43 protein-coding genes and 1 pseudogene are annotated in these 51652 nt (G+C 75.3%); 23 read left to right on the top strand and 21 right to left on the bottom strand.

All coding sequences use genetic code 11. The annotated features are described in order from the left end of the window. Positions 1-113: pseudogene (locus tag VGI02_RS03740) on the bottom strand (alanine dehydrogenase); the annotation flags it as partial. 362 nt (positions 114-475) lie between these two features. Between VGI02_RS03740 and VGI02_RS03735 the strand changes: the two are divergent. The 5 genes from VGI02_RS03735 to VGI02_RS03715 are packed head-to-tail and all read left to right on the top strand — an operon-like array spanning position 476 to position 6717. Continuing rightward, positions 476-2644 (top strand): molybdopterin oxidoreductase family protein, encoded by a 2169-nt coding sequence (locus tag VGI02_RS03735; protein WP_331625915.1) that lies wholly within the window; start codon positions 476-478, stop codon positions 2642-2644. Then, the gene (locus VGI02_RS03730; RefSeq protein WP_331625913.1) at positions 2641-2988 is read left to right on the top strand and encodes a molybdopterin oxidoreductase; all 348 of its coding nucleotides are present in this window, start codon (positions 2641-2643) and stop codon (positions 2986-2988) included. Before VGI02_RS03735 ends, VGI02_RS03730 begins: the two co-directional genes overlap by 4 nt. Further along, positions 2988-5564 (top strand): nitrite reductase large subunit NirB, encoded by a 2577-nt coding sequence (nirB, locus tag VGI02_RS03725; RefSeq protein ID WP_331625912.1) that lies wholly within the window; start codon positions 2988-2990, stop codon positions 5562-5564. The genes VGI02_RS03730 and nirB overlap by 1 nt, the downstream gene beginning before the upstream one ends. Continuing rightward, positions 5561-5902, top strand: a complete 342-nt coding sequence (locus tag VGI02_RS03720) for a Rieske (2Fe-2S) protein (RefSeq protein WP_331625911.1) — start codon at positions 5561-5563, stop codon at positions 5900-5902. The genes nirB and VGI02_RS03720 overlap by 4 nt, the downstream gene beginning before the upstream one ends. A 20-nt stretch (positions 5903-5922) precedes the next feature. Then, the gene (locus VGI02_RS03715) at positions 5923-6717 is read left to right on the top strand and encodes a maleylpyruvate isomerase family mycothiol-dependent enzyme (protein ID WP_331625910.1); all 795 of its coding nucleotides are present in this window, start codon (positions 5923-5925) and stop codon (positions 6715-6717) included. Between the two features lie 128 nt (positions 6718-6845). Here VGI02_RS03715 and VGI02_RS03710 read toward each other — a convergent pair whose 3' ends face one another. Then, positions 6846-7751: a hypothetical protein gene (locus VGI02_RS03710; RefSeq protein ID WP_331625909.1), complete on the bottom strand. Its 906-nt coding sequence runs from the start codon at positions 7749-7751 to the stop codon at positions 6846-6848. Between the two features lie 170 nt (positions 7752-7921). Here VGI02_RS03710 and valS point away from each other — a divergent pair, with 170 nt between their 5' ends. After that, positions 7922-10642: a valine--tRNA ligase gene (gene valS / locus VGI02_RS03705; RefSeq protein WP_331625908.1), complete on the top strand. Its 2721-nt coding sequence runs from the start codon at positions 7922-7924 to the stop codon at positions 10640-10642. Between the two features lie 76 nt (positions 10643-10718). Here valS and VGI02_RS03700 read toward each other — a convergent pair whose 3' ends face one another. Next, positions 10719-11039, bottom strand: coding sequence for an adhesin (locus tag VGI02_RS03700; protein WP_331625907.1), 321 nt, complete (start codon positions 11037-11039; stop codon positions 10719-10721). Between the two features lie 104 nt (positions 11040-11143). On the opposite strand from VGI02_RS03700, the gene VGI02_RS03695 reads away from it, so the two are divergent. Beyond that, complete coding sequence (locus tag VGI02_RS03695; protein WP_331625906.1) at positions 11144-12568, top strand: hypothetical protein; 1425 nt, start codon at positions 11144-11146, stop codon at positions 12566-12568. 79 nt (positions 12569-12647) lie between these two features. Continuing rightward, positions 12648-13166 (top strand): hemerythrin domain-containing protein, encoded by a 519-nt coding sequence (locus VGI02_RS03690; RefSeq protein WP_331625905.1) that lies wholly within the window; start codon positions 12648-12650, stop codon positions 13164-13166. Here VGI02_RS03690 and VGI02_RS03685 read toward each other — a convergent pair. Continuing rightward, positions 13156-14955, bottom strand: a complete 1800-nt coding sequence (locus tag VGI02_RS03685) for a hypothetical protein (protein ID WP_331625904.1) — start codon at positions 14953-14955, stop codon at positions 13156-13158. The genes VGI02_RS03690 and VGI02_RS03685 overlap by 11 nt on opposite strands. Before the next feature lie 266 nt (positions 14956-15221). Between VGI02_RS03685 and macS the strand changes: the two genes are divergently transcribed. Further along, a complete protein-coding gene (macS, locus tag VGI02_RS03680) occupies positions 15222-16409 on the top strand; it encodes a MacS family sensor histidine kinase (protein ID WP_331625903.1) in 1188 nt (395 codons plus the stop codon). Then, positions 16406-17059: a response regulator gene (locus VGI02_RS03675; protein WP_331625902.1), complete on the top strand. Its 654-nt coding sequence runs from the start codon at positions 16406-16408 to the stop codon at positions 17057-17059. The genes macS and VGI02_RS03675 overlap by 4 nt, the downstream gene beginning before the upstream one ends. Positions 17060-17136: 77 nt before the next feature. Here the strand turns inward: VGI02_RS03675 and VGI02_RS03670 are convergent, their stop codons facing one another. From VGI02_RS03670 to VGI02_RS03655, 4 genes are all read right to left on the bottom strand, one after another. Continuing rightward, positions 17137-17961, bottom strand: a complete 825-nt coding sequence (locus VGI02_RS03670; protein WP_331625901.1) for a transglutaminase family protein — start codon at positions 17959-17961, stop codon at positions 17137-17139. A 40-nt stretch (positions 17962-18001) separates the two neighbouring features. Then, on the bottom strand, positions 18002-19453 hold the full coding sequence (locus VGI02_RS03665; RefSeq protein ID WP_331625900.1) for an N-acetylmuramoyl-L-alanine amidase: 1452 nt from the start codon (positions 19451-19453) through the stop codon (positions 18002-18004). A 200-nt stretch (positions 19454-19653) separates the two neighbouring features. Next, entirely contained in the window at positions 19654-20313 is a 660-nt protein-coding gene (locus tag VGI02_RS03660) for a hypothetical protein (RefSeq protein WP_331625899.1), read from the bottom strand. 67 nt (positions 20314-20380) lie between these two features. Beyond that, positions 20381-21037 carry a hypothetical protein gene (locus tag VGI02_RS03655; protein ID WP_331625898.1) on the bottom strand — a complete coding sequence of 219 codons (657 nt, stop codon included), beginning with the start codon at positions 21035-21037 and terminating at the stop codon, positions 20381-20383. Positions 21038-21231: 194 nt separating this feature from the next. On the opposite strand from VGI02_RS03655, the gene VGI02_RS03650 reads away from it, so the two are divergent. Then, entirely contained in the window at positions 21232-22797 is a 1566-nt protein-coding gene (locus tag VGI02_RS03650) for a carboxylesterase/lipase family protein (protein ID WP_331625897.1), read from the top strand. Positions 22798-22833: 36 nt separating this feature from the next. Then, positions 22834-23571 (top strand): pentapeptide repeat-containing protein, encoded by a 738-nt coding sequence (locus VGI02_RS03645; protein ID WP_331625896.1) that lies wholly within the window; start codon positions 22834-22836, stop codon positions 23569-23571. 13 nt (positions 23572-23584) lie between these two features. Here the strand turns inward: VGI02_RS03645 and VGI02_RS03640 are convergent, their stop codons facing one another. Genes VGI02_RS03640 through VGI02_RS03625 form a run of 4 tightly spaced genes read right to left on the bottom strand, consistent with a single transcriptional unit; the run spans position 23585 to position 32552 of the window. Continuing rightward, on the bottom strand, positions 23585-23839 hold the full coding sequence (locus VGI02_RS03640) for a hypothetical protein (protein WP_331625895.1): 255 nt from the start codon (positions 23837-23839) through the stop codon (positions 23585-23587). Between the two features lie 54 nt (positions 23840-23893). Further along, complete coding sequence (gene recD, locus VGI02_RS03635; RefSeq protein WP_331625894.1) at positions 23894-25759, bottom strand: exodeoxyribonuclease V subunit alpha; 1866 nt, start codon at positions 25757-25759, stop codon at positions 23894-23896. Continuing rightward, a complete protein-coding gene (locus tag VGI02_RS03630; protein WP_331625893.1) occupies positions 25756-29133 on the bottom strand; it encodes a UvrD-helicase domain-containing protein in 3378 nt (1125 codons plus the stop codon). The genes recD and VGI02_RS03630 overlap by 4 nt, the downstream gene beginning before the upstream one ends. Continuing rightward, on the bottom strand, positions 29130-32552 hold the full coding sequence (locus VGI02_RS03625; RefSeq protein WP_331625892.1) for an exodeoxyribonuclease V subunit gamma: 3423 nt from the start codon (positions 32550-32552) through the stop codon (positions 29130-29132). The genes VGI02_RS03630 and VGI02_RS03625 overlap by 4 nt, the downstream gene beginning before the upstream one ends. Before the next feature lie 113 nt (positions 32553-32665). On the opposite strand from VGI02_RS03625, the gene VGI02_RS03620 reads away from it, so the two are divergent. The 3 genes from VGI02_RS03620 (at position 32666) to VGI02_RS03610 (ending at position 34576) form a co-directional block, all read left to right on the top strand. Next, a complete protein-coding gene (locus VGI02_RS03620) occupies positions 32666-33103 on the top strand; it encodes a DUF3293 domain-containing protein (protein ID WP_331625891.1) in 438 nt (145 codons plus the stop codon). Between the two features lie 105 nt (positions 33104-33208). After that, entirely contained in the window at positions 33209-33631 is a 423-nt protein-coding gene (locus VGI02_RS03615; protein WP_331625890.1) for a nitroreductase family deazaflavin-dependent oxidoreductase, read from the top strand. 399 nt (positions 33632-34030) lie between these two features. Next, positions 34031-34576 carry a L,D-transpeptidase gene (locus VGI02_RS03610; RefSeq protein ID WP_331625889.1) on the top strand — a complete coding sequence of 182 codons (546 nt, stop codon included), beginning with the start codon at positions 34031-34033 and terminating at the stop codon, positions 34574-34576. Positions 34577-34598: 22 nt separating this feature from the next. Here the strand turns inward: VGI02_RS03610 and VGI02_RS03605 are convergent, their stop codons facing one another. The 5 genes from VGI02_RS03605 to VGI02_RS03585 form a co-directional block, all read right to left on the bottom strand. Next, positions 34599-37148, bottom strand: coding sequence for an HAD-IC family P-type ATPase (locus tag VGI02_RS03605; RefSeq protein ID WP_331625888.1), 2550 nt, complete (start codon positions 37146-37148; stop codon positions 34599-34601). 96 nt (positions 37149-37244) lie between these two features. Continuing rightward, positions 37245-38027: an FAD:protein FMN transferase gene (locus tag VGI02_RS03600; protein ID WP_331625887.1), complete on the bottom strand. Its 783-nt coding sequence runs from the start codon at positions 38025-38027 to the stop codon at positions 37245-37247. Beyond that, positions 38024-38530 (bottom strand): FMN-binding protein, encoded by a 507-nt coding sequence (locus VGI02_RS03595; RefSeq protein WP_331625886.1) that lies wholly within the window; start codon positions 38528-38530, stop codon positions 38024-38026. Before VGI02_RS03595 ends, VGI02_RS03600 begins: the two co-directional genes overlap by 4 nt. A gap of 8 nt (positions 38531-38538) precedes the next feature. Continuing rightward, positions 38539-39957 carry a ferredoxin reductase family protein gene (locus VGI02_RS03590; protein WP_331625884.1) on the bottom strand — a complete coding sequence of 473 codons (1419 nt, stop codon included), beginning with the start codon at positions 39955-39957 and terminating at the stop codon, positions 38539-38541. A gap of 123 nt (positions 39958-40080) precedes the next feature. Beyond that, the gene (locus tag VGI02_RS03585) at positions 40081-40587 is read right to left on the bottom strand and encodes a MarR family winged helix-turn-helix transcriptional regulator (protein WP_331625883.1); all 507 of its coding nucleotides are present in this window, start codon (positions 40585-40587) and stop codon (positions 40081-40083) included. Positions 40588-40728: 141 nt separating this feature from the next. Between VGI02_RS03585 and VGI02_RS03580 the strand changes: the two genes are divergently transcribed. Then, positions 40729-41361, top strand: a complete 633-nt coding sequence (locus VGI02_RS03580; RefSeq protein ID WP_331625882.1) for an FMN-dependent NADH-azoreductase — start codon at positions 40729-40731, stop codon at positions 41359-41361. A gap of 46 nt (positions 41362-41407) precedes the next feature. On the opposite strand, the gene VGI02_RS03575 is transcribed toward VGI02_RS03580, so the two are convergent. After that, positions 41408-42085 (bottom strand): DUF427 domain-containing protein, encoded by a 678-nt coding sequence (locus VGI02_RS03575; RefSeq protein WP_331625881.1) that lies wholly within the window; start codon positions 42083-42085, stop codon positions 41408-41410. A gap of 68 nt (positions 42086-42153) precedes the next feature. Continuing rightward, positions 42154-43452, bottom strand: coding sequence for a cytochrome P450 (locus tag VGI02_RS03570; protein ID WP_331625880.1), 1299 nt, complete (start codon positions 43450-43452; stop codon positions 42154-42156). Between the two features lie 109 nt (positions 43453-43561). Here VGI02_RS03570 and VGI02_RS03565 point away from each other — a divergent pair, with 109 nt between their 5' ends. The 4 genes from VGI02_RS03565 to VGI02_RS03550 all read left to right on the top strand — a co-directional run bounded on the left by VGI02_RS03565 (position 43562) and on the right by VGI02_RS03550 (position 46719). Then, positions 43562-44215, top strand: a complete 654-nt coding sequence (locus VGI02_RS03565) for a uridine kinase family protein (protein ID WP_331625879.1) — start codon at positions 43562-43564, stop codon at positions 44213-44215. Further along, complete coding sequence (locus tag VGI02_RS03560) at positions 44212-45201, top strand: EcsC family protein (protein ID WP_331625878.1); 990 nt, start codon at positions 44212-44214, stop codon at positions 45199-45201. The genes VGI02_RS03565 and VGI02_RS03560 overlap by 4 nt, the downstream gene beginning before the upstream one ends. Before the next feature lie 100 nt (positions 45202-45301). Continuing rightward, complete coding sequence (locus tag VGI02_RS03555; protein ID WP_331625877.1) at positions 45302-46165, top strand: EcsC family protein; 864 nt, start codon at positions 45302-45304, stop codon at positions 46163-46165. A 17-nt stretch (positions 46166-46182) separates the two neighbouring features. Continuing rightward, positions 46183-46719, top strand: a complete 537-nt coding sequence (locus VGI02_RS03550; protein ID WP_331625876.1) for a cupin domain-containing protein — start codon at positions 46183-46185, stop codon at positions 46717-46719. 43 nt (positions 46720-46762) lie between these two features. Here VGI02_RS03550 and VGI02_RS03545 read toward each other — a convergent pair whose 3' ends face one another. After that, entirely contained in the window at positions 46763-48697 is a 1935-nt protein-coding gene (locus VGI02_RS03545) for a hypothetical protein (RefSeq protein WP_331625875.1), read from the bottom strand. Positions 48698-48836: 139 nt separating this feature from the next. On the opposite strand from VGI02_RS03545, the gene VGI02_RS03540 reads away from it, so the two are divergent. The 3 genes from VGI02_RS03540 to soxR all read left to right on the top strand — a co-directional run bounded on the left by VGI02_RS03540 (position 48837) and on the right by soxR (position 51297). Further along, positions 48837-50069 (top strand): DUF2786 domain-containing protein, encoded by a 1233-nt coding sequence (locus tag VGI02_RS03540; protein ID WP_331625874.1) that lies wholly within the window; start codon positions 48837-48839, stop codon positions 50067-50069. Positions 50070-50117: 48 nt separating this feature from the next. Beyond that, positions 50118-50543: a hypothetical protein gene (locus VGI02_RS03535; RefSeq protein WP_331625873.1), complete on the top strand. Its 426-nt coding sequence runs from the start codon at positions 50118-50120 to the stop codon at positions 50541-50543. Between the two features lie 313 nt (positions 50544-50856). Continuing rightward, on the top strand, positions 50857-51297 hold the full coding sequence (gene soxR, locus VGI02_RS03530) for a redox-sensitive transcriptional activator SoxR (protein ID WP_331625872.1): 441 nt from the start codon (positions 50857-50859) through the stop codon (positions 51295-51297). 10 nt (positions 51298-51307) lie between these two features. Here soxR and VGI02_RS03525 read toward each other — a convergent pair. Beyond that, positions 51308-51652 (bottom strand): ABC transporter substrate-binding protein (locus VGI02_RS03525; protein ID WP_414638187.1); only part of this gene is annotated, 345 nt, incomplete at its 5' end.

Raw genomic sequence — 51652 nt, 5'->3', positions numbered from 1 at the left:
CCGGTCTCGACGGTCACCGACCAGCCGAGCTTCGTCAACGCCGACACCGAGGTCGGCGTGGCCGCCACCCGCGTCTCACGTTCCCGGGTCTCCCGGGGGACACCGATGCGCACCGTCGCGCCCACCTCTCGTCAGGCCGTGCCGCTCCCCCGGGCGCTGGACACTCACGTCCGGCCGGAGCGGAAGGTCTCCTACTGCTGCTGGATCCCACCGCAGCCGTCCGGCGGAGGTTAGACCCCGCTCGACGCCCGGGATGTGATCCACGCCTCGCCCGATCAGGCTGAACGATCGAGGTGACGCGCGCCGCACGATCTCGGCGGCGACCAGCGGAACGAGACCTACATCACTCCCGGTGCGGCGCCGGGCGAGCCAGAGGTCCGCCGCCGGGGTCCCGGCACGTGCTGCTCACGGTGCCTCGTCCAGCTGTAGCGCCCGTGTCACCTCCCGGAAACAGGTCCCACGGAGCGTGGGCGCCGTGTCCCTTCCCCTCGTCAGCGCGCCGACCGGCCCGGTCGCCACGCACTGCCCGTACTGCTCCCTGCAGTGCGGCATGACGGTGACCCCGCGCGCCGAGACCGAGGGCGGCGGCTTCGCGGTGGAGGGCGCGAACTTCCCGACCAACCGCGGCGGGCTCTGCGAGAAGGGCCTCAGCGCGGCGGAGCTGCTCGCGCACCCCGACCGCCTCACGTCGCCCCTGGTGCGCGACGCGCGGAACGAACCGTTCCGCGAGGCGACCTGGGACGAGGCCCTCGACCGCGTCGTCGCCGGCTTCACGGTCGCCCAGGAGCGGTTCGGACGCGACGCCGCGGGACTGTTCGGCGGCGGGGGCCTGACCAACGAGAAGGCCTACCAGGCCGGGAAGTTCGTCCGGGTCGCGCTGCGCAGCGCGTCGGTCGACTACAACGGGCGCTTCTGCATGTCGAGCGCCGCCGCGGCGGCGAACAAGGCGTTCGGGATCGACCGCGGGATGCCGTTCCCGCTCGCCGACATCGCCCGCGCCGACACCGTGATGCTCGTCGGCTCCAATCCCGCCGACACCATGCCGCCCGCGATGCGCTGGTTCACCGCCGGACGCGAGCGCGGCGCGCGGCACCTCGTCGTCGACCCCCGCTACACGGCGACCGCCGCCGCGTCCGACGTGCACCTGCAGCCGGTGCCCGGGACCGACCTCGCCCTGGCGAACGGGCTCCTGCACCTGGCGATCAAGCACCGGCTGGTCGACACCGCCTACGTCGCGGACCGGACCACCGGGTGGGACCCCGTGCGCCGGGCGGCCCGGCAGTACTGGCCCGACCGCGTGGAGCGGATCACCGGGGTGCCGGTGCGCGTCATGGAGCGGGCGGTGCGGATGCTCGCCGAGTCCCGCGCCACGATGATCCTCTCGGCGCGCGGCGCCGAGCAGCACGCGAAGGGCTCGGACACCGCGCTGGCCTGGATCAACCTCGCGCTCGCGCTCGGGCTGCCGGGCAGGCCGTACTCGGGCTGGGCGACGGTCACCGGGCAGGGCAACGGACAGGGCGGGCGCGAGCACGGCCAGAAGGCCGACCAGCTGCCCGGCTACCGGATGCTCGCCGACCCGGCCGCGCGCGCCCACGTCGCGGGGGTCTGGGGCGTCGACCCCGACGAGCTCCCGCAGCCCGGGGCGTCCGCCTACGAGATGCTCGACCGGCTCGGGACCGACGGCGGGGTGCGGGCGCTGCTGGTGATGGCCTCCAACATCGCGGTCAGCGCGCCGCGGGCCGACCACGTGCGGGAGCGGCTCGCGGAGACCGACTTCCTCGCCGTCTCCGATCTCTTCCTCTCCGAGACCGCCGAGCTCGCCGACGTCGTCCTGCCCTGCGCCCAGTGGGCCGAGGAGGAGGGGACGATGACCAACCTCGAGGGCCGGGTGCTGCGCAGGAGGAAGGCCGCACAGGCACCCGACGGCGTCCGCTCCGACCTGGCGGTGCTCGCGGACCTGGCGGGACGTCTGGGGCGCGGGGAGTTCTTCTCCGACGACCCCGAGACCGTCTTCGACGAGCTGCGCCGGGCCTCGTCGGGCGGCAAGGCGGACTACGCGGGCATCTCCTACGCGCGGATCGAGGCCGAGCGCGGGGTGTTCTGGCCCTGCCCGGCCACCCCGGACGGCGAGCCCGAGCACTCGGGCACGCCCCGCCTGTTCCGCGAGCGGTTCGCCACCGTGGACGGACGCGCGCACTTCCACGTCGTGCACCACCGGGCGGCCGCCGAGGAGCCCGACGACGAGTACCCGTACCGGCTGACCACCGGCCGGTCCCGCGCGCACTACCAGTCCGGCACGCAGACCCGCCGGACGAAGGCGCTGCTCGACGCGGAGCCCGAGCCCCTCGTGGAGATCCATCCCGACCTCGCGGCGCGGCTCGGGATCGCCGACGGCGCCGACGTCGTGCTGCGCAGCCGCCGTGGGACCGCCCGGCTGCGGGCCCGGCTCGCGACCACGATCCGTCCGGACACGGTGTTCGCGCCCTTCCACTGGTCGGGCGACCAGACGGTCAACGCCCTGACCAACCCCGCGCTCGACCCGGCCTCCCGGATGCCCGAGTTCAAGATCTGCGCGGTGTCGGTGACCGCCGCGCCCGCTCCCCCGACCGACCACCACACGGCTGGAGAGGACTCCACCCCATGATGACCACGCCACGGTTCCTGCAGGGCGCGTTCGCGTTCGAGGGGCAGGGCCTGGACAAGCCGGCGCTGCTGCACCCGTCGCTGACCTACACCGTGCCCGAGGGCGTCACCGGTCAGGTGCTCTACGTCCGCGCGGGCAACTCCGCGGACGAGCTGGCCACCCTCGTGCTGGTCTTCGACGGTGCACCCGCCCGCTGGCTGCCGGTCGGCGCGAAGGCGGACATGCACGTCTCGCTGCGGGTGGTCGAGGACCTGCTGGCCGGGAGCACCGTCGAACTGCACTACTCCGCGCCCGCCGGGGCGACCGGGACACTCGTCGTCGACTGCGGCCTGGTGGAGGTCTGATGACGGCGGTCGAGACGCGGCCCGCCTCCGCCGGGAACGCCGACGACGACCGCGCACGCCTCGTCGTCGTCGGGAACGGCATGTCCGGGGCACGTGCCCTCGAGGAGATCCTCACGCGCGGCGGCGGCGAGCAGTTCGCCATCACGGTCTTCGGGGACGAGCCGTACGGCAACTACAACCGGATCCTGCTCTCCGAGGTGCTGGTCAACGCGGCCGTAGACGCAGCGGTGGCCGACGAGGAGGCCGACGACGAGCTCTTCCTCAACCCGGTGGACTGGTACGACGACAACGGCGTCACGCTGCACGCCGGCGTCCGCGTCGTGCGCATCGACCGGCACTCCAAGGTCGTCTACGGCGACGACGGCTCGGTGGCGCCGTACGACACCTTGGTCCTGGCCACCGGCAGCCGCTCGTTCTTCCCGCCCATGGACGGCATGTGGGCCAGCGACACCGAGCTCACCCCGGGCGTCTTCGGCTTCCGCAGCCTCTCCGACGCGACCGGGATGCTGCGTCACGTCAAGGGCAGGCGGACCGCCGTCGTCATCGGCGGCGGCCTGCTCGGGCTGGAAGCGGCGGCCGGGCTGCAGGCGCACGGCCTCGCGGTGCACGTCGTGCACCCCACCGAGGTGCTGATGAACCAGCAGCTCGAGGCCGAGGCGTCGAAGGTCCTGCGCGCGAAGCTCGAGCACCGGGGCATGCACATGCACCTGGGCGTGAAGACGGCGGAGATCCTCACCGAGCGGGGAACCGTGTCCGGGGTGCGGTTCACCGACGACTCGACCCTCGCGTGCGACACCGTCGTGGTCACCGCCGGCATCCGGCCCAACATCGGGCTTGCCATGGTGTCCGGGCTCGAGACGCAACGGGCCGTCGTCGTCGACGACAAGATGCGCTCGGTCGACGACGACGACATCTTCGTGGTCGGCGAGTGCGCCCAGCACCGCGGCGAGGTCTACGGGGTGGTGGGGCCGCTGTGGGAGCAGGCGGCCGTGCTCGCCGACATCGTCACCGGCGCGAACCCCGACGCCGAGTACCACGGCTCGCGGCTGGCCACGAAGCTGAAAGTGGCGGGCGTCGACGTCGCGCAGATGGGGGTGCAGACCCCGGAGCGCGACTCCGACGAGTTCGTCCGGTTCTCGGAGACCGGCCGCGGCGTCTACCAGACCGTCGTGATCCGGGAGGGGACCCTCATCGGGGCGACGCTGGTCGGCGACGTCTCCAAGGTGGCCGCGCTGACCCAGGCCTTCGACTCCCGCTCGGCGCTGCCCGAGGAGCGGGTCAAGCTGCTGTTCGACCTCGGGTCCGCCGACGACTCCTCCGCCGCGGCCGACCTGCCCGACGACACCCAGATCTGCAACTGCAACGGCGTCTCGAAGGGCGATCTCGTCGGGTGCGTCGGCGGGGGCTGCGAGTCGGTCTCCGCGGTGATGAACGCGACCCGCGCCGGCAAGGGCTGCGGCTCGTGCAAGGGCCTCGTCACGGAGATCGTCGAGGGCGCCCTGGGCGGGGCGGGCACCGCGGACCCGGCCGAGGACTACTACGTGCCGGGCATCCCGATGGACAAGCCGACGCTGATGGCGGCCATCCGGGAGCAGGAGCTGCGCAGCGTCTCGGCGGTCTTCGAGGCCCTCGCCCCGGAGGGTCGCGACCACGTCGCCTCGAAGATGGGGCTCACCGCGCTGCTGCGGATGATGTGGCCGGACGACTACGTCGACGAGCGCGACGGCCGGTTCATCAACGACCGGGTGCACGCGAACATCCAGCGCGACGGCACGTTCTCCGTGGTGCCCCGGATGTCCGGCGGGGTGACGTCGCCGGACCAGTTGCGGCGCATCGCCGACGTCGCCGAGAAGCACGAGATCCCGATGGTCAAGCTGACCGGGGGCCAGCGCATCGACCTGCTCGGCGTGCCCAAGGAGAAGCTGCAGGAGGTGTGGGCCGACCTCGACATGCCCTCGGGGTGGGCCTACGGCAAGAGCTTCCGCACCGTGAAGACGTGCGTCGGGACCGACTTCTGCCGCTTCGGGCTCGGCGACTCCACCCGGCTCGGGATCGACCTCGAGGAGCGGTACAAGGGCGTGGAGGGGCCGGCGAAGATGAAGCTGGCCGTCTCCGGGTGCCCCCGCAACTGCGCCGAGTCGATGGTCAAGGACGTCGGGCTGGTGGCCATCGAGGGCGACCAGTGGCAGATCTACGTCGGCGGGGCAGCCGGGGCGACGATCCGCAAGGGCGACGTCCTCGCCACGGTGGACTCCCACGACGAGGCCGTCCGGATCACCGGGCGCTTCCTGCAGTACTACCGGGAGAACGCCAACTGGCTCGAGCGCACCTACGACTTCGTCCCGCGCGTGGGGCTGGACCACCTCATCGCTGTGATCGTCGACGATGTCGAGGGAATCTGTGGGGATCTCGATATGCGGATGCAGGAGACGGTCGACGCCTACGTCGACCCGTGGGCGGCCGACCAGTCCGAGGCCACACCCGGCCAGTTCCACGACGCGCTCCCGCTGATCCCGCTGCCGCAGGTGCCGGTGCGGTCGTCGTCGGGCGCGGCACGGACCGGGGCCGGGGCGTGACTGCGTCCGGCGGGGCGGTGTCCGTCCGTCTCGGGCCCGTCGAGCAGATCCCGGTCGGCGAGGGGCGCGCGTTCCTCGTCGGGGACGAGCCGGTGGCGGTGTTCCGCCCGCGCTCCGGCGGGCTGTTCGCGCTGCGCGCGGTCTGCCCGCACCGCGGCGGCCCGCTGGCGGACGGGCTCGTGGACGCGGAGCTGGTCATGTGCCCGCTCCACAACCACCAGTTCCGGCTCGCCGACGGCGCCTGCACCTCGGGCGGCGACGTCGCGGACGTCGCGGCCTACACCGCGACCGACGACGACGGCGAGCTCGTCGTCGACCTGGTGGCGCCCCGGGCCTGAGACTCGGGCACGCTCAGTCGATGTCCGAGCTCCCCGTCGTGCCGCTGGGTTCCGTCGCCGACGAGCTGCTGCTGCAGGTCACCGCGTTCGCCGACGCGACGAGCGCGGGATCGGTCGACCTGGGGACGCCGGTACCGACCTGCCCGGACTGGTCGCTGCGCGATCTCGCCCGCCACCTCGGCCGGGTGCACCGCCGCGTGGCGGAGACGATCTCCCGGGGCGGGGACGAACTGGTCGCCCATCACGAGGTGGCGGACCCGGAACCGCCCGGTGCCCGCGACGAGGTCGCGACGTGGCTGCTCGCCGGCGCCGCCGAGCTGGTCTCGGCGATGACCGACGCCGGGCCGGATCGTCGGGTGGCGGGGTTCCTCGGGCCGGCGCCGGTGTCGTGGTGGGCGCGGCGGATGCTGCACGAGACGGTCGTGCACCGCTACGACGCCGAAGCCACAGCGGGCACCCGGCCGTGGGTCGGGGTGGGGCCGGAGCTGGCGGCGGACGGGATCGCGGAGTCGTTCTCGCTGCTGGAGACGTTCGGGGCGCGGCGGGCCGACCTCGCGGGGTCGGGTGAGACGATCCACGTCCACGCGACCGACGAGACCTCCTGCGAGTGGCTGGTGACCCGGGCGGCGTCCGGGGTCTCGGTCACCCACGGGCACGTGCGGGCCGACGTCGCGGTGCGGGGTCCCGCCGCGGCGCTGTTCGCGGTGCTGACCAACCGACGCGCGCCGGACGCCCCGGCCGACGACCTCGGGGCGGTCGAGGTCCTCGGGGACCCGGCCGTGCTGCGGGACTGGCTGCGGGTCTCAGGGTTGTGAGGCCGCGGGCGGTCGGCCTCGCCTTGTCGCGGCCTTCCGGGGTTCACCGGCGGCCCTGTCGTGGTGATTCCGAACGACAAGGCGGCCGTGGGAGCGCGTATGGCCGCGACAGGCGTTCACACGGCCCGTCAGCCGACGAGGCCCACGACCACGGCCGCGGCCCCCACGCAGGCACCGAGCACCCCGACGAGCAGGCCGCGTGACGTTTCCGTCGCCCGGAACATCGCGACCGCCCCGAGACCGAGTCCGGCGACCCCGAGAAGCGCACCGACGAGGTTGAACACCGGGATCGCGCCGAGCGCCGACTGCGGGAGCACGCGGGGCAGCAGCCCCGACCACGGAGCCAGCCCGACGAGCACGCCGAGCACACCGGTCACGAGCGCGACCAGGCCGAGGCGGGTCGAGGCCAGGTCGACCGGCGGCGTCGCCCACGGGAGGTCTGCCCGCCGCTCCGGGGAGGGCCGCGACGGCGCCGCGTGGCGTGGCTCCGGGCGATACGGCGAGGCCATCGCCTCGGGGCGCTGCACGGCCAGGGGTCGCAGCGAGGGCGCGCCGGCCGGGTCCTCGGTGGCCTGCCCGCCCGGACCGCACGCCGCGGCCCGGTCCAGGGCGTCGAGACGAACCGGAGCCGTCACCGCGTCCTCGTCGGGCACCGCATCCGGGCTCACGGGCGCGGGCCTGCGCCGCGGCTCGGCCGCCCGGCGCTGGGTCGGGACGGCGCCGAGGGGCACGCCGATCGAGGACGTGCCGGTCGGGGACGGTGGGAGTGGCCGGAACCCCGGCCCGGGACCGTGCGTGTGGCCCGCGCCCTCGCCGGGCCCGGCGTCCCGCGGCGCGGGGACCGCCGCGAAGCTCCCGGACGGCGGGGCCGCGTCCGGGGCGCGGTGTCGCCCACCGGCACGGCGCGGCGCGGGGAGCGGACCGGACGGGGCGGCGTCGTGGGGAGCACCGGTCGTGGCCCGGCCGACGCCGGAGCGGTGGCGCGGTTCGCGGGCGCCGGAGGATTCCGGCGCCGACGGAGACGAGACGGTCATAGCTTCCCCCGAACAGACGCACCCAGGCCGCCGTGTGCGCGGCTTCGTCCACTCTGTCCTCGAAACGGACCCCGGTGTTACGAGATCCACCCGCACGGCGCAGCAGCTCGCCCCGATCAGGTCCGTCCGCTGCGGAAAGGCATCGAGGGCCCTCGGTAAACTCTGGTGACATGACGCAGTCCCCCTCCTCCCCGGCAGCGCCGGCCCTGCCGCAGGTGCCCGAGAAGCCGACACTCGACGGCCTCGAGGAGCGCTGGGCGGCCGTATGGGAGGAGCAGGGGACCTACGCGTTCGACCGGTCGGCCGAGCGCGGCGAGGTCTTCTCCGTCGACACCCCGCCGCCGACGGTCTCCGGCTCGCTGCACGTCGGGCACGTCTTCAGCTACACGCACACCGACGTCGTCGCGCGCTTCTGGCGCATGCGGGGCAAGCAGGTCTTCTACCCGATGGGGTGGGACGACAACGGCCTGCCGACCGAGCGGCGCGTCCAGAACTTCTACGGCGTGCGCTGCGAGCCGAGCCTGCCCTACGACCCGGACTTCGCCCCGCCCGAGAAGCCCGGCAAGGCGCAGATCGCGATCTCGCGGCGCAACTTCGTCGAGCTCTGCGAGACGCTGACCGCCGAGGACGAGAAGGCCTTCGAGGCGCTCTGGCGCCGGGGCGGCCTCTCGGTCGACTGGTCGCACACGTACCAGACCATCGACGGGACGGCCCGCGCGATCAGCCAGCGCACGTTCCTGCGCAACCTGGACCGCGGCGAGGCCTACGTGTCGATGGCGCCGACGCTGTGGGACGTCACGTTCCGCACCGCGGTCGCGCAGGCCGAGCTCGAGGACCGCGAGCACAGCGGCGCCTGGCACCGGATCGCGTATCACGCGGACCCGGCCGCGGGCCCCGACGGCGCCGAGGTCTACATCGAGACCACCCGCCCGGAGCTGATCCCGGCCTGCGTCGCGCTGATCGCCCACCCCGACGACGAGCGCTACCAGCCGCACTTCGGCACCACCGTGCGCTCGCCGCTGTTCGACGTCGAGGTCCCGGTGCTCGCGCACCCGGCCGCCGAGATGGACCGCGGCGCGGGCATCGCGATGTGCTGCACCTTCGGTGACCTCACCGATGTGCAGTGGTGGCGCGAGCTGGATCTGCCCAACCGCACCGTCATCACGCGCGACGGCAGGCTGCTGCGCGAGACCCCGGAGTGGATCACCTCCGAGCCGGGTCGCGAGCGGTACGCCGAACTGGCCGGGTCGACCGTCCACACCGCGAAGGAGCGCATCGTCGCGATGCTCTCCGAGACCGGCGAGCTGGTCGGCGACGTCCGGCCGGTCACCCGCCCGGTGAAGTTCTTCGAGAAGGGCGACAAGCCGCTCGAGATCGTCTCCAGCCGCCAGTGGTACATCCGCAACGGCGGTCGGGACGCCGAGATGCGCGACGCGATGCTGCGCCGCGGCGACGAGCTGGTCTGGCACCCGGACTACATGCGCCACCGGTACGCCGACTGGGTCCGCGGACTCAACGGTGACTGGCTGGTCAGCCGACAGCGCTTCTTCGGCGTGCCGATCCCGGTCTGGTACGCGCTCGACGCCGACGGCGAGGTGCTGCCCACCGAGGTCCTCACGCCTGGGGACGAGACCCTGCCGATCGACCCGTCGACGGACGTCCCGCCGGGTTACACCGCCGACCGGCGCGACCAGCCGGGGGGCTTCACCGGTGACCCGGACGTCCTCGACACGTGGGCCACGTCGTCACTGACCCCGCAGATCGCCGGCAAGTGGTCGGTGGACGACGACCTGTTCGCCCGGGTCTTCCCGATGGACCTGCGCCCGCAGGCGCACGACATCATCCGGACCTGGCTCTTCTCCACGGTCGTGCGCAGCTCGCTCGAGTTCGGCCAGCTGCCGTGGGCGCACGCCGCGCTCTCGGGCTGGATCCTGGACCCGGACCGCAAGAAGATGTCGAAGTCCAAGGGCAACGTCGTCACCCCGATGGGGCTGCTCGAGGAGTTCGGGTCCGACGCGGTCCGCTACTGGGCCGCGAACGGGCGGCCGGGCGTCGACACCGCGTTCGACCGCGGGCAGATGAAGGTCGGCAGGCGGCTCGCGATGAAGCTGCTCAACGCCTCGAAGTTCATCCTGGGTGTGGGTGTCGCGGAGGGGGCGAGCGCAGCGACGGGGGATGGATCCGGGGCGAGCGCAGCGACGGGGGATGGCTCCGGGGCGAGCGCAGCGACGGGAGACGGATCGGTCGAGCCGGTCGTTTCCGCCATCACCGCGCCGATCGACCGGGCACTGCTCGCCCGTCTCGCGGGCGTCGTCGAGAAGGCGACGGCAGCGCTGGAGCGGTTCGACTACGCCGTCGCCCTCGAGGTGACCGAGCAGTTCTTCTGGTTCTTCTGCGACGACTACCTCGAGCTGGTCAAGTCGCGGGCCTACGGCGAGTTCGACGACGCCGGGCGCGACTCCGCCCGCGCGGCCCTGGCGGTGGCACTGCGGGTGCTGCAGCGGCTGTTCGCCCCGGTGCTGCCGTTCGTGACCGAGGAGGTCTGGTCGTGGTGGCAGGGCGGGACGGTGCACCGCGCCGCCTGGCCGACCGCGGACGAGCTCCGCGCCGGCGGGGACGACACCGCGGTCGGGGTCGACGAGGGGGTGCTCGACATCGCCTCGGAGGTGATCTCCGGAATCCGCAAGGGCAAGTCGGACCAGAAGCTCTCGATCCGCACGGAGGTCGAGACGCTCTCGGTGTTCGCCGCACCGGACCGGCTCGACGCACTACGGGTGGTGCTGGGCGACGTGCAGGCGGCCGGACGCGTACGGGACGTGGAGCTGGTGCCGTCGGAGGACGGCGAGCTGGTCACGCGGGTCGGCGGACCCGTGGAGGCCGTGCAGGCCTGACGGGAGCCACGTCAGGAAAGTCGCGTTGCGGACACTGGGCGTCCGGAACGCGACTTTCCTGACATCGGGGTCCGGCTCAGGTCTGCAGCTCCGACTGCGGCGTGATCGCGAAGCGGTACTCGTCGCCCGAGCCCTCCGCCTCGGTCTCCGGGATCTTCTCGACGTCGAGGACCTTGTCGTCGAGCGCCGAGGCCGCCATGGGCTCCAGGAAGATCACCGCGCCGCCGCCCTCGAGCACGGTGTCGTCCGCGGCGGGGTTGGGCGCGACGGAGAGCTCGAGGCCCTCTTCGGCCATGTTCGGCGTGGCGGCGATCCGCAGACCGGAGCCTTCGGGCATCTCGTTGGTCTCGAGGATGTTGGAGATCGCCTCGGCCGCCGTCTCCGTCAGTGCCAGCATGCCCCGTTACCATACGGATCACAGAAAGGTCACGCATCTCATCGCGCGCGCCGTCACACGGGCAGGTCCCCCGGTCGGACGCAGAGTCACGGAGGAGAGCGGTCATGGCGCTCCCGATCCCCGAGTCGGCCGCAGGGTCGCGGGAGGACATCATCCGGTTGCTGATGGAAACTCCGGACGGTCTTTCCGACGGGGAACTCGCCCTGGCTCTGGCCGACCGACACCCGGCCCTGAACGCCAAGGCCGCCAACCACCAGTGCCGGAAGTTGGCGGCCGCGGGGATGGTCGAGCGCGTCGGGACCCGGCCCGTCCGGACGCGACTGGTGGCCGGCGTGGCGGTCGAGCCCCCGGAGACCGACGCCGATCCGCCCCTGGAGGGACAGGCGTCGGAGGCTCAGGTCTCGGAGGGGCAGGTCTCGGAGGCTCAGGTCTCGGAGGCCCAGGCGCCGGAGGCTCACGAGGGGCACACCACGCAGCTCGATCGGTCCCCCGAGCTGTCTGACGTACCCCTCGCGGGCGGCCGGGCGTCGACCTCGGGGCTGTCCCCCGTCCAGGAGGACATCGTCCGGGCCCTCGTCACCGCACCGGAGGGCCTCACCGACAACGGTCTCGCCGCGGCCCTCGTCGACCGGTATCCCGACGTCGACCCGAAGTCGTTCAACTACCAGTGCCGCAAGCTCGCGAAGGCCGGCCTCGTCGAGCGCAGCGCCCGGTCGCGGGACGCCCCGATCCGCACCCGGCTCACGGGCCCGACGCCCGACCTCACCCCCGTCGAGGGGGACACCACGCAGGCCGAGCATCCCCCGGAGCCGCCTGACGTGCCCCTCGCGGCGGCCGCGGACACGGACGAGGCCCCACAGCCGGCACCGGCGAACGGAAACGGGAACGGGAACGGGAACGGCACTGGGGTCCGGTCCCGCCGTCCGCGTCGCCGACCGAAGGCCCCGTCCGACGACGTGGCGAGCATGCGCCGCTCCGAGCGCGACGGCGACGACCCCGACGAGCCGCTGCTGCGCTTCCTGCCCTTCGCCCCGGCAGCGAACGCGCGGACGGCGCTGCGTGAGCGGATGGCCGAGCGTGCCGCGCTGCGGCGGGTCCCGGATCCGAGCGACGAGGTCGTCGTGCCCACCCGGGACGTGCTCCAGGGCTGGTCACGGACGCAGAACGTGGCCGCGGCCGTCGCGGACTGGATCACCCGCCACGGCGGCACCATCCACGCGGCGACCGCCACGGGCCCGGCCCACGACCTCGTCGCCTCCGTCCACGGCGACGACGTGCACGTCGAGGTCACCGGCTGGCCCCCGGACGGTGCGCGCAGCCACCCGACGACGCTCGCCGGGGACTGGTTCCGCGCCGCCGCACGCGCGGCCTCGCAGCGGCGGCGGGCGCACCCGCGCGGCCGGGTGGTCATCGCCCTGCCGGACACCCGTCGCTACCGCGCGCTCGCCGACGACGACACCGAGGCGCTGCGGCGGGCACGGGCCGAGGTGTGGTTCGTCGACCCGTCCGGGGAGGTCCAGCGCTCCTGACGCGCGCGGCCGGTTGCCCGGCCACGGGGCCGGGTAGGACCGGGAGACCACCACACGCAGTGACCCCGGGAGGACCCGCATGTCCGCGGACATCACCGAGATGATCCTCGACGACCACGACTGGTTCCGCCGTCGGTTCCTTCGCCTCGCAGACCTGCGCGACGACCGGGACCAGCTCGACGAGGCCGCCGAGCTCTGGGACGAGGTCGCCCGGTACCTCGAGGTGCACGCCTCGGCCGAGGAGGAGCACTTCTACCCCTCGATGGCGCGCCGCGCGGACGACAGCGACGCGTCCGCGACCGAGGACGCGATCGGCGACCACGACGACATCCGTGCCGGCGCGCGCAAGGCGTTCGACGCCGAGGTCGGCAGCGACGCGTGGTGGCAGGCCATCGACGAGACCGACCACGCCAACAACCACCACATGTCCGAGGAGGAGAGCGACGACCTCGCGCCGTTCCGCCGCGCGACGTCGCTCGCCCTCCGCCAGGAGCTGGGCGCGAAGTTCGAGCAGTTCAAGTCCGAGCACGCGGGCGCGGCCGGGCTCGACTTCGCCGACAAGGACGCGGAGGCCTACGTGGAGGCGGTCACCGACTGAGGGTCCACAGGTCGAGCGGCAGCAGGCCCGTGCCCGCGCCGAGCCCCGCGAACGCGGTGCCGATCTGGTCCGGGCCGACGAGCAGCACGCCGACCGCGGCCAGCACGGCGAGCACCACCAGGACGGCGAGCAGCGGGACCGCTCCCCGTGGGGCCCGGCCCGCGCGCGGGTCGGCCTCGGGGACGGGCTGCGGGGCGGTGTCCGGCCCGCGCCGACCGCGCACGGCCGAGCGGGACGGTTCACCGTCCGACGGCCGCGGCGAGGCGTCCGGGTAGCTCTCGGGTCGCGCGGCCACACTCCCCGTCGCTCCGCTCGCCCCGGCCGCATTCCCCGTCGCTCCGCTCGCCCCGGCCACACTCCCCGTCGCTCCGCTCGCCCCGGCCGGGGCCCGGCCGCCGGGCGGGGTGTCGGTCGCGGGGCGGGCCTCGTGCGGCACGGCGCCAGCGAGCACCAGGTGGTCGGCGGCGCGGGGGTCGGGCGCCGCGTCGTGGTGGCCGTTCGCGGCCGCCGGGCCGGGCTCGTGGTCGTCGGGCGCCACCGGTCCCCGGCGCTGCGCCTGGACCGGGGTGGAGGGCAGCCGGGCCGCGGGAATCGCGGCGTCCGGGTGGTCCCCGGCGTGTCCCTCCAGGAGCGGGAGGCCGTCCTCGGGGGTACTGGGTCCGACGTCGGGACCGAGGCCGTCGCCGGCACCACCGGCCCCGGGCCCTCCCGGCCCGCCACCCACCCCGACGGCGGGAGCACCGACCGGCGTGGGCGGGCTGCCCACCGTACGGGCGGCCCGGATGGCCTGGGCCCCGGAGGCCGCGCGAGCGGCACGGGGGCGGGCGGGCACCAGGAGCGCGGCCAGGCCGAGCACGCCGTCGTGGGACGTGTCGGGCAGCACCAGGGCGCCCGAGGCGCGGTCCGGGCCGGCGACAAGGTCCGCGAGCCGGCGCGCCAGCGGGGTCGCGCGGTCACCGAGGACGTGCACGACCGGCTCCCGGAGCTCGTCGGGCCCGTCGGTGATCTCGCCGAGCGTCTCGCGCAGGGCGTGCTCGACGAGCTGGTCGAAGACGGCGCGCTCCAGCACGACCTCGAGGTCCTCGGCCGCCACCCGGGCCTCCTCCACCTCCCCGCTCGCGAGCTGGGTGCGGGCGCGCCGGATCTCCCGGCGCAGCCGGGCCGCCTCGCCGCGCAGGTCGCGCGCCACGCCCGGCGTCCGGGACCCGGGGCTGGGGCCGTCGCCCGCCGCGGCATCCGGGTCGAGCGAGCTCAGCTGGGCCCGGACGACGCCGAGCAGGAGCTGATCGAGGCGGGTGCCGGTCGCGACGGGGCCGCGCGACCCGATCTCGGCTCCCGACGCGGTGCGCCGCACCGGCCAGGCGGTCAGCCCGCCGTCGCGGGTGTCGAGGACGACACTCTGGCCGCCGACCTCGACCTCGGCCGAGATGCGGTCGCCGACCAGGGCGACCGGCGCGGGGAGCCAGGCGGGTGCCGGTAGCCCGACCAGCGCCGTCGCCTCCGCGATCTCCTCGAACCGGCGGCGCTCGGTGTCCGGCGGAGTGGCGATCACGAGGCGCGCGGGGCGCTCCTCGAGCGCGCCGTCACGCGACGGGCCGGGCGAGGCCTCGACGACGCGCGCGAAGGCGTCGGCCAGCACGTCGACCGGGTCCGCAGCGGCCGCCCCGTCCACCTCGATCGCCAGCGGAACGCGTCGCGCCCGCAAGGTCCCCCCGCCGGTGGCACGGTCCACGTCCACCGCAACCAGCTCCGACGGCGTCACCTCGACCGCCATCACCCAGCTGCTCACCCGGTCCTCCTCGTCGCCGTCCCGGCCAGGGTCCGCACCCGTTCACCGGACCCCACCCCGCCATCCGGGCGCGCTCTACGGTAATGGGGCCGTCACCCCATCCCGCTACCGGTGACGGCGTGTCATGGGGGCGGGGTGGTCGAATTCATGGTCGACGTCACATCCGTGGGGCATGCTGGCGCCGGCCGGATCCCGGGTGGGATCGGTCCCACCCGCATCAGGGACTCCCCGACCCCCCGATCGATGACGCGGCCTGCGGAGGTCCGATGAGCACCCCGGACCCCTCCGACGTCGCGTCTCCGGCACGCCGTGGGCGTCGGGGGGCGACGGTCGACGTGCACGCGGCCCTGCTGCCGCTGTGGCGCGGGCTCGTCGTCTTCCGGGTGGTGGCCCTCGTCTACGCCGCCGTGAACGTCGTGCGCGACGTCGGGCTCTACGCGCGGCCCGCGCTCGGGATCGCCGTCCTCGCGCTCATGGCCGTCTGGACACTGGTCACGAGCGTGGCCTACCTGCGCGGCGCGGACCGGCTCGCCCCCGTCGACCTCGGCGTGACGGTGCTCGCCACGACCAGCACCCTCCTCGTCGCCGACCCGGCCCGGATCGCCGCGGGCGGTGCGGTGATCACGACGGTGTGGTCGGCGGGGGCGGTGCTCGCGATCGCGCTGGCCTTCGGGATCCGCCCGGCGATCGGGGCCGTGGCGGTCTCGGTGGGCGCCCTGTGGGTCACCCGCCGCGCGCTCGACGCCGCGCTGCTCTCCGACGCCCAGCTCCTGCTGGTGGCCGGGGTCGCCGTCGGGTTCGCGTCGGTGGCGATGCGACGGTCCGCGCAGCGGCTGCAGGAGGCCATCGCGACCGAGGCGGCCGCGGCGGAGCGGGACCGGCTCGCGCGCGACATCCACGACGGCGTGCTGCAGATTCTCGCGCTGGTCCGCCGCCGGGGGCCGGAGCTGGGCGACCCGGAGCTCGTCGGCGCGGCCGCCGAGCAGGAGGTCTCGCTGCGTCGGCTGATCACCCGCGGCCCGATCGGGCTCGACGGCCCCGACGACGAGCCGGTCGACCTCGGCGCGGCGCTCGGCGCCGTCCTGCCCGCCCGTGCGGTGCTCGCGGTGCCGCCCGACCCGGTGTGCGTGCCGGGTGGGCTCGCGCGGTCGGTGGTCGCGGTGGTGCGCGAGGCCGCGGCGAACGCGGACGCCCACGCCGGTCCGGACGCCGGGCTGTGGGTCCTGCTCGAGGACGACCCCGACGCGGTGACGATCAGCGTGCGCGACGACGGGCCGGGCATCCCGTCCGCGCGGCTGGAGGAAGCGGTGGCCGAGGGCCACCTCGGGGTCGCCTCGTCGATCCGCGGCCGGGTGACCGAACTGGGCGGCACGGCCGAGCTGACGACGGCGCCGGGCGACGGGGTGGAGTGGGAGCTGCGGGTCCCGCGGTGCGGACGGAGGGGGACGCGGTGACGGTGCGGGTCATGGTGGTCGACGACCACCCGATGTGGCGCGAGGGCGTGGCGCGCGACCTCGGCGAGCGGGGACTCGACGTGGTGGCGACCGCCGCCGACGGGGCCGCCGCGATCCGGATCGCCCCGGCGGTCCGGCCGGACGTCGTGGTCATGGACCTGCAGATGCCGCACCTCGACGGCGCGGGCGCGACGGCGGCGATCCTCGAGGTGCTGCCGGAGACCCGGGTGTTGGTGCTCTCGGCGAGCGCCGAGCAGGGCGACGTGCTGGGCGCGGTGCGTGCCGGGGCCGCCGGGTACCTCGTCAAGTCCGCCCAGGTCTCGGAGCTCGTCGACGCGGTGGAGCGGACCGCCGCGGGCCAGGCCGTGTTCGGGCCGGAGCTCGCCGGGCTGGTGCTCGGGGAGTTCCGGCGCCGCGAGCGGGAGGGACGGACCTCGGAGTCGGGCGGGCCCGAGCTCACCGCGCGCGAGACCGAGGTGCTCCGCTACGTCGCGAAGGGCCTGACCGCGCGGCGGATCGCCGACCGGCTGGGGCTCTCCCATCGCACCGTCGAGAACCACGTCCAGAACGTGCTGCGGAAGCTGCAGCTCGCCAACCGGGTGGAGCTCACCCGGTACGCGATCGAGCGAGGCCTCGACGCAGATTCCTGATCACGGCCGGGACCCCGCCGCGCGGGGCGCCCGCGGGCTCCCACGGGTCGTGGGTGCCTGACGGCTCGTGAGCGCACCTAATTGAGGTGGGCACGCCACGCGCGGGCGTGGCGCGTCAGGCGGGCGACCTCGCGGGGGAGCCGCTCGGCCCAGCCGTCGAGCAGCCGCGCCGCGCCCAGGTAGTCCCCGCGGCGGCCCCGCGTCGCCGCCAGCTCCACGACCTCGTCGGCCGCCACGCCGGAGAGCAGCAGCCGGGCCTCGAGCACCCAGCGCAGCTCCGGGACCCGGCCCGCCGCGCGGTGGATCACCCGCAGGTTGGTGAGCATCCGCACGAGCACGGCCTGCACCGACACCGGGGAGAGCAGGGCGGGGTGGAAGGCCACCTCGCGGCCGACGCCGGTCGCGGCGCGGAAGAGCGCCTCGCACTCGTCGAGGTCGAGCAGGTCGCCGGTGAAGGGGTCGAGATACCACCCGGAGTCCCGCGGGTGGACCAGGAAATGCCCCGGCATCCCGACCGGTTCCAGCTCGAGCCCCGCCCGGCGGCCCACCTCGAGCACGACCACCGCGAGGGTGATCGGGATGCCGCGCCGGCGGGCGAGCACCTCGACCAGCGAGGAGTTCCGCGGGTCGTAGTAGTCCTCGCGGTCCCCGGCGAATCCTTCCTCGGTGTAGAGCCGCACGACGAGCTCGTCGACATCGGTGATCCCCTCCGCGAGCCGGTCGAGCTCGGCGAGCGCGGCGTCGACGTCGGCGTCCGCGTCCGGCGTCGCGAGCCGGGCGATCTGCAGTGCAGCGGCGTCCAGCGGCGGGTCGCCGGACGCGATCAGCTCCTCCAGGCGCCCGAGTGCGTCCGCCACCCCGGCCGGGCGCGTGTCGTCTCGCCCCTGGGGCTCTCCGTCCACGGGGTCATGCTCCCGCGCTTCGCGCTCGTCCGCTCGCAGGTCACCCGGAGACGGCGCCCGTGGCCCCGTCGACGCGCAGGACCCCGTGCTCGAACTCCTGCGCACGTCCGCCGTCGACGGTGCGCTCGTCCCCCGTCGGCAGCCCGAGCGACGAGCGCTCCGCGCCACGTGCCCGCCAGGTGTCGAGGACCGGCCCGGACACCTCGTGGGCGCCGGTGGCCTGCGAGTAGTAGATCGAGCCGTGGGAGAAGTCGGTGAACCGTGCGCGGCCGTCCGCGGTCGGCTGCTCGACCCGGTCGGGCTGACCGAGGTCGGGATGCTCCGCCCAGGCCGACCGGACGTCGGTGCCCGCCGCCGCGATCAGCTTGGCGGTCTCGCCGCGGATGGTGTCCATCGCGGCGTAGCCGGCGTTGCCGGGGCACTCGGTGTTGCCGACGTCGCGGTGGGCGAACAGCGCGTCGACGTTCGCGGTCTGTCCCTTGGCGAACTTCGAGGTCCCGCCGCCCGCGGAGGTCAGGGTGATCCGCTGCGCGGGGTCCCGGTACATGCCGCCGAGCTTCCAGGCCGCCAGCCGCTCCACCGAGGTCAGCTCCGCGGGGGTGGGCGGGGTGTCGGTGAGCGTGCCCAGCATCGCGATGCCGAAGGTCTCCTGGTTGAAGCCACCGGCGTGGGCCGCGACGACCGGCCGGTCCATGCCGCCCGCACGGCCCTCGAAGATCGTCCCGTACTTGTCGACCAGGGCGTTGTAACCGATGTCGCCCCAGCCGTTCTTCGTCGCGTGATAGGCGTAGATGCCCCGCACGATGGCCGCGGACTGCTCGGGCGTGTAGTCGTTCGACTCGGCGGTGTGGTGGATGGTCACCGCCCGCGTGGTCGCGGCGTACTCGGGCGGCCAGGTCATGAGCTTGGGGTCCGCGCCCCACTGCGCGCGGGTGACGTAGGCCGGGGCAGGCGGCGCGCCTGCCCGGCCGGTCGAGTCGCGCTCCCGGGCGCGGGCGCCGATCGCGGAGTCGTTCCCCGAGGTCCCGGGGTCGATGCGCTGGACGGCCAGCCCCTGGCTCACCGGTCGGCCTGCCCGCGTGGCGCGCACCTCGACCTGGGTGCGGTCGCCCACCCAGACCGGGTCGGTCCCGCCGCCCGCGGCGGCGCGGGCGGGCGTGCCGTCGCGCTCACCGGCGTTCGAGTCCAGCGGCAGCCACGTCCCCCAGCGCCCGGCGGCGTCGGTGGAGCGCAGCGCGACGGTGTCCGGCGTGGCCCCGGTCCAGGTGACCGCCACGAGCTGCAGCGGGCCCGACGAGCGCGCGACCTGGGTCCCGTCGCCGTCGCGGGCCTGCGGGGTCAGCGAGAGCGCGCTGATCGACCCACCGGACGCGTCGGCCGGGGGCAGCGTCGCGGCAGGCAGCGCGGTCACCGCGCGGGCCTGGTCCGGGGCCTCGGCGTCCTCGGGGCCCGCGAGAGCGGCCGGGGCGAGCGCCGCCGCCAGCACGAGCACGCCGAGACCGAGGAGCAGTCGCCGGCGACGGGGACGCCGCCCGCGGTCGGGTCGGCCCGGACCGCCGGGACCACCACGCCCGTCCCGCGCCGTCCCGGATGTCGACCACCGCGACCCCATCGTGTGTCCTCCGCTCACCGTCACCCGTGAGCGACGATGGCACCCACACGCGCATCATCCGCACCACGACGCACCGAGGATCACTCGAAGGGGGCAGGGGTGCGACGCGCCCAGAAGGTCACGTCCGCGTAGGTCCCGACGGACCGGGCGGCGATCCCGTCGGCGCCCGCCCCGATGGGACCGGCGACGAGCGGGATGAGCTTGGTCAGGTTCAGCACGCCCCGGCGGCCCGCCCGACTGGTGAGCCGGAATCCGATACGGCGGTCCAGCTGCTCGCGCACCTCGGTCGGGAGCCGCCGGAGGCCGGCCAGCAGGGAGACCTCCTGCAGGTCGATCCCGGTGCGCTCGGCCAGCTCGGACCCGTCCGCGCCGAGCACGCACAGCAGGACGGCGGTGCGGACCACCGGGTCGGCGGGGTCGTGCCCGCGCGCCGTCGCGATCGCGGCGGCCAGGCGCGTGCACACCAGGTAGAGGCCGGTGACGCCGGCGGGGGCGGTGACGACCATGGTCGCGGCCCCGCCAAGGCTGGTCAGCAGCCCGGAGCTCGCCGCCAGGCGCACGTGGGTCCCGATGAGGCGTCGGACCGCGGTCTCGACCTCTCCGTCCGCGTCCGCGAGGTGGTCCTCGGCCACGCGCCGCGCGGAGTGCCACGGTCCGGTGCCACCGATGCCGCGGCGCACCAGTTCGCCGACGAGGCGGTCACCGGACCAGGACGACTCCACCGCGCCACCGTCCGACACCGCTCCACCCTGTCACGCCGGCCGGCCGGGTCGCCGTCGTGCGCGCGGCCGTCGGGTGCGGCAGGAGTCAGTTCGGCGGGGCGGCGAGGAGGTCGATGGCGGCGCCGAGGTCACCGGCCCACGGCTCGGGCCGGTCGCGGGCCGCGGCGCGCTCCAGGCGGTCGCGCTGCGGCCGGGCCCGCGCCCACCCGAGGACCTCCGGGTCCACCCGGGCGCCGTAGTGGGCGTCGATGACGAGCTCGGCGAGGTGGTGGTCGGCGCTCGCGGTGTCCTTGTACTCCCAGATGCCGAGCAGGCGGCCCGCGCCGTCACCGAGGCCGGAGGCGTCGTCGAGGAACGACGCGGCGGTGGCGACGGGCAGCACGGCCACCGGGCCGGGATGGCGGTCGAGGAGGGCGACCCACAGCGTGTCGACGAAGTCCCGCACCGCGGCCCGCTCGGAGGTCGTCCACCCGTTCCAGAACGTCGCGATGCGGGAGAGCACCGAGTGCAGGTCGACGCGGTCGTCGCTGACCACCGCCCGGAGCAACCACGGGGTGAGCGCGCGGACGTCGTCGGGGGCACCGATGGTCTCGCCGAGCCCGAGGGCGAGCGCCAGCGGATCGGCCTCCGCCAGCACCACGGGTCCCTGGCGGGGCGTGAGGCTCTCCAGGACGTCGCGGGCCTGATGGGCGACGAAGGCGGCCTCGACCTGCCACAACGCCGACGCCACCTCCGCTTCCACGAGCCGATTGTCTGGGCTGACAAGGGGACACGCGCCACTGATCGGGCACTCTCTACTCGATGGTGTCACTCTTCGTGTTCTCGCGTACGGCCGAGCGGGCAACGGCGTCGCGCCCGGTCGGAGGTGCGGCTCGCGGTCGTCGAAAGCGCCACACCGGCGGGCATGCGTCCCGGGCACGGAGCACAGTGACGGGCGTGGACGGGAGCCGAACGGACGAGAGCACGGGCACGGAGATCAAGACGACGGCCGGGATCCTGCGCGGGCACGCGGGGCGCGGGGTGCACGTCTGGCGCGGGATCCGGTACGCGGCGCCGCCGGTCGGGTCCCGCCGCCTGCGGGCCCCGGAACCGCCGGAGTCCTGGGAGGGCGTGCGGGAGGCGGTGACGTTCGGGCCCGTGCCGCCCCAGGAGCGGGTCGGCGAGTTCGTCGGCGCGGGCAAGCACACCCCGATGGCCGAGGACTGCCTGACGCTGAACGTCGTCGCGCCGTCGGCGCCCGCCGAGAGCCCGCGCCCGGTGATGGTCTGGTTCTACGGCGGGGCGTTCGTCCTCGGCGCCTCGTCGGCCCCCACCTACCGGGGGCACGACCTCGCGCGCGACGGCGACGTCGTCTACGTCAGCGTCAACTACCGGCTGGGCGCGCTCGGCTACCTGGACTTCTCCTCGTTCTCCACGCCCGAGCGGTCCTTCGACACCAACCTGGGCCTGCGCGACCAGATCGCGGCGCTGCGCTGGGTGCAGGACAACATCGCGGCGTTCGGCGGAGACCCGGACAACGTCACGATCTTCGGGGAGTCCGCGGGCGCCATCTCGGTGACCACCCTCATGACGGTGCCTGCCGCGCGCGGGCTCTTCCACCGCGCGATCGCGGAGAGCTCCGCGCCCGGGCTCGCGTGGTCCGCGGAGCGTGCGGGCGGCTGGGCCCGCCAGTACGTCCGGGCGCTGGCCGACGTGAACGGCATCCCGGTGCCCGGCGTCGACCGGGAGCCGCTGCCCGCGGGCACGGCGGCGCGACTGCTCGACGCGGCGTCGACCGAGGACCTGCTCGCCGCCTCCGGCCGGATGCGCCACGCCACCGACGACACGCCGGGCGTCCTGCTCACCGCCCCGACAGTGGACGGCGACGTCCTGCCCGAGGCACCCCTCGACGCCTTCGCCGCCGGCCGCAGCCACCCGGTCCCGCTGATCATCGGCACCAACGACACCGAGGGACGGCTCTTCGAGCTCCCCGGCCTCCGGCTCGACCTGCTCGTGTCCGACGAGCGCGCCGACGCACTGTTCGCGGCGACCCAGCCCGAGGTGGGTGAGCAGGTCCTCGCGGCCTACCGCGGCACGCCGCACCGCAAGGACCTCGGCGGCGACTACATGTTCTGGTACCCGTCGGTGCAGGTCATGGAGTCGCACGCCGCGGCGGGCCATGCGGTGTACGCGTACCGCTTCGACCTCGCCCCACGACTCCTGCGACTGCTCGGGCTGCGCGCCACGCACGGCACCGAGATCTATCCGGTGTTCGGGCTCGCCGACTCCCGCGCGGGCCGGGTGCTGACGATGCTGGGCGGCCGGCGGGCGCTGCGCGCGCTCTCGGCGCGGATGCAGCGCGAGTGGACGTCGTTCGCGCACGACGGGGCTCCCGCCGGGTTCTGGCCGCGCTACACCGCCGATGCCCGCTTGACGCGGATCCTCGACACGACCGACCGGATCGAGAGCGACCCGCGGCGGGAACGCAGGCTCGCGTGGCGGGGGTTCCGCGGCTACCGGTGATCACCCGCCGTCGTCGCTGCTGCAAGGCTGGACGGCGTGGACGACGGAGCACGACGCCCGGGCGCGGACGAGGTGGCGGCCCTGCTCGCCGCGGGCGAGCCCGTCGAGGACGCCGACCTCTCCGGACTCGACCTGCGGACACCGCTCGACGGGGCCCGCGACGCGGTGCTGCGGCGCTGCTCGGCGGACGAGCCCGACCTGCACGGCATCGACCTGAGCGGCGCCACGTTCGAGGCCTGCCGCTTCCCGGGCGTGGACCTGCGGGCCGCGACGCTCGACGGGGCCCACGTGCGCGGCGGGACCTGGTCGGGCGCGGTGATCATCGACGCGGACCTCACCGATGCGGTCGTCGAGGCGGCCGACCTCTCCCGCATCCGGCTCACCGGCTCACTGCTCACCGAGACCCGCTTCACCGACTGCCGCATGATCGGGGCCGACCTCTCGGGCCTGCGCGGGCTCGCCGTCACCTACCACCTCGACGGGTCGAACCTGGGCCTGGCGAACCTGCAGGACGTCGTGTGGCGCGGGGTGACCCTGCGCGGGCTGGACCTCTCCGAGGCCGACCTGCGCGGAGCGGACCTGCGCGACGCCACGCTCGTCGACTGCACGCTGCGCGACGTCGATCTCGCCCACACCCGCCTGGCCGGCGCCGACCTGCGGGGCGCCGACCTCGGCGAGCTCACCGAGCACGCCCCCCGGACCCTGCGCGGCGCGGTCATCAGCGAGGCGCAGGCCGCCGACGTGTGCCGCGCGCTCGGGGTCGTCGTCGGGTAGGTGGCCTGCGGCCCTATGAGGCCGAGCCACCTGCGCCCCGGCGCATCCGGCCGAGCACGTAGAGCGTGATCGCCGCGGACGCGACCGTCACGACCGCGAAGACGATCCCGAGGATCACTTCGTCGATCACCAGGAAGAAGACGATCGTGACGAACAGCGACAGGACGGTACCGATGGTGCCGATCCCGACATTGAGCTTCAGCTCGCTCTGCTTCTCGGGCGTGCTGTCCGGCAGCGCCGAGGGATTGCGGGCCTGGGAGGGGTCCATGGCAGGAATAGATACCCGACCGGAGGGTCGTCAGTCACCGCCCCCCGCCGAACGTCACCGTGCGGGTGCCGCGCTCCGGCGCGCGAATCCGGACGCCCGGCTCACGGGGCGCTCGATGGCGGCGCGCACCGCCTCCGCCGACCCGACCACGCGCACCCGGGTCCGCGCCCGGGTCACCGCGGTGTAGAGCAGCTCCCGGGTCAGCAGCGGCGACTCCGGAGGGGGCAGCAGGACGCTGACCCGCGCGTACTGGCTGCCCTGGGCCCGGTGCACCGTCATCGCGTGCACGGTCTCGACCGACCCGAGCAGCGCAGGCGCCCGCTCCAGCGCCCGGCCACCCCGGCTGAACACGGCCACCAGGCGCCCGGCGCGCTCGACGGCGACCCCGGTGTCGCCGTTGTAGAGGCCCGCGTCGCGATCGTTCCGGGTGACGAGCAGCGGGCGGCCGGGCCACCATTCCGCCCCCGCCTCCAGGTCCGCATCGACCCCGCCGTCCTCGGAGAGCCACCGCTGGACCTGGCGGGCCCAGCGCGACACCCCGTAGGACCCGCGGCGGTGGGCGCACAGCAGGCGGTGCTCCTCGCCCTTCTCCAGCGCGGTCTCGGCCTCGCCCCGGCGGGCCGCCTCCGCCACCTCCCGCGTCCCGGCGACGACCTCCTCGCGCATGGCCGCCAGTCCCGCGGGATCCCGCTGCGTGAGGTCGACCGACTCGAGGAAGTCCAGCGACGAGGCCGTGCGCAGGCACTCCAGGGTGGCGTCGGCGTCGCCGGACCGGATGGCGGCGGCGAGGGCGGCGATGTCGGCGTTGTTGCGGTAGTTGCGGTCGAGGCGCACGACGCCGTTCGCGCCGGGCCGGGCCGTGCACCCGGCCGCTTCGAGGGCGGCGTCGAGGGCCTCGGTACCGACCCCGGAGCCCAGGTCCGGCGCCGACACCAGGTCGCCCAGGACGGCGCCCGCCTCCACGGAGGCGAGCTGGTCGGGGTCGCCGACGAGGACGACCCGGGCGTCGTCGCGGACCGCCTCGAGCAGCCGCGCCATGAGGGTCAGCGACACCATCGAGGTCTCGTCGACGACGACGACGTCGACGGGGAGCCGCCGGGTCCGGTCGTGGCGGAACCGCGAGGTCGAGTCGGGCCGGGAGCCGAGCAGCCGGTGGATCGTGGAGGCCTCCGGCGTCCCGACCCGCGCGCGGTCGGCGACGGGGAGCCGCTCCTCGCCGATAGCCTCCCCGAGCCGGGCCGCGGCCTTGCCGGTCGGCGCCGCGAGGGCGATCCGCAGGGTCGGGTCCTGGTCGCGCAGCACGGCGAGGAGCCGGGCGACCGTCGTCGTCTTGCCGGTACCGGGACCACCCGCGACGACGGCCGTCCACCGCAGTGTCGCGACGGCGCAGGCCAGACGCTGCCGGTCGTCGGCGCCGACGTCGCCGAACAGGCGGTCCAGCGCGGCGCCCAGGCGCTCGTGGTCCACGGCGGGTGGTGCCGCCACGGCGCGGGCGGTCAGGTCGTCGCGGACCTGGTCCTCCTGGCGGCGGTAGCGGTCCAGCCACAGCAGGCCGTCGTCGAGACGCAGCGGACCGCCCGGCTTCGTGAGCGGGCTCGCGGCCAGGGCGGCCTCCCACGCGTCCGGTTCCGGCCAGGCGAGGTCGTCGGTGGCGACGAGCGCGTCGTCCTCGCCGAGCACCCGGCGGTCGACGTCGGCGAGGTCGAGGCACACCGACCCGGCGCGCAGCGCCCGCACGGTCAGCGCCGCGGCCAGGAGCACCTGCTCGTCGGTCTCCCCGCCGAGGCGGGCGAGGCGGCGCGCCACGGCGATGTCGGCGGGCCCGAGCACACCGCGGGCACCGAACTCGGCGAGCAGCCCCGTCGCGCGGACGGCGTACCGGACGCCGTCCTCGGACGCGAGCTCGGGCAGCAGGGTCACGGGGTCCTCCCGGCGAGCAGGTCGGAGAGGGCGACGAGCAGCGCGGGCGGCGGGGACCAGCGGAACACCCCGCAGGTGGTGCCGTCGACGACCGGGGTGTCCGGGCCGCACATGCCCCGCAGGAACAGGTAGGCGACGCCACCGAGGTGGGTCCCGGGGTCGTAGCCCGGCAGCCGCCAGCGCAGGAACCGGTGCAGCGCGACCCCGTACAGCAGCGCCTGCAGCGGGTAGTGCGCGCGGATCATCGCGGTGGTCATCTGGGCCGGGCCGTAGTGGGCGCTGGTGAGCCGGTCGCCCGCCGAGTCGTCCAGCGGCATCGGCCCGAGCCAGTTCGTCTTGTGGTCGACGATCACGAACCGCCCGTCGGGGGCGCGCAGGACCGCGTCGATGCTGCCGGTGAGGTACCCGCGCAGGACCTGGCCCGAGATCGCCTCCAGCGCCTCCGGATAGCCCACCAGCGGGTCGTCGGCCGGCAGGTGCACGCGCAGCAGTGCGGCGGCGCGGCCGAGGGTGACCGTCTCCCGGGCGGGTGCCCGGTCTCCCCCCGCCAGCGGCAGCTCGAAGTCCAGCTCGGCGAGCCGGTCTCGGGGCGCGATGTCGGCGTAGGTCCACGCCGGCGCGTCGGCGGGCCGGTCGACGGGCGTGCGGACGACCGGCTCCAGGGCGACGGCGAGCTCGGTGGCGGTCACCCCGGCGAGCGGGCGGCGGACCAGCTGCTCGCCCGCGGCCTCGGCGAGGGCGGCGCCGAGGTCGCCCGCGGCGGTGTCGACGGTCTCCAGCACGGAGTGAACGAGCACCCCGAACGCCGCCCCGAACGGCAGATCGGCCATCGGTGAGGGCAGTGCCGCCGCGTCCGGGGCCGGGTCCACCTCGAGGTCGGCCTCGTCGGTGACCGTGGACTCCTCGGGCTCGGACGTGGCGGGCTCGGGCACGCCGCCGTGGGCGGCGTGAGCGTCCGCCGTCAATGAGGAGTACGACGACCGGCGCCAGGCCAGATCCAGCTCCCGGTCGAACCGGGCGACGTCGAGCCGGCCGTACCGGGCGGCCGCGGGCACGTAGTGCAGCGCCTCGCGGGCGGCGACCGGCTCCACGGCCACGTGCGGACCGGCGTACGCGGCGAGCTCGGCCCACACCGTGGTGTCGTCGGTGATGCTGACGAACGGGTCGGGTTCGAATCCCGGCGACCGGTCCCGGGTGCGCAGCACCCGGTTCAGCGCCGACGACGCGGTCTGCGACGACGGGGACCACCACGCCACCACCTGGCCCTGCGCCCGGGTGAGCGCCACGTAGAGCAGCCGCAGGTCCTCGCCGTCGTCCTCGTCGCGCTGGGCGCGGCAGTGGTCGGCCCACTCCGGATCCCCGGGCCCCCCGACCGCGCGGACCCGTCGCCCCGCCTCGTCGTGGTGGAGCACCTCGCGGGGTTCGCCGGGCACCCACCGGTCCCAGCCGAACGGCACGTACACGACCGGGAACTCCAAGCCCTTGCACTTGTGGACGGTCAGGACCTGCACGGCGTCGGTGTCGGACTCCAGCCGCCGGGTGCGTTCCGGGCGGGACTCGCCGCGCCGGTTCTCGCTCTCGACGATGCGCAGGCGCAGCCACTCGGTGAGCGCGACCGCCCCGAGGCGCTGGGCCGCCGCTTCGGCGTGCAGCACCTGCCCGACGTGGCGCACGTCGGTGAGCAGCCGCTCCCCGCCGACGGTGCCGAGCACGCGACGGACCAGGTCGTGACGCACGGACGCGACCTCGAGCATCGCGGCGACCCCGCGGTCGCGCAGCACCGCGCCCCAGCGGCGCAGGTCCTCGCCGACCTCGGCGAGCACGGCGTCGGGGTCGGCGTCGAGGTCCGCCGCCCGCCTCCCGACGAAGCAGGTCAGTGCGGCCGCCCGCACCCGGGCGCCCCGGCCGGGCTGCTCGATCGCCTCCAGCAGCGTCAGCCACTCCCGCGCGGCGTCCGTGGCGAAGACGCTCGCCGCGCCGGCGAGGACGGCGGGCACCCCGGCCCCGGCGAGCGCCTCGCGCACCAGGTCGGCCTGCGCGTTGGTGCGCACGAGCACCGCGACGTCGCCCGGACCCAGCGCCCGGCCGTCCCAGGTCGAGTCCGCGGCGAGCAGGGCGCTGACGTCGGCGGTGAGGTCCTCGGCGACCCGCGCCCGGGCCGGGCCGATCTCGGGCAGCCCGGTGCGCCAGTTCGCCCGCAGGCCCTTCCGGGGCACGACCCGCAGCCGGAACGGCGTGCCGTCGGGCGCGCCGGCCAGGCGGGGGCCCTGGTGGGCCGCGGCGACCGGGTGCACGATGATCCGCCCGTCGCCGAGCGCGGCGCCGCCGACGACGCCGTCGAGGGCGGCCAGCAGGCCCGCGTCGCTGCGGTGGTTGGTGGCGAGGGTGGCGCGGGCGCCCGCCGTCTCCGCCGCGGCGAGGTAGGAGACGACGTCCGCTCCCCGGAAGGCGTAGATCGCCTGCTTCGGGTCGCCGATCACGGTGAGCGCGCAGTGCCCGTGGAACGCGACCCGCAGGATGTCCCACTGGATCGGGTCGGTGTCCTGGAACTCGTCGACCAGCACGACCCGGTAGCGGGCCCGCAGCCGGTCGCACGCGGCGCCGCCGAGACGCGGGTCGACGAGCGCCGCGTGCGACCGGGTGAGCATGTCGTCGAAGGTGAACAGCCGTCGGGTCCGCTTGCGCCGGTCGACCTCCTCACGCACCGCCACCGCGAACCGGGACCGGGCGTCCGCCTCCCCGGTGGTGGCGCCCGCCGCGGGCGCGATGACCGCCGTGGGGTCGGCCACGGCGGCCCGCCCGAGCGCGAGCGCGGTGGCGCGGTCGAACGGCGGGGTGGGCGCCTGGTCGGGGGCGTAGGCGCGGACGTAGAAGTCGTCGACGACCTCGGTGACCACGTCGTCGATCTGCTCGACGAACCGCGCGTCGGCGTCGGTGTCCCCGGCCACCCCGAGCCCGGCGAGCATGTCCTGGCAGAACTGGTGGGTCGTGGCGATCGTGGCCTCGTCGAAGTGCGCGAGGGCGCGCGCGAGACGACCACGACGGCGGGCCCGTTCGTCGTCGTCCACCCCGACGATCGACGCGGTCACCGCGTCGGTCCCCGGGTCGCCCCCGGCGAGCGCCCGCTCGACGGCGACCAGCCGCTCGCGGACCCGTTCCCGCAGCTCCCGGGTGGCCTCGCGGCCGAACGTGACGAGCATGAGCTCCGAGAGCGGTACACCGGCCTCGGCCACGTACCGGGCCGCGAGCGCGGCGATCGTGTACGTCTTGCCGGTCCCGGCGCTGGCCTCGAGCACCGTCGTGCCGCTCGGCAGCGGCCCGAGGACGTCGAAGGGCACCGCGGTCCCGGCCGTGTCCGTCGTCGGCGCGCTCACCGGTAGTGCTCCTCGTGTCCGGACTCCGCCTCGCGCAGCGGACGCCAGAGCCGCACCGCGAGCTCCCCGAAGCGCGTCGACTCGCCGCCCGCGTCCGGACCCGGACCGGTCGGGGCGCCCGCCACGTCGTCGAGCGTGCGGTCCCGGCCCCAGATGAGCACGTGCGCGGCGTCGCGCCCGTCGCCGAAGTCGCCCGTCCAGGAGCGGCGGGCCGCGTCGAAGGACTGCCGGGTGGTCTTGCGCGGCCGGTCGGAGACGTAGCGCTCGGAGGACTTCGGGAAGAGCGGCAGCGGCTCGCGCAGCCCCTCGGCGCGCAGCGCGACGAGGTCGGCGAGCACGGCGCGGGCGTGCTCGGGGTCGATCCGTGGCACCGTCTCGGTGCGCGGGCCCTCCTGGCCCTTGCCGATGGTCGCCGAGGACCACGCCTCGTCCGGGTGCGCCACGGCCAGCGCCAGCAGCTGCACCCAGGCGGCGGCCCGGTGCTTCGCGCCGAGCCGGGAGAAGGTGACCGAGGCGAGCGTCGTCCCGCGGACGCCGGGGACCGTCCCGACCACGGTGGTGGCGTCGTCGAGGGCCGCGGAGATCGTGAGATCGCGTGCGGGCGCCGCCCACAGCGGTGTCGCCGTCCGGACGAGATCCTCGGCCTGGCGCCCGATCGAACGGACCAGCCGCAGCCCGAGGGCTCCTGGCGGGAGGGTCCCGCGGCGGCGTTCGGCCTCGATGCACGCGGTGACACCGTGCCCGGCGAGCCGGTCGGTCAGCAGCCGATCCCCGATCGCCCACTTCGCGAGGCCGTCCGGGTCGACCGGGAGGGCTTCGTCGGGCTCGTCCTCCTCGCCCCGCGGGATCAGTGACAGGCGCTGACGCAGGAACGCCTTCACCGGGTGCTCGACGAACCGCACCAGGTCGACGAGATCGACCTCCTCGGGGCCGGCCGACGCCGGGAGCGGGCCGTCGAGGAAGCGCGGGGGCGTCGCGCGGCCGGACAGCAACGCGCGGGCGCCGGCCAGCTGGGAGGCGTCGAAGCTGAACGGCCGTCCGGCGTGGGTGCTGAACTCGGCCGCGGCGAACGGCTGGAGCGGGTGGCGGTGCACGACGTGGGCGCGCGCGGGGCCGCCGTCGATCGACGCGGTCCGGTCGAGGGTGTCGAGCAGCTCCCCGATCGGGACGGCGGGCGGGCGGGGGGCGTTGGTGCGCTCGTCGGCGCCCGAGTGCACGACGACCAGCCGTTCGGTCGCGGCGAGGATCGCGTCGAGCAGCAGCTGGCGGTCCTCCGCGGCCGCGTCGCGCTCGCCCACGCAGGGATTCCGGGCGAGCACGTCGTCGCCGTCGGTGCGGGTCTCGCGGGGGAACACCTGGTCGTCGAGCCCGAGCAGGCACACCACGCGGTGGGGGACGCTGCGCATCGGCAGCAGGGTGGCGACGGTGAGCGTGCCGGTGCGGAAGTTCGCCCGGGTGGGCCGGCCCGCGAGGTGGTCGGACAGCACCGCGCGGACGTCGTGCAGCGTCAGCGCCGGGCGCTCCTCACCGGATCCGCTGCCCGATCCCCGGACCTCGGCGAGCACCGCCCGGGTCTGCGTGAGCTGCCAGACGTCGGCCTGCGGGGTCGCGGTCAGCGCGTCCACGGCGAGCGTCAGCGCGTCGAGCCACGCGCCAAGGGGCTGTTCTCCGGTGAACCCACCCCCGTCGCTGCGCTCGCCCTTGTATACGGCCCCGTCGCTGCGCTCGCCCTTGTATCCGGCCCCGTCGCTGCGCTCGCCCTTCATCCTGTCGAGCACCTCACCGACCCGGTCGACCAGCTCCGCAAGCCGCCCCACCAGGTCGGCGTCGCGGGAGTCGACCTCGTCGAGGGGCAGTGCGGTGTCGAGCCAGACCTGCTCGTCGCCGGACATCGCCACGCCGAGGAGCAGCCGGTCGAGCCCGCGCTCCCAGGTGTTGTCCGCGACCTTCCCGAGCCGGTAGGCGGCCCGGTGGGACCGGTCGAGACCCCACCGCACCCCCGCGTGGGCGACCAGCGTCCGCAGCCGCTCGAGGTCGTCGTCGTCGAACCGGAAGCGGCGGCGAACCGGCCCGGTCTCCGCGAGGTCGAGCAGCTCGCTCGCGGTCAGCCGGGCGTCGGCGAGCTCCAGCACCGTGCCGAGCACGCCGAGCAGGGGGTTGACCTGGGTGAGGGCGCGGTCGGCGAGCCGGACCTGCAGCTGGTGCCCCGGGTGCTCGCCCTCGCCCGCGCCCCCGAAGGCGGCCGTGATCAGCGGGGCGAAGGTCTCGACGTCGGGGCACATCACGACGACGTCGCGCGGCTCCAGCGTGGGGTCGTCGGCGAGCAGGCCGAGCACCGCCTCGCGCAGCACCTCCACCTGCCGGTCCGGCCCGTGGCACGAGTGCACGACGACGCTCTCGTCGCCCGGGCGCTCCGCGAGGACCGGCGCGCGGTCGTGGCGCAGGTCGTCCTGCAGCCGCTCCAGCAGCGTCGAGGGCGGGCACGCCGGCGCCGGGTGGTGCACGTCGACGACGGCACAGCCGCCGCGCCCGGGGACGGGCAGGCGCAGCTGCAGCTCGCGGGCGTCGCGCGCGAGCGAGCGCAGCAGCGGGTGGGCGGCGGTGTCGGCCGTCGGGTCGTCCCGGCGGCGGCGCGCTCCGGCGCCTCCCGCGTCGCTCACCGCGTCCCACAGCGCCGGCGACGGGTGCGGCAGCCACAGGTGCACCTCGCGGGTGCTGGCGAGGGCCTCGAGGACCTCCAGGTGGGCCGAGGCGAGACGCGTCGGGCCGAACACCGACAGCCGCGCCGGGAGGTCCCCGTCGCCGCCCGCCAGGGCCAGGCAGTGCGCCGGGAGCGTCTCCGCGGGTCCGGGGACCCCGAGGCGGTCCCGCAGGCGACGCCACAGCTCCGACTGCCAGCGCAGGTCGGCCGGGACCTCGCCGCCCGCGCCGTCGTCGTCCTCCTTCGCCGCCCAGGCCCGCAGCATGGCGGGACGGTGATCGCCGTAGGAGTCGAAGAGCCGGGCGAGGTGGCGGGCCGCGGCGAACCGCCTGCCCGCCCGGGTGCCCGAGGCGTCGCCGACCACGCCGAGGTAGGTGCCCAACGGCGCGCACCAGTCCTCGCCCGCGCAGGCGTCGATCACCCCGAGCAGCGGCCAGACGAGGCGCTCGGGCCGCCACGGGTCGTCCTCGGCGCGTCCCCGGGCGCGGGCCACGAGCTCGGCGGGCGACGGGAACTCCACGCGGGCGCACACCCCGTCCTCGCCGAGGCCGGCCCCGAGGCGGTGGGCGAGGCGCTGGGCGAGCCAGCGCTCCACCCCCCGGGTCGGCACCGCGACGACGTCGGCCGCGAAGGGATCCTCCGGGGGCGTGACGAGCACGTCGGCCAGCGCCTCGGCCAACCGGTCGGCGCGCTCGGCGCGGTGCACGTGGAGCGTCACGTCGCTGCCCCCTCCCGGCCCCGCCCTGTCCCCGCGTTCTCTCGTCCCGGCACGCTAGACGCGCCCCCCGACAGGGTGGGCCGCCCCCCGGCGCCGACGACGGAAGGCGCGCCGTGCCCGATCTCGACGACCGTCTCGCCGACTACGCGCGGGCCCGGGTCGTCCTCGAGTGCCCCGGCGGGCGTCTCACCGTCCGCCCCGCCGACCGCCCCGGCCGCTACCCGCTGGGGGTCTCCCCGGTGCACGTGCTCACCGCGCACAACCCCGGCGCCGCACGGCTCGGTGCGGCGGAGAACCGGCGCAGGCAGGACGCGCTGGAGGCAGAGCTGGCCGGCCTCGGCCTCGAGGTGACCCGGGCCGTGGCCTCGGCGGAGGACGGCACGCACGCCGAGGAGTCTGCGGCCGTCGTCGGGTGGGACGACGACGGGGCGCTCGCCCTGGCGCGTCGGTTCGGCCAGGACGCGATCTTTCGGTGGTCGGAGACGGCGTGGGCGGTGGTGCCGTGCGACGGCGGGCCCGCGCTGCTGCTGGGGTGGACCCTGCAGGACTGACGGCTCCGGCGACATTGACGGCTCCGACGACACGGCCTCGCCGACGTCCCACCCCGGTCCGGCGTCCGTGGCGCAGCCGGCCCCGTGAGGAGTTGACTGGGGGACGTGAGCGACTGGAACCAGCAGATCATCGACGAATTCCGATCCCACGGCGGGCACGTCGGCGGGCAGTTCGAGGGCGCCCCGCTGCTCCTCCTGCACCACGTCGGACGGCGCAGCGGCACCGAGCGCCTGAGCCCGATGATGTACCAGGCGGTGGACGGGGACTGGGCCGTGTTCGCGTCGAAGGCGGGCATGCCGGACAACCCGGACTGGTATCACAACCTCCTCGCCCAGCCGGACGTCTCGGTCGAGATCGGCGACGGCGAGACCGTCGAGACGATCCCGGTGCACGTCCGGGATCTGCCCGCCGACGAGCGGGCCCCGATCTGGGAGACCCAGAAGCAGCGCTACCCCGGGTTCGCCGACTACGAGAGCAAGACCTCGCGGACGATCCCCGTGCTCCTGCTGACCCGGCGCGCCGATTGAGCGCCCGATCCCCCGATCGGGGAGGCTGGCCACCCCGGACCGTGGTCGTCCGATCACGCTGACTACCGTGGGGGGTGGTCAGGAGCACGTCCCGGGTCGCGCAGGAGAGGAGTCGTCGCCATCGCGCCACGCCACTCCGCCCGGTCGGGCCGCGAGCGCACGCAACGTTCGCCGGCACGTCCGTTGGCCCTGGAGCACCGTCCGCCCCCGGCCCGGCGCCCCGCCCCACCGCGACGCGCCTCTCCCTCCGAGGGACGCTCGGGCGACGGCCGCCCCAGGATCTCGGCGCCGGCCTCGGATGCCCGTGGCCCGTCGACCGCGCTCGCCCGCCGCGAGCCCCCGGGCCGACCGGCCCGGCGGACCCCGGTCCGTGAACCGCGGCGCACCGGCCCCGTCCTGTTGCTCGCGCTCGGGGTCCTGGTCGCCATGGGCGCGGTGCTCGTGGTGTTCGCGACCGGGACCGACACCGGGGCACCCGCCGCGGCGGCGCCGGCCCCCGCGTCGCAAGCCGCGGCCGCCGCCGTCCATCCCGCGGAACCGTCCGGTCCCGTCGCGCTGACGCCCGCGGAGCTCGCCAAGTGCCCGCAGGCGGCGACGGCGTGCGTCGACCTCGCCGAGCACACCGCCTGGCTGCAGAGCGACGGGAAGGTCCTCAGCGGGCCGGTGGAGATGCTCCCGGGCGCCGACACGTTCAAGCGCCCGCCCGGCCCGACGTCCTCGGCGACCCCGACCGGCACCTTCCATGTCCTGCGCAAGGACAAGGACGGGTACAGCACCGAGTTCGACGAGCCGATGAACCACGCGGTCTACTTCGCGCCGGGTGGCATCGCCTTCCACGAGGGCAGCCTGACCACCTCGTCGAACGGCTGCATCCACCTCTCGGCGGCGGACGCGACGACGTTCTTCGACACGCTGCGCATCGGCGACGGGGTCACGGTCTTCTAGCTCGCCCCGCCGCACCCCCGGCTCACGGGCCGGAGCCACCCAGCCCGATGAGGCGCTCCAGCAGCCGGTGGCGCAGCGTCAGGCTGAGCACGACGAACCACACGATCACCGTCGGCACGACCATGTAGATGATCGGCGGGTCCGGCGCCGTCAGGCCGAAGTAGCTACGCGTGGTCGGGACGAGCAGCACGACGACGAGGGCCACGAACAGCCCCGCGGCGAGCCACGCCGGGCGGCGGTCCGGGCTGATCGGCGCCCAGGCGGTGAACAGCCGGGCGGGCGGCTCGAGGAACAGGATCAGCACGATCGCCGTGACCGAGACGAACATCGACAGGCCGCTCTGCGCGCCGAGCGTCGCCGAGGCGGTGACGAAGTCGGCGTCGACGCCGTAGCGCAGCCCGGTGTAGCTCTCGAAGAGCGTGTAGACCCGCTCGGAGATGTCCGGCCTGCTCAGCCCGCTGCGCACCATCTCGTAGAGCACCGCGTAGATCGCCGCCCCGAACCCGGCGGTGAGGATCCCGACCGGCAGGACGAACCGGGCCAGCGAGACCAGCAGGTCGTCCGCGGGCGCGGCGGGGCGGGCCCACATCGTCAGGAAGAACGTCGGCAGGCCGACGGTGAACAGCGTCAGCCCGACCTGCGTCGGCGTGTACGGGAAGCCCAGCCCGAGCAGGGTGACGATGAGGATGACGAACATCTGCGTCATCACGCGGGCGAGGAAGAGGTACATCGAGGACCCGACGCCCGCCACGATCCGCCGGCCCTCCGTGCGGGCGGGCGGGAGCGTGGTGAAGGAGTCGTCGAGTAGCACGATGTCGGCGACGTCCCGGGTGACCGAGCTGCCCGAGCGCATCGCCACCCCGACGTGCGCGCGCTTGAGGGCCCGGGCGTCGTTGACCCCGTCGCCGACCATCGCGACGTGGCGGCCGCGTCGGCGCAGCGCGTCGACGATCTGCTCCTTCTGCTCCGGCGCGATCCGCCCGAAGACGGTGAAGGTGTCCACGGCCTCGTCGAAGCGCTCCGGCTCGAGCGACGCCAGCTCCGGACCGGCGATCGCGTCCCCCACCAGTCCCGCCCGGTGGGCGAGCGCGGCGACGGTCACCGGGTCGTCCCCGGAGATCACCTTGGTCGCGACGCCCTCGGCCGCCAGCCCCGCGAGCACCTCCGAGACGCCCTCGCGCAGCTCGTCGCCGAGCACCACGAGCGCTTCGGCGGACACCCGGGGCAGGGCGGGGCGACCGTCGTCGTCGCGCAGGCCAGCGCCGCCGGGGGCCCGCGCGAGCAGCAGCACCCGCAGGCCCTGCTCGGCGTGCGCGCGGGTTTCGCGCAGCAGGCCGTCGACGACGTCGGGCGCGTCGGTCAGGTGGGGCGCGAGCGTGGCCGGGGCGCCGAGCACGACGACCTGCGTGTCCGTTCCCTCCCGGCTGGTCAGGATCCCGCTCCAGCGCAGCGACGAGCGGAACTCCACCTCGTCCCCGACCTCGGCGGATGCCCCCGGCAGCGCGTCCTCGCCCGCGAGCGCGGCGGTGGTGGCGTTCGGGGCGCGCACGGAGCGGGCGAACGTGCCGAGCACAGTGCGCGCGCGGTCGGCGGGCACCCCGTCGACGGGCACGACCCGCACCAGGGAGAGCCGACCGCTCGTCAGCGTGCCGGTCTTGTCGGTGCAGATGACGTCGACGCGGCTGATCGCCTCGACGGCGTTCGTCTGCTGCACGAGCGCGCCGCGGCCGGCGATGCGGGTGGCCCCGACGGCGTACGCGACCGCGATGAGGAAGAAGAGCCCGTAGGGCACGAGGCCGGAGAGCACCGCCGAGGTCTGCACGAAGCGCAGCACCGTGGAGCCGTCGAGCAGGGCCTGGGCGAGGATCGCGCCGCTCATGAGCAGCACGAGCAGGATGACCAACCGCACGACGACGTCGATGCGCCACTGCAGCGGGGTCTGGTCGGTGGTGTCGGCGCGGGCGGCGAGGGTGAGCTGCCCCGCGTGGCTGGCGACCCCGACCGCCTCCGCCCGCTGCCATCCCTCGCCCGAGGCGATCGAGCTCCCGGAGAGCAGCCGGTCGCCGGGCGCCTTCGGCACCGGGTCGGCCTCGCCGGTGAGCAGTGCCTCGTCCGCCTCGAGCACGCTCCGGCTCTCCGAGGCACCCTCGCCGAGGACCGGCCCGTCGACGACGACCTGGTCCCCGCCGCGCACGCGCAGCAAGTCGCCCTCGACGACCTCGGCGGGCGTGATCTGACGTTCGTCGCCGTCGCGGACCACGGTCACCGGTTCGCGCGCGAGCAGCTGGAGTCGGTCGAGCGCGCGACGCGCCCGGAGCTCCTGGAACGCCGAGAGCGCCGCGTTGATGATGCCGAGGCCGACGCTGACCAGCGCGTCCGAGTAGCGCCCGAGCCCCAGCAGCGCGAAGCCGATGACGAACAGGACGTTGTTGTAGAACGAGAAGACCGTGGTGCGCAGGATGCGGGCGGTCGTGCGGCTGGAGCCGCGGACCGGGGCGTTGGCCCGGCCGTCGCGGGCGAGCCGCTCGGCGTCGCGCTCGGAGAGTCCTGGCGGGGCCGTCGCCGTGGTCATGCGGCGTCTCCCGGAGTCGTGGTCGGGGTCCGCCCCGCCCGGCCGGGGAGGCCGGAAGCGTTCCCGGGTCGGCCCGATCATGGCACCGCGCGGGCCTCACCTCCTGGTGGGGGACTCCGTCGTGGTCGTCGTCCCGTCGGCCCAGACGACCAGGCCGGTGCGCCCGACCCGCCGCCCGAGCCACCGCGCGGCCTGCTCACCGAGGGCGTAGGCCGCGGTGGCGTCGACATCGGCCCAGGTCAGTGAGGAGGCGATGACGGTGACCTGCGCGACGGCGACGGGACGCTCGCCGGTGCGCGCGTCGACCAGGTGGGCACCGCGGTGCGCGGTGCCCGAGGTCGCGACGGCGGCGTCCGCGACCGGGACGGCGGCGAGCAGGCGTGCCGGGTCCTGCGGGTCCTCGATCCCCACGCGCCACGGCGGGCCGTGCACGGCGCGACAGACCATGTCCCCGCCGGCGGACAGGCAGAAGTCCGTGTCCGCGAGCGCGACCAGGGCCGCCGCGGCGCGCTCGACGGCCCAGCCCTTCACCACCGCGCTCGGATCGAGGGCCGGGGCGCCGTCGGGGCCGGGGCGCCACACCGAGAAGGCCCCGTCGGTGGCGCGCTCGGCGCGGCGGGCGACGGCGAGGACCTCGTGCACCTCGGCGGGGGCGTCGGTTACGGCGAGCTCGCCGCGCCGGATCGCCGAGACCACCGAGTCGGCCCGGTAGGTGCTGAACATCCGGTCGGCCTCGCGCAGCACGGCGAGCACCGCGGCCCAGGCGGCGTCGGCGGGACCGTCGCGGGTGTGCCTGCCGCGCAGCGCGACGCTGACCGGCATGCCCATCACGTGCTCGACGCGGCGCGCGACCGGCTCGGCCGCGGTCGCGGTGCTCACGCCGTCCCGGTCCGGTCGAGCGCGGCCTGCAGCGACTGCACGTAGCCGGTCGAGGTGAAGGTCGCGCCGCTGACCATGTCGATCCGCGCGCTCTGCGCCCCCAACGTCTCCCGGACGAGCACGGGCACCGCGGCCGCGCTGAGCGCTCGGTCGTGGGCGTTCTCGTCCGGCGCCCGCAGCACGTCGACGGTGACGATCCGCCCCCGCGCGATCGTCGCCCGGACCTGCACCTCGCCCCACTTGATCGGCACGACCGGCCCGGTCACGACCCCGGACCAGGCGCGGACCGTGGACGCCTTCCCGACCGGGCCGGGGGCGGCCACCGGCGCCGCAGCGGCCGGGACGACGGCGGGGCCCGGCTCGTCGGGCCCACCCGCGGCCTCCTCGGGGAGCCCCGGCGAGGTCGAGGTGCGGTAGGAGAACAGCAGCACCACCGCGCTCAGGGTGGTGAGGCCGCAGAGCGCGATCCGGCGGGTGCCGCGGTCGAAGCGCGAGGGAGGCATCGCCGGGCTCACCACCCGAACGTCTCGACGTGGACACGGTCGGCCGGGGTGCCCGCCGCGAGGATGCTCCGGTGGACGAGGTCGGTCCACGGGGTCGGCCCGCAGAGGTAGACGTCGCGCTCGGCGATGTCGGGCACCCGGGACCGCAGGGCCGCGACGTCGTCGGCGGGCCCGACGCCCGTTCCCAGCCAGGAGTCGGGGGCGCGGCGGCGGCCGGGCAGCGGGATGAGGCCGACCCGTCGCCCGCGGGCGAGCGCGCCGAACTCGCGGGCGAACAGCGGCGGACCGCTGAAGCGGTGCAGCACGACGACGTCGACCCCGGCCGGGTCGCCACCCAGCTCCTCGGCGAGGGCCCGCAGCGGAGTGATGCCGACCCCGGCGCCGATCAGGGCGATCCGGTCGCCGGTCCGGGCCCGCGCGGTCAGCCGGCCGTACGGCCCCTCGATGAGCACCCGGGTGCCGGGGCGCAGGCCCGGGAGGGCGGCGGTGCCGTCGCCGAGGTCCTTCACGGTGATCCGCAGGCTGCGCCCGTCCGGCGCCGCGGACAGCGAGAACGGGTGCGCGCGCATCCAGCCGGTGCCCGTCAGGAACCGCCAGGTCAGGAACTGCCCGGCGCGTACGCCCAGCTCGCCGAGGTGCGCCCCGGCCAGGTAGACCGACACGCACCCGTCGCCCTCCGGCACGACCGAGGTGACCACCAGCCGGTGGTGCAGGGTCCGCCACACCGGCACCCCCACCCGCCAGACGAGCACCGACCCGGCGGCCAGGGCCCACAGCGCCCACCAGAACACGGTGCGCGCGGGGGAGGCGAGGAACTCCTGTCCGGTCCAGAGCTGGTGGGGCAGGGCGAGCCCGACGCCGAGGTAGGCGTAGAGGTGCAGCAGGTGCCACGACTCGTAGCGCATGCGCGCGCGGGCCGCGCGCAGGCTGGTGACGGTGACGAGGACCAGGCAGGCGGTGCCCGCGGCGGCGAGCAGCATGCCGGGGTAGGTGACGGTGAGGTCCCACAGCTCGCCCGGGGTCGCGGCCAGGTCCCCGGCCGCGTAGCCCCAGGTGATCAGCCCGATGTGCGCGAGCATCCCGGTGAACGAGGTGAACCCGACGAGGCCGTGCATGACCGCGAGACGGTCCTGCCCGAAGGCCTGCTCCAGCAGCGGCACCCGCGCCATGAGCAGCACCTGGACCAGCATCAGCAGCGAGGCCACCACCCCGGTGAGCCGACCGAGCGACGTCAGCCCGGACGCCCGGTCGCCGAGGTCGGCGAGCCCGCCACCGGTCGCCCAGGACAGCGTGACGAGGATGAGCGCAGCGACCACGAACGTCCGCGCGGCCGTGCGCACGAGGCGGTCCCGCGCGGCGGTCGGGACCGGGGCACGGCCCGGGGCGGCACCGTCGGGGCGGACGGTGCGCTCGGCGAGAGCGGTCACGGATCACCTCTCCGGCGGGGCGGGATCGAGGCGCCGGGCTGGGCGGCCGATCTGCTGCTGCCGGGGATCGTGACACCCGGTCGTGCTCCGTCGTGGCCGTTTCGGGGAACCCGTGGCGGCCGGTCAGGAACAGGGGTGAGGGAGGGTGGCGGCGATCTCGGGGTCGGCCGCGGCGACGATGCGGCGGGCGGCAGCGCCGAGGCCCTCCAGCTGCGCGGGGGTCAGGGCGTCGACGACCAGCCGGCGTGCCTCGCGGACGTGACCCGGCGCGCTCTCCTGGAGCTTCTGCCAACCCTCGTCCGTCAGGTGGGCCTCGGTCCGCCGTCCCGCGCCCCCGCAGGCCTGTCGCCGTACCCATCCCGCGGCCTCCAGGCGCGACACCGCATGCGAGAGCCGCGACAGCGACCCCCGGGTGTGGTTCGCGAGCTCGGTCATCACGCGCATCCGTCCCGGCGCCGCGGCGAGCTCGACCAGCACGTGGTACTCGAAGAGGTTGAGGCCTGCGTCCTTCTTCAACTGGGCGTCCAGGCCCACCGGCAGGGTCATGACCATCGCGATCAGGGCGACCCACTCGTGCAGCTGCTCACGGGAGAGCCACTGCTCGTCCCGGTCCCGCGACGCCTCCGACACGGACTCAGTCTAGCGCCTGGACTTGAACATTCAAATTGCCCGGCGTAGGTTCGAATTTGCACGTTCAAGTTGGGGCGCGTCGGCCCGGTCGACCCGATCGACGTCCGGCGTCCCCCATGGCATCCGCCCAGGAGAACCCTCATGACCCTGCTTCGAGTCGACGCCAGCATCCAGGGGCCCCGCTCGGCCAGCAGCGAGCTCGCCGACCTGGTCCTCGCCGAGTTCACCGCCACTCGCCCCGACGAGCCCGTCCTCACGCGTCATCTCGGCGAGGACCCCGTGCCCGCCGACGTCTGGGCGCGTGCCATCGCGGGCGCCTTCACCCCCGAGGCCGACCGGACCCCCGGGCAGACCGACGCCCTGGGCGTGGCCGCGAGCATCGCCGGGGAACTGCGCGCCGCCGACGCCGCCGTGCTGGCCTTCCCGCTGTACAACTTCGGGGTCTCCCAGCACGTGAAGGCCTGGATGGACGTCGCCATCGCCGGGGCGGAGCCGGGCGCGCGCCTGCTCGAGGGGACGCCCGTCGTGCTGGTGACCACCCGCGGTGGCTCCTACGGCCCGGGCACCCCGCGCGAGGGCTGGGACCACAGCACGGACTATCTGCGCCGGATCCTGGCCGACGTGTGGGGCGCCGAGCTCACCGTCATCGAGCGCGAGTTCACCCTGGTCGGGATCAACCCGGCGCTCGACGAGTTCACCGAGCTCGCCGCGCAGATGCGCAAGGACGCCGAGGAGACGGCGGCCGAGGCCGGCAGGAGCCTCGCCACCCGATGACCGGGCCGACGGGGATCGCAGGCGGGCGGGACGCGGTCGGCGCCGGTCACGTGCCGGGTACCTCGAAGTGGGTGCGCGGCCGCTCCTGGGCGACTCCGTCGAGCCGCAGGTCGACCTTCTCCGTCCACACCGCCGCGAGCCCGGCGACCTTCTGGCTCTCGGGCAGCGGTGCGCGGTAGGTCCAGAACAGGTCGGGGTGCCGGGTGCCGTCGGGCAGCTCGACCGACCAGTAGGTGGCCGTCCCCTTGTAGGGGCAAAGGGTGACGGTGTCCGACGAGCGCAGCAGGTCGAGCCGGACGTCGGGCAGCGGTAGGTAGAAGCGCGGGGGCAGACGGGTCTCGAACAGCACCGTCGGGCGGGTCGAGTCGGCGATCACCACGCCGTCGACGGCGACCTCGACGTGCCGAGAGCTCGCGAGCGCGTCGATGCGCACGTACGGGTCGCGGGCGTGCACCCCGACCGGCTCGTCCTCCTCGAACCACTGGTCCATCGCGTTCCAGTCGACGCGCACCACGTCGACCGGGAAGCCCTCGACGTCGAGGGTGAGCCGGCGGGTGGCGTCGGGCGGGAGCGCGGCGAGGTCGACGTCGGTGACCGGCAGGTGGTAGGTCGGGTAGAACGGCCACTCCCAGACGAGCACCGGGGCGAGGGTGTCGACGACGACCCGTCCGCCCCGGACCGCCCGGACGCGCTTGTGTCCCCGCTCGACAGGTGACTGCGGCATGAGTAGGTAGCCTCCGGCCTCGTGAGCAGAAAGTGCGGGTATCACCACACTTTCAGCTCACCAGCGCGTCAGCGCACCTGCTCCGGCGTGAACGCCACCTGCTGACGCTTGACGCCCCGGATGAAGTTCGTGCCCAGCAGCTCCGGCTCCGCGGTGACGTGGATGTCGGGCACCCGCGTGACGATCTGGCGGAACAGGGCCCGCAGCATCGTCTTCGCCAGCTGGTTGCCCAGGCAGAAGTGGGTGCCGCCGCCCCCGAACCCGACGTGGGGGTTGGGATTGCGCGCCAGGTCGAACGCGCCCGGGTCGTCGAACACGTCGGAGTCCCGGTTGCCCGAGGGGTAGAACATGACGACCTTCTCGCCCTCGCGGATCGTCCGGCCGCCCAGTTCGGTGTCGGCGACGGCGGTGCGCCGGAAGGTCATCACCGGCGTGGCGTAGCGGATGAGCTCCTCGACGGCGGTGCCGAGACGCTCCTCGAGGTCCGCCGCGAGCCAGTCGCGCTGGTCGGGGTTCTCGGTGAAGTGCTTGATCGTCAGCGTCGACGTGTGCTTGGTCGTGTCGTTGCCCGCCACCGAGAGCAGCACGAAGAACGCCCCGATCTCGGCGTCGGTCAGCGACTGGCCGTCGACCTCGGCCTGGATGAGACCGGTGAACAGATCCTCGGTCGGGTTCTCGCGGCGCTCGGCGATGATCTCGGCCGCGATGGCGTGCAGCTTCTGGGCCGCCTCCACCTGGACCTGCGACGGGTCACGCCCCGCGAGGTGCTCGGGGTCGGCCCAGGAGACGATCTCCTGCGCGGCGCTCGCCGTCTCCTCCTGCAGGTGCTCGGGAACGCCGAACATCGCGGAGAACATCCGCAGCGGCAGCCGGCTCGCGCAGCGGTCGACGAACTCGATCTCGCCGGAGGGCTCGCCGGCGAAGGAGTCGACGACCTCACGCGCGGCCTGCTCGACCTGCTCGTCGATGCGCCGGATCTGCTTCGGCGTGAACGCCTTCTGGACGATCTTGCGCAGGTCGTTGTGCCGCGGGTTGTCCATCGCCATGAACGACTGCGTCATCTCCAGGAACTCCGGGGGCAGCGCGTCGAACAGCACCCCCTGCCCGGAGACGAACACGTCGTTGGCGGTGCTCACGGTCGTGATGTCGGCGTGGGTGACGACCGCCCAGTACCCCACGTCGTCCGGGTCGGGAGCCACGGCGTTCTCGACCGGGCGCTGCCAGGAGACCGGATCCTCCCGACGGAGGCGCGCGAAGGTCTCCTCGCGCTCCTCGGCGGTGGTGTCCCAGAACTCCCGGGACGAGATGTCGATGGCGGAGTATTCGCGTCCGGATCCGGAGGTGGTGGTCTCGGTCTGCGCGGACATCGGCGTCTCCTCGCGGTCGGCGGCACCGGCGGATGCTGGGGAATCTGTGCACCGCCCCACCTGACCCACAAACCCCTCCTCTCCCCAAGGGGGCAGCGAAGCACCACCGATGGCGGGCAACCGGGCCCGCGCCCCGGCTAACCTCGCCCACATCGAGACGATCACCGCCGCCGGCCTGCTCGCCCGCGCCCGTGGCGCGCCCCCGCGGGCGGGACCCGTCCGGCTGATCGGCGTCGACGGCTTCTCCGGAGCGGGCAAGACCACCCTCGCGGTGGACCTCCGCCGCGCCGACCCGACGCTGACGGTGCTGTCGGTCGAGACGTTCTACCTCGGGTGGGAGGGCCTGGCGGCCGGCCCGCGGCGTGCCCGTGACCAGGTCGTGCTCCCGCTGTCCCGCGGCGATGTCCCGGTCGTCGAGCCGTGGGACTGGCGCCACGACCGCGTGGCCCCTGCGCGCCCCCGGCCGGTCGGCCCGGTCGTCGTGCTGGAGGGTTGCGGGGCGGGCGCACGGTCGCTGCGTGACGCGCTCTCGCTGCTCGTCTGGGTCGACGCCGATCCCCCCGAGCGGGAGCGCCGCCTGCGCGCCCGCGACGACTGGGCCCTCTACGCCCCGCACCGCGCGAGCTTCGAGCGCCAGGAGCAGGAGCTCGCCGCGGCCGACGGCACCCGGGCCGCCGCGGACGTCGTCGTCACCCGCGCCGCGGACGGGACCTGGTTCGCCGCGGACGCACATCCCGACGGAATGGGTACGGTCCGGGCGTGACGGCGACGACGGACCTGCCCGACACGGCGCCCGTAAGCAGCGCGGACGTCGACCAGTGGCGCGAGGTGGCGGACTGGAAGGAACGCATCACCGACGACGACGGCGGCGGCACGCTCGCCCCGCTGCGCGACACCGTCACCGAGGTGCGGTCGATGATCCAGGGCGGCCTGCGGCGGGTGCCCGGTGTGCAGCAGATCGACGACGGCGTGCACGACGTCCTGCACCAGCTCGCCGCCGCCGGGGCAGGCGCGGGCGCCGCGACCCTGCGCCGCGAGGCGGTGTTCGCCCGCTACCGCGCACGCGGTCACGACGTCGCCGACTTCAAGGACATCCGCCGCCTCGACGTGACCCACGTCCAGGACGCCATGCCCCGCCTCGACCTCGCCTACCCCGTGGTCGGGGCCGTCCAGGGCGGGACGACGAGCCTGCTGCTCACCACGGGCGCCTCGGCGGCCGCAGGCGGCTCGAGCCTGGTGGGTCTCGGGGGTCTGCCGGGGGTCGCCGTCGTCGTCGCCTCGCTGACCGGTGACGCGCTGTTCACCGTCGCCTCCTGCACGCGGGCCGTCGCGCACGTGGGCGCCTACTACGGCTACGACGTCACCAAACGTTCCGAGCAGGTGCTGGCGCTCGCGATCCTCGCCGTCGGGCTCTCGAACGAGGCCGACACCCCGGGGGCCTACGAGGAGGTCGCGTCGCTGATCGCGTCGCGCGAGAAGGACAAGGAGAAGAAGAAGCGCCAGCAGCGCCAGCTCCGCCGCCTCGGCCACGCGGTGCACCAGCGTCTGCTCTCCCAGATCGGGCAGCGGGAGCTCGCCCAGCTCGTCCCGGTGGTCGGCGTCGGGATCGGGGCGGCGCTCTCGGCGCGGCTGCTCGGGCGGGTCGTGGACGCCGCCGAGCACCTCTACCGCGAGCGGTTCCTGCACGACAAGTACGAGATCCCGTTCGGTGAGGAGCCCCCGGAGGAGGTCCTGGCCGAGGAGGCGTGACCGGGTTCCCGACACCGCGATCACGGCGATATCGGCGGTTCATCCGCCGTCCACGTGGCCTCCACGACAGGGCCGCCCGCAGTCCCTAACGTTCGCTCCCATGAGCGCCCCGCTCGCGCCCGACCTGGCCGTCATGACCGCCGGTGACGCCCGCGCGTGGGACGCCGTGCGGCGATGGCGGGCCGCGGACCCGCCCGACACCGGCTGGTGGGGCCGCGTCGGGTCCCTCGCGATGTCCGGCCTGCGCCTCCTCCCCGGCGCGGGGCTGGTCGACGACCTCGTCCTCGGAGCGGTCACCGCCGGGCTGCGCGAGGCGGGGGTGCGCCTGGGCTGGTCGATCGCCGGGCGCCCCGACCACGTCGTCGCGGCACTCGCCGCGATCGGGCACGCGGTGGAGGCCCCCGCGGACCTGCGCCGCCTCGACGTCGACGACCTCCGTGCGGCCCGCGCCTCGCTGGCCCGCCTCCACGTCGGTGCGGCAGGCGTGCGCGGCGGGCTCACCGGGGCCGCGGCGGGCGCCGCGGCCGGGGCCTCCGGCGCCGTGACCGGCGTCGCCGCCGCCCTCGCGGCGGCCGCGCTCGACACCGTCCTCGCCGCCGCGACGTGCACCCGCGCGGTCGCGCGCATCGCGCTGCACTACGGCTACGACCCCGCCGAGCCCGCGGAGCGGGACTTCGCCCTCGCGGTCCTCGCCGCGGGCCTCTCGCCCGACCCCGCCCGCGTGGTCGCCCTCCCGGACGCGGCCGCGAGCCCCGTCTCCTGGCCCGCCCTCACCCACGCGGCCCACTGCGAGATCGCCCGGGGGATGCCCGCACTCGGCACCGGGCTCGGCGTCGTGCTCTCCGCCCGCCAGATCGCCCGGGTCATGGAGACCGCCGAGCACCTCTACACCGAGCGGTTCCTGCGGGAGAAGTACGGCGTCGCGCTCGCCGAGGGACCGGATACCTCCTACGCTGCGTCGTAGACGCGAGGAGGTGGGCGATGGAGTCCCGCGACGGCACCAGCAGCGCCCGGGTGGTCGAGCAGACCCCCGACTCCCTGCGCCTGGAGCACCGCACGTCCCGGGAGACGGCGCTGGCCGGGCCGCACTGGCACCCCGAGGTCACCGAGACCTTCGCGGTCCGCGGCGGGCGCCTGGCGCTCGCCGTCGACGGGACCTGGCACTCGCTCGGTCCGGGCGACATCGTCACGATCCCCGCGGGGGCGGTGCACGAGTCCCGGGTCGAGGAGGCCGAGCTCGTCATGGACCACGAGGTACGCCCGCCCGGCCACCACCGCCAGATGTTCGAGCTGATGTTCGCGCTCGACCGTCTCGGGCGGCTCACCCGCAGCGGAGTCCCGCTCGACCCGCTCGCGCTCGGTCTCCTCTGGCGCTTCCAGGACGGCTATCTGGCCGGGCCGCCTGCGATCCTGCAGCGTGCGCTGCTCGGCGGGCTGGATCGGCTCGCCCGCGCCCTCGGCCACCACCGCAGGCTCGCGCGCGCGGCGGGCCTGCCCGCCGACACCTGGGACGACTGACCCGGGTCCGCCGCTCACGCCGCCACCACGTCGGCCAGGAGCGTCAGGCCGGTCGCAGCACCAGGAGCGCGCGCCCGTCGTCGGGGAAGCCGGGCAGGTCGACGACGTGGTCCGGTCGCTCGCCCCAGGCGGCCGGTGGGTCCTCGCCGTCGCGCAGCGGGCCGACGACCACCAGGTCGACGTCGGCCGCGGCCGCCTGCTCCCGCCCGGCCAGGGCCGCCGTCGTGGTGACCGCGCCGGGGGCGCGGCCCGTCAGCCAGGCCAGCCCGCTGCGGTGGGCCCAGGCCTGCGACCAACGCAGTTCGCGCGGGCGCCAGGTCTCGTCGGAGGTGTCGGCGTCGAGGGCCTCGAGCAGCGCGGGCCGGTCGGTCAGCCGGGCGGCGAGCGTGTCGCTGCGGCGCAGGTCGCGCTGCTCGTCGCGGGCGAGATCGGTGGCCTCGACCGCCCGGGCGTAAGCCACGACGTCGAGGCGGAACAGCGCCGCCAGCGCGGCGCGCAGCTCCGGCGCCTGCTCCGCGGACGGGGCCACGTCGTCCAGGCGGGCGACGACGTCCCCGAGCTCCCGACGGGCGAGGTCGGCACTCCCGCGGGACACGAGCCGCCGCCCGGTGGCGACGACCCGGCCGATCGCGGCGAGCCCGTCCGTCGGCGGCCGCACCGCGGCGGGCAGGCTCGCGAACAGGGTGCGCAGCTGCTCGACCGCGTCCAGGACGGCGCCGGTGCGCAGGCAGAGCTCCCGCAGCGAGAGCAGCCGGTGCACCAGCAGGGCCCGCTGCTCGGCGGGGCGCACGGTCCGCCCCAGCCCGGCGAATGCCGTCGCCACGCCCGCCTCGAACTGTCGCAGTCGCAGGTGGTGCGCGACGGCCGCCGCGCCCTGGGCGCTGGTCGGGTCGACGCGGTTGATCGCGAGCGCGGGCAGCAGCGCCTCGACGGCGCGCTGCTCCTCGGACTTGAACATCCGCCGCAGCGTGCCGCCGGTGTCGAGGAAGGCCGCGTAGCGCTCGAACGCCGCGGCGGCCGCGCCCGGGTCGACGCCGTCGGAGGTGATGCGGACCTGCGCCGGACCGGAGCCGTGGTCGTGCTCGGCGACCCGCTCGACGTCGGGCAGGACGCCCGCGACCCGCGACCACGCCGCGGCGGCGCGACCCTGCAGGACCCCGTCGATGACGTGCCGGGCCCACGCCGCGTCCTCACCGGCGCGCCCGAGCGCCACCACGGCCTCGTCGATCCGGCGCAGCACCGGGTCGAGCCCGCCCGCGGCGTCGGGGGGCAGGCAGGCGAGTGCGGCGACGAGGGGCCGAGCGGTCTCCCGGGCGGGGGAGGTCGCGGGGCCCACGACGTCGAGGAGCTCGTCCGCGAGCTGCTCGACGTGCGGCTCCGGCGGGAGCTCCGCGGGCGGCGGGAGCACCTGATGGCGACGGGCGGGGTCGAGCGTCGGGCGCGGGCCGTGCTCGGCGAGGAGCAGCCGGCGCAGGTCGGTGAGCTCGGCCGCCTCGAGCGGTGGCACGGCGTCGGCCGCCTCGGCGGGTCCGAGGAGGTCGGCGAGCCACCGGTCGGTGTCGGCGGTGGCCGCCAGCCGCTCGGCGATCTCGTCCTCGGTGCCGGTCAGTCCGGGAGCGACGCCGTGGGTGGTCGCGGCGGGCTCACCGAGGTCCCGGCGCCAGATCGCCGCTTCGGCGCCGGTGGTGGCCACCACGAGGACCCGGCGGCCGGCCCGGCGCAGCCCGCGGACGACGACGGCGCGGGCCTCGTCGTCGAGACCGGTGACCACGAGACCGGAGGTGCTGTCATCGAGGCGGGCGAGGACCGTGCGGTGGGGCTGCGCCGGGGCGGGCTCGGTCCGGGTCGCCGCGGCAGGAGCCGCGGGGGCAGGAGCTGCGGAGGCAGGAGCCACGGTGGCCGCGGGGGCACCGTGGGAGTCGTCGGTGGTCACGGGTTCGTGCCCGTCCTCCCCCGTCCGCTCCGCCGTCGCCGTCACGGTGACCCACCTCCTCGCCAGTCTCAACGGACTAGCGCCGCCCGCGATTCGGCCCATGTTGACGCCCGGAATCCGCCCGGAGGGAACCGGTGGGCCCCTCGTCGTCTCCGAGCTGATGACGACCATGATCGGAGGCGCCATGAGCCGGAGACCCGACCCTCCCCCCGAGGACCCGGTCACGCATGCCGCGACGCTGCTGACCGAGCTCGCGGCCGCCTGTCCGGGTGGTCCCGACGGCGTCGGGCGGGTCCGGGCGATGCTGGCCGGCCGGTGGGCGGACGCGGTGCTGGACCCGGCGGCCGAGCGCGCGCTGCTCGACGCGGTGGACCCGCTGTGGTCGCGGGGCTGGACCCCGCGCGACGTCGTCGAGGTCCTGCGCCGCCGGCTGGGGTCGGCGGTGGTGGCGCTCGCCGGGGACGTGCTCGTGGCGGACGGGCGTCGGCGTCCGGCGACCTGGTCGCTGACGGGGGTCGACGGGCAGCTCTGGTGGGACGTCGGGCGCCCGCTCGTCGGTCAGTGGCGCACCGTGCGGGGCCTCACCGGCGCCGAGACGCTCGGGTGGGTGGTGCGCCTGGTCGGGGAGCTACGGCGGTTGCCGCCGCTGCCCGCCGGTGAGCTCCCGGCCGAGCCGGCCGACACGGCGGGCGTGGACCCGCGGGTGCTCGCGCGGGTGCGGGGGCTGCTCGCCAAGGCCGAGTCCACGTCCTTCCCCGAGGAGGCGGAGGCGCTCTCGGCGAAGGCGCAGGAGCTCATGGCCCGCCATGCGCTGGAGCAGGCGGTGGTCGCCGCGACCACGGGCGGGGCCGCCACGAGGGCCGCGGTGCGGCGGATGTGGCTCGACGCGCCGTACACCTCGGCGAAGTCGAGCCTGGTGCACCAGGTCGCAGGCGCCAACCGCTGCCGCGCGGTCAGCCTCGCCGCGTTGGACCTCGTGACGGTCATCGGCTGGCCGACCGACCTGGAGACCGTCGAACTGCTCGTGACGTCCCTGCTCGTGCAGGCGGGCCGGGCGATGGCGGCCGAGGGGTCACGGGCCGTCGGGGACGAGCGGAGCGACGGGGGCTCGGCGCGGGCCGGCCGCTCGCGGACCCGGTCGTTCCGGCACGCGTTCCTGCTCTCCTACGCCACCCGGATCGGGGAACGGCTGCGGGAGGCGGAGACCGCGGCCCGGGACGAGGCGGTGGCCACGGCGGGCGACGCGCTGCTCCCGGTGCTCGCCGCGCGGGGCGAGGTCGTCGAGCGCACGACCGCGGAGCTCTTCCCCCGGATCACCACCAAGCGGTTCACCGTCGGGAACAGCGCGGGCTGGCAGGCCGGGCGCGAGGCCGCGGACGCCGCCAGCCTGCGGGTGGGGCGCGAGGCACTGGACTGAGCCCGACGCGGTGGCCACCGATCGGGCGACGGCTGCGACGATCACGACGTGGGCACCAACCGCGAGCGCCGCGCGGCGAAGCAGCGCCGCCGCGACGAGCGACGTGGGGTCCCCGCCGAGCCGGCTCCGCGATCCGACGTCGGGCGTGGCCTGCCCCCGGAGACGCTGCGGGCGCTGCTGCGGCGGGCCGGGGCCGACCTCGCGGCCGGCCGCGAGGACGCGCTCGGCGAGCTCCGGGGGCTGCTCGCGGAGCACCTGGCGCGCCGGCGCACGGAGATCCTGACGGCGTGCGACGAGGTGGTCGTGGACGTCGAGGCCCCCGTCGAGGAGGCCCCGGCGACGGTGCCGCCCGGGCTGCTCGCCGCGCTCGGCGGGTCCGCGCACCCGGTCTCCACCTGGGCCGACGCGGCCGGGGCGAGCACCGAGGAGGCCGCGCTCGCCACCGTCCGGCTTCTCGCCGCCACCCAGGCCTGACACGCCTGGCCGCATCGACACCTTTGCCGAACACTCTCGGCAGTCGATTCCCGTGACGGATGTCCCCCGGTCAGGTGGCGGCGTCCAGCGACCCGTTCTCCGGGAGCTGATCGGCCGTTGGAAGGGACGTGAGCGCGGGGCGGGCGAGTGCCCCGGCGGCTCACGGGGGGCGACCGTCGGCGACGACGGTGCGCGCGACCGGGCCCCGGGGGGAGCGTCGGGCGCGCGCAGGGGCGGGAGGACCGGACCGGAACCGGGACGGTCCTCCCGGTCCGGCTTGACCTGGACCAACGTGCAGGTCCACGGTCGGTCCATGACTCCGGCCCATGCCGAGCTGACCGTCGGGGACGTCTCGCGACGCAGTGGGGTCGCCGTCTCCGCGCTGCACTTCTACGAGCGCGAGGGCCTGATCCAGAGCCGCCGGACCTCCGGCAACCAGCGGCGCTTCCGGCGTGAGGTCCTGCGCCGCATCGCCTTCATCCGCATCGCCCAGCGCGTCGGGATCCCGCTCGCCCAGGTCCGGGAGACCCTCGACGAGCTCCCCGACTCGCGCACGCCCACCCGTGCCGACTGGGAGAAGCTCTCCCGCGCCTGGCGCGTCGAGCTCGACGACCGGATCCGGCGCCTGCAGCAGCTGCGCGACGACTTCTCCGGCTGCATCGGCTGCGGATGCCTCTCCCTCGACCGCTGCGCCATGGCCAACCCCGGCGACCAGCTGGGTGAGGAAGGACCCGGACCGCGGCGTCTGGCCTGACCCGCGCGGGTCAGGCCACCCGCGCCACCCGTCCCGACGGCGGCTCGGGCACGGCGTCGGGGTGCAGCGCGTGGGCCAGCGCCTCGATCCCGTCGACGAGCCGCGGCGCCGCCCGCACCACGTACGACGCCGAGTCGATCGCGACCACGGGCACCCCCGGCACCCGGGCCGCGACCGGGCCCGCCTGCTCGCGCGCGGCCTCCAGCCCGAAGCCGCAGGGGGTGACGACCACCGCGTCGGGGCGCTCCCCGTCGACGAGGTCCTCCCACGTGACGGCGACGCTGCGCCCGCCGTCGGCACCCGAGATCGGCTCCCCGCCGGCCCGGCGGACGAGCTCGGGCACCCAGTGCCCGGG

Origin of the sequence: Actinomycetospora sp., from assembly GCF_036497245.1 — a bacterium.
Classification (GTDB): Bacteria; Actinomycetota; Actinomycetes; order Mycobacteriales; family Pseudonocardiaceae; genus Actinomycetospora.
The sequence above is the reverse complement of the archived record's forward strand: the minus strand, read 5'-3'. Positions and strand labels throughout refer to the sequence as shown.

Coding starts and splice junctions, on each gene's coding strand:
- VGI02_RS03730 (WP_331625913.1), top strand. CDS start 2,641: ATGATGACCACGCCACGGTTCCTGCAGGGCGCGTTCGCGTTCGAGGGG.
- nirB (WP_331625912.1), top strand. CDS start 2,988: ATGACGGCGGTCGAGACGCGGCCCGCCTCCGCCGGGAACGCCGACGAC.
- VGI02_RS03715 (WP_331625910.1), top strand. CDS start 5,923: ATGTCCGAGCTCCCCGTCGTGCCGCTGGGTTCCGTCGCCGACGAGCTG.
- VGI02_RS03710 (WP_331625909.1), bottom strand. CDS start 7,751: ATGACCGTCTCGTCTCCGTCGGCGCCGGAATCCTCCGGCGCCCGCGAA.
- valS (WP_331625908.1), top strand. CDS start 7,922: ATGACGCAGTCCCCCTCCTCCCCGGCAGCGCCGGCCCTGCCGCAGGTG.
- VGI02_RS03700 (WP_331625907.1), bottom strand. CDS start 11,039: ATGCTGGCACTGACGGAGACGGCGGCCGAGGCGATCTCCAACATCCTC.
- VGI02_RS03695 (WP_331625906.1), top strand. CDS start 11,144: ATGGCGCTCCCGATCCCCGAGTCGGCCGCAGGGTCGCGGGAGGACATC.
- VGI02_RS03690 (WP_331625905.1), top strand. CDS start 12,648: ATGTCCGCGGACATCACCGAGATGATCCTCGACGACCACGACTGGTTC.
- macS (WP_331625903.1), top strand. CDS start 15,222: ATGAGCACCCCGGACCCCTCCGACGTCGCGTCTCCGGCACGCCGTGGG.
- VGI02_RS03640 (WP_331625895.1), bottom strand. CDS start 23,839: ATGGACCCCTCCCAGGCCCGCAATCCCTCGGCGCTGCCGGACAGCACG.
- VGI02_RS03605 (WP_331625888.1), bottom strand. CDS start 37,148: ATGACCACGGCGACGGCCCCGCCAGGACTCTCCGAGCGCGACGCCGAG.
- VGI02_RS03595 (WP_331625886.1), bottom strand. CDS start 38,530: ATGCCTCCCTCGCGCTTCGACCGCGGCACCCGCCGGATCGCGCTCTGC.
- VGI02_RS03580 (WP_331625882.1), top strand. CDS start 40,729: ATGACCCTGCTTCGAGTCGACGCCAGCATCCAGGGGCCCCGCTCGGCC.
- VGI02_RS03575 (WP_331625881.1), bottom strand. CDS start 42,085: ATGCCGCAGTCACCTGTCGAGCGGGGACACAAGCGCGTCCGGGCGGTC.
- VGI02_RS03570 (WP_331625880.1), bottom strand. CDS start 43,452: ATGTCCGCGCAGACCGAGACCACCACCTCCGGATCCGGACGCGAATAC.
- VGI02_RS03565 (WP_331625879.1), top strand. CDS start 43,562: ATGGCGGGCAACCGGGCCCGCGCCCCGGCTAACCTCGCCCACATCGAG.
- VGI02_RS03555 (WP_331625877.1), top strand. CDS start 45,302: ATGAGCGCCCCGCTCGCGCCCGACCTGGCCGTCATGACCGCCGGTGAC.
- VGI02_RS03550 (WP_331625876.1), top strand. CDS start 46,183: ATGGAGTCCCGCGACGGCACCAGCAGCGCCCGGGTGGTCGAGCAGACC.
- VGI02_RS03540 (WP_331625874.1), top strand. CDS start 48,837: ATGAGCCGGAGACCCGACCCTCCCCCCGAGGACCCGGTCACGCATGCC.
- soxR (WP_331625872.1), top strand. CDS start 50,857: ATGACTCCGGCCCATGCCGAGCTGACCGTCGGGGACGTCTCGCGACGC.